General features: G+C 65.6%; 56 protein-coding genes and 1 tRNA gene (2 of these 57 running past the window's edge). 27 read left to right on the plus strand and 30 right to left on the minus strand.

Translation table 11 applies throughout. From position 1 onward, the window contains the following. The 7 genes from queC to VGT77_RS10600 all read right to left on the minus strand — a co-directional run. Positions 1-59, minus strand: the 5' end (the start) of a protein-coding gene (gene queC / locus VGT77_RS10570; RefSeq protein ID WP_327462327.1) for a 7-cyano-7-deazaguanine synthase QueC. The gene continues 649 nt to the left of window position 1, outside the view; 59 of the gene's 708 nt are visible here — the first part of the coding sequence; it begins with the start codon at positions 57-59; the stop codon falls past the left edge of the window. 51 nt (positions 60-110) lie between these two features. Next, positions 111-707: a phosphatase PAP2 family protein gene (locus VGT77_RS10575; RefSeq protein ID WP_327462329.1), complete on the minus strand. Its 597-nt coding sequence runs from the start codon at positions 705-707 to the stop codon at positions 111-113. Continuing rightward, positions 704-1966: an amidohydrolase family protein gene (locus VGT77_RS10580; protein WP_327462331.1), complete on the minus strand. Its 1263-nt coding sequence runs from the start codon at positions 1964-1966 to the stop codon at positions 704-706. The genes VGT77_RS10575 and VGT77_RS10580 overlap by 4 nt, the downstream gene beginning before the upstream one ends. Before the next feature lie 116 nt (positions 1967-2082). After that, positions 2083-2688, minus strand: coding sequence for a DUF4142 domain-containing protein (locus VGT77_RS10585; RefSeq protein ID WP_327462333.1), 606 nt, complete (start codon positions 2686-2688; stop codon positions 2083-2085). Positions 2689-2752: 64 nt separating this feature from the next. Further along, on the minus strand, positions 2753-3160 hold the full coding sequence (locus VGT77_RS10590) for a cupin domain-containing protein (protein ID WP_327462335.1): 408 nt from the start codon (positions 3158-3160) through the stop codon (positions 2753-2755). Positions 3161-3311: 151 nt separating this feature from the next. Then, on the minus strand, positions 3312-4709 hold the full coding sequence (gene lpdA, locus VGT77_RS10595) for a dihydrolipoyl dehydrogenase (protein WP_327462337.1): 1398 nt from the start codon (positions 4707-4709) through the stop codon (positions 3312-3314). A 279-nt stretch (positions 4710-4988) separates the two neighbouring features. Continuing rightward, positions 4989-6302: a pyruvate dehydrogenase complex dihydrolipoamide acetyltransferase gene (locus tag VGT77_RS10600; protein ID WP_327462339.1), complete on the minus strand. Its 1314-nt coding sequence runs from the start codon at positions 6300-6302 to the stop codon at positions 4989-4991. A gap of 118 nt (positions 6303-6420) precedes the next feature. Here VGT77_RS10600 and VGT77_RS10605 point away from each other — a divergent pair, with 118 nt between their 5' ends. Then, positions 6421-6876 (plus strand): universal stress protein, encoded by a 456-nt coding sequence (locus VGT77_RS10605; RefSeq protein ID WP_327462340.1) that lies wholly within the window; start codon positions 6421-6423, stop codon positions 6874-6876. 71 nt (positions 6877-6947) lie between these two features. On the opposite strand, the gene VGT77_RS10610 is transcribed toward VGT77_RS10605, so the two are convergent. The 5 genes from VGT77_RS10610 to VGT77_RS10630 all read right to left on the minus strand — a co-directional run bounded on the left by VGT77_RS10610 (position 6948) and on the right by VGT77_RS10630 (position 10070). Further along, positions 6948-7442: a GAF domain-containing protein gene (locus tag VGT77_RS10610; protein WP_327462342.1), complete on the minus strand. Its 495-nt coding sequence runs from the start codon at positions 7440-7442 to the stop codon at positions 6948-6950. A 112-nt stretch (positions 7443-7554) separates the two neighbouring features. Next, complete coding sequence (arfB, locus tag VGT77_RS10615; protein WP_327462344.1) at positions 7555-7968, minus strand: alternative ribosome rescue aminoacyl-tRNA hydrolase ArfB; 414 nt, start codon at positions 7966-7968, stop codon at positions 7555-7557. Next, positions 7955-8605: an RNA pseudouridine synthase gene (locus tag VGT77_RS10620; protein WP_327462346.1), complete on the minus strand. Its 651-nt coding sequence runs from the start codon at positions 8603-8605 to the stop codon at positions 7955-7957. Before VGT77_RS10620 ends, arfB begins: the two co-directional genes overlap by 14 nt. A 149-nt stretch (positions 8606-8754) precedes the next feature. Continuing rightward, entirely contained in the window at positions 8755-9354 is a 600-nt protein-coding gene (gene wrbA / locus VGT77_RS10625) for an NAD(P)H:quinone oxidoreductase (RefSeq protein WP_327462348.1), read from the minus strand. An 11-nt stretch (positions 9355-9365) separates the two neighbouring features. Then, positions 9366-10070 (minus strand): pirin family protein, encoded by a 705-nt coding sequence (locus VGT77_RS10630; RefSeq protein ID WP_327462350.1) that lies wholly within the window; start codon positions 10068-10070, stop codon positions 9366-9368. Positions 10071-10161: 91 nt separating this feature from the next. On the opposite strand from VGT77_RS10630, the gene VGT77_RS10635 reads away from it, so the two are divergent. From VGT77_RS10635 to VGT77_RS10645, 3 genes are all read left to right on the plus strand, one after another. Further along, complete coding sequence (locus tag VGT77_RS10635; RefSeq protein WP_327462352.1) at positions 10162-11052, plus strand: LysR family transcriptional regulator; 891 nt, start codon at positions 10162-10164, stop codon at positions 11050-11052. A 4-nt stretch (positions 11053-11056) separates the two neighbouring features. Then, positions 11057-11716 (plus strand): NUDIX domain-containing protein, encoded by a 660-nt coding sequence (locus VGT77_RS10640; RefSeq protein WP_327462354.1) that lies wholly within the window; start codon positions 11057-11059, stop codon positions 11714-11716. A gap of 79 nt (positions 11717-11795) precedes the next feature. Continuing rightward, positions 11796-12524, plus strand: coding sequence for an extensin family protein (locus tag VGT77_RS10645; protein WP_414713388.1), 729 nt, complete (start codon positions 11796-11798; stop codon positions 12522-12524). Between the two features lies 1 nt (position 12525). On the opposite strand, the gene putA is transcribed toward VGT77_RS10645, so the two are convergent. Next, positions 12526-15528 (minus strand): bifunctional proline dehydrogenase/L-glutamate gamma-semialdehyde dehydrogenase PutA, encoded by a 3003-nt coding sequence (gene putA, locus VGT77_RS10650; RefSeq protein WP_327462358.1) that lies wholly within the window; start codon positions 15526-15528, stop codon positions 12526-12528. A gap of 83 nt (positions 15529-15611) precedes the next feature. Between putA and VGT77_RS10655 the strand changes: the two genes are divergently transcribed. Together VGT77_RS10655 and VGT77_RS10660 are read left to right on the plus strand one after the other, a co-directional pair. Further along, positions 15612-16070, plus strand: coding sequence for a MaoC family dehydratase (locus tag VGT77_RS10655; protein ID WP_327462360.1), 459 nt, complete (start codon positions 15612-15614; stop codon positions 16068-16070). Between the two features lie 118 nt (positions 16071-16188). Next, on the plus strand, positions 16189-16908 hold the full coding sequence (locus VGT77_RS10660) for a PEPxxWA-CTERM sorting domain-containing protein (protein ID WP_327462362.1): 720 nt from the start codon (positions 16189-16191) through the stop codon (positions 16906-16908). Positions 16909-16955: 47 nt separating this feature from the next. On the opposite strand, the gene VGT77_RS10665 is transcribed toward VGT77_RS10660, so the two are convergent. Then, on the minus strand, positions 16956-17786 hold the full coding sequence (locus tag VGT77_RS10665) for a class I SAM-dependent methyltransferase (protein WP_327462364.1): 831 nt from the start codon (positions 17784-17786) through the stop codon (positions 16956-16958). A gap of 152 nt (positions 17787-17938) precedes the next feature. Between VGT77_RS10665 and VGT77_RS10670 the strand changes: the two genes are divergently transcribed. From VGT77_RS10670 to VGT77_RS10680, 3 genes are all read left to right on the plus strand, one after another. Continuing rightward, complete coding sequence (locus VGT77_RS10670; protein WP_327462366.1) at positions 17939-19117, plus strand: acetyl-CoA C-acyltransferase; 1179 nt, start codon at positions 17939-17941, stop codon at positions 19115-19117. A gap of 108 nt (positions 19118-19225) precedes the next feature. After that, positions 19226-19876 carry a PEPxxWA-CTERM sorting domain-containing protein gene (locus tag VGT77_RS10675; protein ID WP_327462368.1) on the plus strand — a complete coding sequence of 217 codons (651 nt, stop codon included), beginning with the start codon at positions 19226-19228 and terminating at the stop codon, positions 19874-19876. Positions 19877-19934: 58 nt separating this feature from the next. After that, the gene (locus VGT77_RS10680) at positions 19935-20417 is read left to right on the plus strand and encodes a pyridoxamine 5'-phosphate oxidase family protein (RefSeq protein ID WP_327462370.1); all 483 of its coding nucleotides are present in this window, start codon (positions 19935-19937) and stop codon (positions 20415-20417) included. Between the two features lie 4 nt (positions 20418-20421). On the opposite strand, the gene VGT77_RS10685 is transcribed toward VGT77_RS10680, so the two are convergent. Next, the gene (locus VGT77_RS10685; RefSeq protein WP_327462372.1) at positions 20422-21279 is read right to left on the minus strand and encodes a fatty acid desaturase; all 858 of its coding nucleotides are present in this window, start codon (positions 21277-21279) and stop codon (positions 20422-20424) included. Positions 21280-21420: 141 nt separating this feature from the next. Between VGT77_RS10685 and VGT77_RS10690 the strand changes: the two genes are divergently transcribed. After that, positions 21421-22233, plus strand: a complete 813-nt coding sequence (locus VGT77_RS10690; RefSeq protein ID WP_327462374.1) for an SDR family NAD(P)-dependent oxidoreductase — start codon at positions 21421-21423, stop codon at positions 22231-22233. On the opposite strand, the gene VGT77_RS10695 is transcribed toward VGT77_RS10690, so the two are convergent. Both VGT77_RS10695 and VGT77_RS10700 read right to left on the minus strand, forming a co-directional pair. Next, complete coding sequence (locus VGT77_RS10695; protein ID WP_327462376.1) at positions 22143-23060, minus strand: DMT family transporter; 918 nt, start codon at positions 23058-23060, stop codon at positions 22143-22145. The genes VGT77_RS10690 and VGT77_RS10695 overlap by 91 nt on opposite strands. Next, positions 23057-24058 (minus strand): threonine aldolase family protein, encoded by a 1002-nt coding sequence (locus tag VGT77_RS10700; RefSeq protein ID WP_327462378.1) that lies wholly within the window; start codon positions 24056-24058, stop codon positions 23057-23059. Before VGT77_RS10700 ends, VGT77_RS10695 begins: the two co-directional genes overlap by 4 nt. A 208-nt stretch (positions 24059-24266) precedes the next feature. On the opposite strand from VGT77_RS10700, the gene VGT77_RS10705 reads away from it, so the two are divergent. Then, positions 24267-24875: a PEPxxWA-CTERM sorting domain-containing protein gene (locus tag VGT77_RS10705; RefSeq protein ID WP_327462380.1), complete on the plus strand. Its 609-nt coding sequence runs from the start codon at positions 24267-24269 to the stop codon at positions 24873-24875. A 109-nt stretch (positions 24876-24984) separates the two neighbouring features. Further along, the gene (locus VGT77_RS10710; RefSeq protein ID WP_327462382.1) at positions 24985-25587 is read left to right on the plus strand and encodes a PEPxxWA-CTERM sorting domain-containing protein; all 603 of its coding nucleotides are present in this window, start codon (positions 24985-24987) and stop codon (positions 25585-25587) included. A 76-nt stretch (positions 25588-25663) separates the two neighbouring features. Here VGT77_RS10710 and pstB read toward each other — a convergent pair whose 3' ends face one another. The 9 genes from pstB to VGT77_RS10755 all read right to left on the minus strand — a co-directional run bounded on the left by pstB (position 25664) and on the right by VGT77_RS10755 (position 35632). Beyond that, a complete protein-coding gene (pstB, locus tag VGT77_RS10715; protein ID WP_327462384.1) occupies positions 25664-26476 on the minus strand; it encodes a phosphate ABC transporter ATP-binding protein PstB in 813 nt (270 codons plus the stop codon). Beyond that, positions 26473-27315 carry a phosphate ABC transporter permease PstA gene (pstA, locus tag VGT77_RS10720; protein ID WP_327462386.1) on the minus strand — a complete coding sequence of 281 codons (843 nt, stop codon included), beginning with the start codon at positions 27313-27315 and terminating at the stop codon, positions 26473-26475. Before pstA ends, pstB begins: the two co-directional genes overlap by 4 nt. 1 nt (position 27316) lies before the next feature. Continuing rightward, positions 27317-28285, minus strand: coding sequence for a phosphate ABC transporter permease subunit PstC (gene pstC / locus VGT77_RS10725; protein ID WP_327462388.1), 969 nt, complete (start codon positions 28283-28285; stop codon positions 27317-27319). 110 nt (positions 28286-28395) lie between these two features. Beyond that, positions 28396-29451, minus strand: a complete 1056-nt coding sequence (gene pstS / locus VGT77_RS10730; protein WP_327462390.1) for a phosphate ABC transporter substrate-binding protein PstS — start codon at positions 29449-29451, stop codon at positions 28396-28398. Between the two features lie 68 nt (positions 29452-29519). Next, positions 29520-30026: a PEPxxWA-CTERM sorting domain-containing protein gene (locus tag VGT77_RS10735; protein WP_327462392.1), complete on the minus strand. Its 507-nt coding sequence runs from the start codon at positions 30024-30026 to the stop codon at positions 29520-29522. A gap of 160 nt (positions 30027-30186) precedes the next feature. Further along, the gene (locus VGT77_RS10740; RefSeq protein WP_327462394.1) at positions 30187-31926 is read right to left on the minus strand and encodes an ATP-binding protein; all 1740 of its coding nucleotides are present in this window, start codon (positions 31924-31926) and stop codon (positions 30187-30189) included. Further along, the gene (locus tag VGT77_RS10745) at positions 31923-32447 is read right to left on the minus strand and encodes a YfiR family protein (RefSeq protein ID WP_327462396.1); all 525 of its coding nucleotides are present in this window, start codon (positions 32445-32447) and stop codon (positions 31923-31925) included. The genes VGT77_RS10740 and VGT77_RS10745 overlap by 4 nt, the downstream gene beginning before the upstream one ends. After that, positions 32444-34300 (minus strand): TonB-dependent receptor plug domain-containing protein, encoded by a 1857-nt coding sequence (locus tag VGT77_RS10750; protein ID WP_327462398.1) that lies wholly within the window; start codon positions 34298-34300, stop codon positions 32444-32446. The genes VGT77_RS10745 and VGT77_RS10750 overlap by 4 nt, the downstream gene beginning before the upstream one ends. Before the next feature lie 132 nt (positions 34301-34432). Then, the gene (locus VGT77_RS10755; RefSeq protein WP_327462400.1) at positions 34433-35632 is read right to left on the minus strand and encodes an acetyl-CoA C-acetyltransferase; all 1200 of its coding nucleotides are present in this window, start codon (positions 35630-35632) and stop codon (positions 34433-34435) included. Between the two features lie 129 nt (positions 35633-35761). On the opposite strand from VGT77_RS10755, the gene VGT77_RS10760 reads away from it, so the two are divergent. Then, positions 35762-37012, plus strand: coding sequence for an acetyl-CoA C-acetyltransferase (locus tag VGT77_RS10760; protein WP_327462402.1), 1251 nt, complete (start codon positions 35762-35764; stop codon positions 37010-37012). 14 nt (positions 37013-37026) lie between these two features. Here the strand turns inward: VGT77_RS10760 and VGT77_RS10765 are convergent. After that, positions 37027-37113, minus strand: a tRNA-Leu gene (locus VGT77_RS10765). A 95-nt stretch (positions 37114-37208) separates the two neighbouring features. Here VGT77_RS10765 and VGT77_RS10770 point away from each other — a divergent pair. The 7 genes from VGT77_RS10770 (at position 37209) to VGT77_RS10800 (ending at position 46490) form a co-directional block, all read left to right on the plus strand. Then, positions 37209-38153 carry a complex I NDUFA9 subunit family protein gene (locus VGT77_RS10770; RefSeq protein ID WP_327462404.1) on the plus strand — a complete coding sequence of 315 codons (945 nt, stop codon included), beginning with the start codon at positions 37209-37211 and terminating at the stop codon, positions 38151-38153. 127 nt (positions 38154-38280) lie between these two features. Beyond that, entirely contained in the window at positions 38281-39090 is an 810-nt protein-coding gene (locus VGT77_RS10775; RefSeq protein ID WP_327462406.1) for an undecaprenyl-diphosphate phosphatase, read from the plus strand. Between the two features lie 155 nt (positions 39091-39245). Beyond that, complete coding sequence (locus VGT77_RS10780) at positions 39246-40694, plus strand: NAD(P)-dependent oxidoreductase (protein ID WP_327462408.1); 1449 nt, start codon at positions 39246-39248, stop codon at positions 40692-40694. Beyond that, positions 40691-40987, plus strand: coding sequence for a hypothetical protein (locus tag VGT77_RS10785; RefSeq protein ID WP_327462409.1), 297 nt, complete (start codon positions 40691-40693; stop codon positions 40985-40987). Before VGT77_RS10780 ends, VGT77_RS10785 begins: the two co-directional genes overlap by 4 nt. After that, positions 40984-41451 (plus strand): HepT-like ribonuclease domain-containing protein, encoded by a 468-nt coding sequence (locus VGT77_RS10790; RefSeq protein ID WP_327462412.1) that lies wholly within the window; start codon positions 40984-40986, stop codon positions 41449-41451. Before VGT77_RS10785 ends, VGT77_RS10790 begins: the two co-directional genes overlap by 4 nt. Then, positions 41444-46000, plus strand: a complete 4557-nt coding sequence (gene gltB, locus VGT77_RS10795) for a glutamate synthase large subunit (RefSeq protein ID WP_327462414.1) — start codon at positions 41444-41446, stop codon at positions 45998-46000. Before VGT77_RS10790 ends, gltB begins: the two co-directional genes overlap by 8 nt. 94 nt (positions 46001-46094) lie before the next feature. Next, on the plus strand, positions 46095-46490 hold the full coding sequence (locus VGT77_RS10800) for a GFA family protein (protein ID WP_327462415.1): 396 nt from the start codon (positions 46095-46097) through the stop codon (positions 46488-46490). A gap of 71 nt (positions 46491-46561) precedes the next feature. Here VGT77_RS10800 and VGT77_RS10805 read toward each other — a convergent pair whose 3' ends face one another. Further along, positions 46562-47128 carry a hypothetical protein gene (locus VGT77_RS10805; RefSeq protein ID WP_327462417.1) on the minus strand — a complete coding sequence of 189 codons (567 nt, stop codon included), beginning with the start codon at positions 47126-47128 and terminating at the stop codon, positions 46562-46564. A gap of 38 nt (positions 47129-47166) precedes the next feature. On the opposite strand from VGT77_RS10805, the gene VGT77_RS10810 reads away from it, so the two are divergent. Together VGT77_RS10810 and VGT77_RS10815 are read left to right on the plus strand one after the other, a co-directional pair. Then, positions 47167-47838 carry a glutathione S-transferase family protein gene (locus tag VGT77_RS10810; protein WP_327462419.1) on the plus strand — a complete coding sequence of 224 codons (672 nt, stop codon included), beginning with the start codon at positions 47167-47169 and terminating at the stop codon, positions 47836-47838. 254 nt (positions 47839-48092) lie between these two features. After that, a complete protein-coding gene (locus VGT77_RS10815; RefSeq protein WP_327462421.1) occupies positions 48093-49547 on the plus strand; it encodes a M20/M25/M40 family metallo-hydrolase in 1455 nt (484 codons plus the stop codon). 38 nt (positions 49548-49585) lie between these two features. On the opposite strand, the gene VGT77_RS10820 is transcribed toward VGT77_RS10815, so the two are convergent. Together VGT77_RS10820 and ubiG are read right to left on the minus strand one after the other, a co-directional pair. Then, entirely contained in the window at positions 49586-49894 is a 309-nt protein-coding gene (locus VGT77_RS10820) for a GIY-YIG nuclease family protein (protein WP_327462423.1), read from the minus strand. 232 nt (positions 49895-50126) lie between these two features. Continuing rightward, entirely contained in the window at positions 50127-50849 is a 723-nt protein-coding gene (gene ubiG, locus VGT77_RS10825) for a bifunctional 2-polyprenyl-6-hydroxyphenol methylase/3-demethylubiquinol 3-O-methyltransferase UbiG (protein ID WP_327462425.1), read from the minus strand. 159 nt (positions 50850-51008) lie between these two features. Here ubiG and VGT77_RS10830 point away from each other — a divergent pair, with 159 nt between their 5' ends. From VGT77_RS10830 to VGT77_RS10850, 5 genes are all read left to right on the plus strand, one after another. Continuing rightward, a complete protein-coding gene (locus VGT77_RS10830; RefSeq protein WP_327462427.1) occupies positions 51009-52247 on the plus strand; it encodes an aspartate kinase in 1239 nt (412 codons plus the stop codon). A gap of 34 nt (positions 52248-52281) precedes the next feature. Then, complete coding sequence (locus tag VGT77_RS10835) at positions 52282-52827, plus strand: DUF7010 family protein (protein ID WP_327462429.1); 546 nt, start codon at positions 52282-52284, stop codon at positions 52825-52827. 79 nt (positions 52828-52906) lie between these two features. Continuing rightward, positions 52907-54280 carry an arginine deiminase family protein gene (locus VGT77_RS10840; protein ID WP_327462431.1) on the plus strand — a complete coding sequence of 458 codons (1374 nt, stop codon included), beginning with the start codon at positions 52907-52909 and terminating at the stop codon, positions 54278-54280. Between the two features lie 52 nt (positions 54281-54332). Beyond that, on the plus strand, positions 54333-55343 hold the full coding sequence (locus VGT77_RS10845) for an NAD(P)H-dependent flavin oxidoreductase (protein WP_327462433.1): 1011 nt from the start codon (positions 54333-54335) through the stop codon (positions 55341-55343). 126 nt (positions 55344-55469) lie between these two features. Further along, a protein-coding gene (locus VGT77_RS10850; protein ID WP_327462435.1) for a M10 family metallopeptidase crosses the window boundary here: on the plus strand, positions 55470-55744 show its 5' portion. 1486 nt of this gene lie beyond the right edge of the window; only the first 275 of its 1761 coding nucleotides appear in the window; the start codon lies at positions 55470-55472; its stop codon lies off the right edge, out of view.

Genomic DNA, 55744 nt, shown 5'->3' on the forward strand with positions numbered 1-55744 from the left:
CAGGTCGCGCTGTCCTGTCCGCCGGAGAAGAGAACGAGCGCGGGTTCCCGATCAAGCATGGTGGCACATAAGGTCTGCTCCATGTGCTCCGGCGAAGGCCGGAGCCGTGATCAGCGCTCCGGCCTTCGCCGGAGCACATTGGCGTCCACCAGCCAAGCCCCAACCAGCGCGAACGCCACGCCCTCCATCCAGCCGCCGATCACGTCGCTTGGCCAATGCACACCCAACACGACGCGGGAAGTGCCAATCAGCAGCAACAGGGGCACCCCGACCCAGGCCGTGTGACGGTGCAGGATCAGCGCCAACAGCAGGTAGAAGCACGCATTCTGCGCCGAGTGGCCGCTAGGGTAGCTCAGGTCGTTCACCAGATCGAGATGCTCGAAAAGATCGGGTCGGCTCCGCGCAAAAAGAAGCTTCAGGAGCGCGTTGGTGGAGATCTGCACCGCGACCACAGCCACGAGCACCACGGCCGCACGCCCACGGCCGTTCATCCACAAGGCGATGGCTGCAAGCACGGCGAGCGCGCCGACGACGCGGCTCTGCCCGAACTGCGAAAGAGACAGCCAGAAGCCACTCCGATCGCGGCCGGCGGAGGCGATTTGCGACAGCCAGGGATCGATGGCCGGATGACCGCCGAGTTTCAGCCAAAACCCAAGGATGAAAACCCCTGCGAACAGCAGGGCGGCGGCGATCAGGCGGGTGTTCACCGGCCTCCCTTCACCACCTCGCCGCCCTTGATCACGGTGGTGACGTTTTCCAGCAGCCGGACATTCTGAGTCGGGTCGCCATCGACGGCGATGATGTCGCCGAACCGGCCCGCGGCGATCGCGCCCACGTCACGCTCGCGGCCCAGCGCCTGCGCGGCGTTTCGGGTGGCGGCCTGGATCGCCTCCATTGGCGTCATTCCATATTCGACCATGGTCTTGAACTGACCCCCGGCGGTCCCGTGCGGCATCACGCCCGCGTCCGACCCGAACACCATCTTCACGCCGGCGCGGTGCGCCTTGCGGAAATTGTCGCGCTGGATTTGGGCGACTTCGCGGTCCTTGCGCAGATTGTCCTCGAGCACGCCATTCTTCTTGCCCTCCGACTGGGTATAGTCGGTGTTGAAGATGTCCATCGAGAACCAGACCGGCTCCTTGCGCTGAGCGGCCAGGCGGATGCCCTCGTCATCGACCAGGCTGACATGCTCGATCGTGTCGATGCCGGCGCGGATCGCGGCCTTGATGCCGGCGGCGCCATGGGCATGGGCGGCAACGCGCAGACCCCATTGGTGCGCCTCCTCGGCAATCGCGCGCAGCTCGCCTTCTGACAATTGTTGCTGGCCCGGCTCGGTGTTGCGCGAGAAGACGCCGCCCGTCGCGCAGACCTTGATGACCTCGGCGCCATATTTGCGCTGCTCGCGGACGCGCTGGCGAAGTTCTTCGGGGCTGTCGCCGACTGCCTTGCCCTTGGCCGCGAAGGAGGGCGGCAGATAGGTTTGGTCGCAATGGCCGCCGGTTGCGCCGAGCGCGTGCGCGGCGGGCACGATGCGTGGCCCCTTGATCAGCCCTTCGTCAATCGCCTGCTTGTAGCCGACATCGGAATAGTTGTCGGAGCCGACATTGCGCACCGTCGTAAAGCCGGCGTCGAGCATGTCGCGCGCATTCTGTACGCCCTGCGCTGTCCAGAAGCTGTCGGTGAACTGCAGTCCGGTATAGCCGCCAAAGCGCGGATTGCTGTCGAGGTGCACGTGCATGTCGATCAGCCCCGGCAGGATCGTCTTGCCAGGCAGCGCGACGACCTTGGCGCCAGCAGGCGCAGTGCCGGTCGAGACGGACGTGATCCGCCCATCCGTGATGGTCACGACCGGATTCGGGACCACGCGCCCGGCGAGCACGTCGACCATGCGGTCGGCGGTGACGATGACGGTTTCGGGGGTGGCGGGAGTGGAAAGGGCCAGGGCAGCCAGCAGCAAATTGCGCATAAAACTCCGTTCGGGCTGAGCTTGTCGAAGCCCTCCCTTCCTTCTTCCTCCGAGCAAGTCAAAAAAGAAAGGGAGGGCTTCGACGGGCTCAGCCCGAACGGGTTCTTAGCCCGGCGCTAGTTCGTCGCCATCGCCCTGGCTTCGTCGAGATGCTTGGAGACGACGGTGCTGGTCTTGGACGCGAACGCCTTCAGCGAAGCATTGTCGCCCGACTGGGCATAGCCCTGGTGCAGCTTCAGCGCGGTCTCATGCGCCGGCACCTGCTGGGTCAGGTAGAGCGTGTCGAACTGCTCGCCCTTCACATTTTTCAGCGCGTCGATTTTCGACTGCATGTCGGGCGCCAGCGTGGGAGGCGACAGGGTGATATTCTCCTTCGACGCGATCGACTTCAGCTCGGCCGTCGACTTGGTGTGATCGGCCACCAGCATCGCGGCAAAGTTCTTCACTTCGGCGCTCTTGGCCTGCGTGGCGGCAAGACGGGAACTCTCGATCTCGAACAGGTCGCTGGCGGCGGCCATGGCGGCGAACTCGCTGGCGGTAGCCGGCGCCGCCGTCATCATCGTGTCGTTGGTGCCGACCTCGGTGACGGTGTTGGCGTCGACTTCGTTCGCGGTCACCGCATTGGCGTCGCTCGCCTGGCTTTCATTGCGATCGGCGGAACCGCAGGCTGCCAAGGCAAAGCTGATCGCGGCGACGGCTCCGAAAGTGACGGTCTTTTGCATTGGGGCTCTCCTCCGAAAGCGCCGAACGCGGACGGAAGGGCGGCGTTCCCACACCTAATCTGGGTTATTCGGTTGTCTTGCCGTCGAAGTGATCTTCTTCTTCATTCTTCTCGGCGATCGCCTTGGTCTTGTGGATCGTCTTGTCCTTGTGCTCGGGCGGCCCATAGATGGTGTACATCTTCAGCGGCTCCTTGCCGGTGTTGATGACATTGTGCTTGGCGCCGGCGGGCACGATCACGCCGAAATCGTCCTCGACCTTGTTCTTCTTGCCGTCGATCATAACGACGCCTTCGCCCTGCTCGAAGCGGAAGAACTGGTCGCGGTCCGGGTGCGTCTCCTCGCCGATCTCCTCGCCCGGCTTCAGCGTCATCAGCACCAGCTGCAGATGCTCGCCGGTATAGAGCACCTTGCGAAAATTGTTGTTCTTGAGCGTCTCCGCCGCAACGTCTTTCCTGAAACCCTTTTTGGCCATTCCGCCCTCCGATGTCGGTTCGGTTTGGTAACGAGGCTCACCGGACAGGGTTCCCCTTCTTCGTCATCCCAAACTTGGTTCGGGATAAGCCGTCCGGCTGCTGAGAGGCCGGAAAGCTTATCCTGAAACAAGTTCAGGATTACGGAAGAATTCAGATATGCAGCGGCCGTCCGTAGGCGGCGAGGACGCTTTCATGCATCATTTCGCTGAGCGTCGGGTGCGGAAGAACGGTTTCCATCAGCTCCGCTTCCGTCGTTTCCAGCTGCCGCGCGACGACATAGCCCTGGATCAGCTCGGTCACTTCCGCGCCCACCATGTGCGCGCCGAGCAGCTCGCCTGTGTCGGCATCGAACACAGTCTTCACGAACCCTTCGGCCTCGCCGAGCGCGATCGCCTTGCCGTTGCCGATGAACGGGAATTTGCCGACCTTGACCTTGCGGCCGAGCTCTTTGGCGCGCGCCTCGGTGTAGCCGACCGACGCCACCTGCGGCCGCGAATAGGTGCAGCCGGGGATGTTGGACACGTCCATCGGGTGGGGTTTGCCGCCGGCAATCGCCTCGACGGCGATAACGCCTTCGTGGCTCGCCTTGTGCGCAAGCCACGGGGCGCCGGTCACGTCGCCGATCGCCCAGACGCCCGGCACCTTGGTGCGGCCGTACGGATCGGTGACGATCTGCCCGCCCTTGGATTTATCGACGCCCAGCTCTTCCAGCCCGATATTCTCGGTATTCGGGACGATGCCGATGGCGACGATGGCGTGGCTATACTCCTCGGTGGTCACCTTGCCGTCCGGCGCCTTGATCTCGGCGGTAACGCCTTTCGGGCTCGCTTTCATAGCCTGCACGCCGGTCGAGGTGCGGATGTCCATGCCCTGCTTCTTTAGCGCCTTAGTCATGAAGTCGCTGATCTCGGCGTCCTCGACCGGCAGGATGCGATCGAGCATCTCGACGATCGTCACCTTGGCGCCCATGTCAGAGTAGAAGCTCGCAAACTCGACGCCGATCGCGCCGGAGCCGATCACGAGCAATTTCTCGGGCATGGCCGGCGGCACCATCGCGTGGCGATAGGTCCAGATGCGGTCGCCGTCAGCCTTGGCAAAAGGTAGCTCACGGGCGCGCGCGCCGGTGGCGACGATGATGTTCCTGGCTTCGAGCTGGACCTTGCCCTGCCCGCCCTCGACCTCCAGCTGATTCGGCGCGGCGAGGCGGCCATTGCCCTCCACCACCGTCACCTTGTTCTTCTTCATCAACCCCTTGACGCCGTTGTTGAGCTGCGCCGCGACCTTGCGCGACCGCTCCGTCACCTTGGCGAGATCGAAGCCGGGCTTTTCGACGCTGAGGCCGTAGGCGTCCGCATGAGTGATGTAGTGGTAGATTTCCGATGACCGCAGCAACGCCTTGGTCGGAATGCATCCCCAGTTGAGGCAGATGCCGCCCAGCCGCTCGCGCTCCACGATGGCGGTCTTGAGGCCAAGCTGCGCCGCCCGGATCGCGGCGACATAGCCGCCGGGGCCGGAGCCCAAGATGACGAGGTCGTATTGGTCAGCCATCTAGCCACTCCCAAGCCGCAACTCGCTGAGCTGCGGCGTATTGCTGGTCTTTCGCTCGCACGTCAGCGTCGTCGAGCAAATGAGAAACTCTGGCCGGAAGCTCAATCTTCACCTTCGGCCCGCGATCCCGCCAAGTCATCGCCGAAAGGGCAAGCCACCGTGTGGACAACGAGACCGGATCGCGACCATTCTCTTCTGCGGCAAGTAAAGCCTTGAAGTGCCGCACCCACCAATCGCTCAGGTCACGACCACTCCAGCCAGATCGGAGTGGACGCCTCACTAAGCCACCATCCCCAGCGGGCTTTCGACCAATGCCTTGAACGCCTGCATCAGGCGGGCGCCGTCGGCGCCGTCGATGGCGCGGTGGTCGAAGCTGCCGGTTGCGCTCATCACCGTCGCGACGCTGAGCGCATCGTCGACGATGTACGGCCGCTTCTCGCCGGCGCCGATCGCCATGATCATGCCCTGGGGCGGGTTGATGACCGCGTCGAACTGCTTGATGCCGAACATGCCCATGTTGGAGATGGACGCGGTGCCGCCCTGATATTCGTGCGGCTGCAGCTTGCCTTCCTTAGCGCGTGCGGCGAGCTCGTGCATCTCGGTCGAGATGGCGGCGATCCCCTTTGCGTCCGCGCCCGTGACGATCGGCGTGATCAATCCGCCGGGGATCGACACGGCGACGGCGATGTCGGCGCGGCTATACTTGATCAGCTCGTTGGGCGTGAAGCTGACGTTGCACTCCGGCACCTGGCGCAGCGAGACGGCCAGCGCCTTGATCAGCATGTCGTTGACCGAGAGCTTCACGCCCCGCCCGGTCAGCGCGCTGTTCAGCTCGGCGCGTAGCTTGAGGAGTGCGTCGAGACGGACATCGACCGTCAGATAAATATGCGGAATGGTCGACTTGGCCTCGGTCAGCCGCCGCGCGATCGTCTTGCGCATGTTGCTGAGCTTGACCGCCTCGTGCGGGATGTCGGTGGCGAAGGGCTGGACCGGAGCCGATGGAGCTGCGGGCGCAGCCGGCTGAGCCGCGGCCACCGGCGCTGTATCCGACCAAGGGGCAGGCGCGGCGCCCGGCTGAGCAGTGTCGAGGTCGGCCTTCACGATCCGCCCGCCGGGACCGGAGCCCTTGATCGTGCTGAGGTCGATCCCCTTCGCCTCAGCCAGGCGCTTCGCCAGCGGCGAGGCTTTGACCCGGTCGCCTGCCGCGGGGACCGGAGCAGCGCTCACCTTTTCTTCGGGCTGCGTCGGCGTCACGCCATAGCCCTTGGCGGCAGGATCGGGCGTCGGTGCCGGGGCGGGCGCCGGAGCGGCTTCGGCCTTGGGGGCGGGTGCTGACGAAGACGCATCTTCCCCCTCGCCCGCGATTAGCGCGATGACAGTGCCGACCTTCACGCCATCCGTGCCCTCGGGCACCAGAACCTTGGCGATCGTGCCTTCGTCGACCGCCTCGAACTCCATTGTCGCCTTGTCGGTTTCGATCTCGGCGAGGATGTCTCCGGAGCGGACAGTGTCGCCTTCCTTGACCAGCCATTTGGCGAGCGTGCCTTCCTCCATCGTCGGCGACAGGGCCGGCATCTTGAGCTCGATCGGCATGGGGGCTCCCTTAGGCTTTCCGTTACGGCTCCCCTTCGACGAAGGCATGGTGGCGGTCAAGATATTGCGCTTGGGTCGCGGTTGCCGCACCTAGCGGCAAGAACAGGGGCTCCAAGACATGCGCACATATCTCGCGGTGGTGGACGAAACGCCCGAAGCGGAAATCGCCCTGCGCTTCGCCGCGCGCCGCGCCGCCAAGACCGGCGGCACAGTCCTCGTCCTCGCACTGATCGAACCCGCCGAATTCGTCGCCTGGGGCGGCGTGCAGGCGACGATGGAGGAAGAGGCCCGGCTGCGTGCCGAAGGGCTGGTCGCGAGCGTCTCCGGAGCCTTGTTCGAGGAAGCCGGGGTTCGCCCCTCGATCATGGTGCGCCAGGGCGAGCCGGTCGACGTGGTCCGCGACGTGCTGTCGGAAAATGACGGCATCGCGGCATTGGTCTTGGGTGCCGCGGCAAGCGGGGCGCCGGGGCCGCTCGTAACCTATTTTGCCGGCGCCGATGCCGGCAAGCTTCCCTGCCCGGTGATGATTATCCCCGGCAGCCTGACGCGGGATGCGGTGGACCGGCTGAGCTAAGAATAAGTTCCGTTCGTATCGAGCGAAGTCGAGATACGTGGCTTCTCGACTGCGCTCGAAGCGAACGGAATCTAAGTGCTGCTGTCCGCAATCCGAGGCGCGAGCAGCTTGACGAACATCTCGCAGCCGGCCGCATCGCCGGCATCGAACCGACCAGGCGTCGGCGAATCGAGGTCGAGCACGCCGATCAGCTGCCCCTGGCTGACGATCGGGACGACGAGTTCGGATGCGGAGGCGGCGTCGCAGGCGATGTGGCCGGGAAAGGCATGGACGTCGGCGACCAATTGCGTCTCGCGGGTCGCGGCGGCCGTCCCGCATACGCCCTTGCCGATCGCGATCCGGATGCAGGCGGTCTTGCCCTGGAACGGCCCCAGCACCAGCTCGTCGCCGATCAGCCGGTAGAAGCCCGCCCAGTTCAGGTCGGGCAAATATTCGAACAGCAGGGCGGCGGCGTTCGCCATGTTGGCGATCGCATCCGGCTCGTCCGCGGTCAGCGCGTCGAGCGCGGCGAGCAGGTCGTTGTAAAGCTCGGTCTTGGAGCTGTTCGAAACGTCAAACTTGTACACTTAAACACCGGTTCGGCCTGAGCTTGTCGAAGGCCTCCCTTTCTGGACACCGGACCTAAGAAGAAGGGAGGGCTTCGACAAGCTCAGCCCGAACCGCATTGAGAGTTCGGCTTTACTCGATCCGCACCTTGCCCCTCGCGGCCTTCACCACGCCCCGCCCCTTCTTCTCATCCACCCGCTTGGCCTTGGCCGCCTTGCTCGGCTTGGTCGCCTTGCGCTTGACCGGCCGCAGATGCGCCTTGCCGACCAATTCGGCCAGCCGGTCCCGCGCGTCCTGCCGGTTCGCCTCCTGGGTGCGGTGGCCACGGGCAGTGACGATGATCTCGCCATCATTGGTCCAGCGGCTGCCCGCCAGCGACTTCAGCCTCGCATAGACTTCCGGGTGCAGGCCAAGGGCGAATACGTCGAGGCGCAGCTGCACCGCCGTTGCCACCTTGTTGACGTTCTGCCCTCCGGGGCCGGTCGCGGCGAGGAACTTCTCCTCCAGCGCTTCTTCCGGCAGGGGCGGCCATTCAGCCTTCGGCATTGGTCCAGCGCCCGAAGCGATCAGGAAGCGGCGCGGTGACGTCGATCGCGGGCTTGTTATGCCGCGGCACCACGATGCGGCTCGCATGGAGCAGCATCGCGACGCGTCCGTCGCCATAGGTCGGGTCGCCGACGATCGGCATGCCGAGGCCACTCGCTGCGTGGACGCGCAGCTGATGGGTGCGCCCGGTCTTCGGCTCGAAGCGGACGAGCGCCCGGCCGTCTCTGACGTCGAGCTTGGTCCAGTGCGTGACCGCCGGCTTGCCCTTCTTGGCCGGGATCATTCGCCAGCCGCCAGAAGCGCTGCTGATCTTCGACAAAGCGAGCTCGATCACGCCATCATCCGCTGCCGGCACGCCCTCGATCACGGCGAGATAGGTCTTCTGCACCGCGCCCTCTCCGAAGGCCGCGGAGAAGCGGCGATGCGCGCCATGGTTACGGGCGAGGAGGAGGCAGCCGCTGGTGTCGCGGTCGAGCCGGTGCACGATGCCAGGCGGCCGGGCAAAGCCGAACCGGAGATCGTCCACCAGGTCGGCCAGGGCGGTGGTGCCGTCCTTCGGCCGGTCGACGGGCAGCCCGGCGGGCTTGTCGATGACAAGCGCTTCGGCGTCTTCGAACAGGATGGCGATGTCGGACACGGGCTCGCTCTAGGCGCTCCATCCCCAACCGTCATCCCGAACTTGTTTCGGGATAAGGCATCCACGCGCGTGATGGTCCAGGTGAGCCCTCGAACATCACGCTGCTCTACCCTTGTGCCGAAACAAGTTCGGCATGACGACTCTGCGCCTTACCCGAACAACTTCGCCGCCGTCCGCGCCACCCGCGCGCCCAGATAGCGGGCCCCGGCCAGGTCGATCTCGCCCGGCTGGCGCTGACCGCTGCTGCCGGCGACGGTGGTCGCACCATAGGGCGCGCCGCCGACAACCTCCTCGCCGTTCATCTGACCCTGAAAGCCATAGTCCAAACCGACGATGGTCAGGCCGAAATGAAGCAGGTTGGTGATGATGGAGAAGAGCGTCGTCTCCTGTCCGCCATGCTGACTTCCCGTCGAGGTAAAGGCGGCGCCGACCTTGCCGTTCATCTTGCCTGAGGCCCACAGCCCGCCAGCCCGATCGAAAAAAGCCGCCATCTGGCTCGACATGCGTCCGAAGCGGGTGCCGGTGCCGACCACGACTGCATCATAGTCCGCCAGCGACTCGACACTTTCGATTTCCGGATGCACCGGCGTCTGGAAGTGCGCCTTGGCGGCGACTTCGGGCGACACCGTCTCCGGCACGTGACGGATCGCGACCTCGGCGCCCGCATCGCGCGCGCCCTCGGCGATCGCCTCGGCCATGGTTCCGATATGGCCGTACGAAGAATAATAGAGGACCAGTACCTTGGGCATTTGCTTGCTCCTTATTCGCTATCCACCATCACCAGTTCGGCGTCTTCCCGAGCGGTAATGCGCAGGGTGCTCCCGCCGGTGGTCGCGCCGCCATCGCGGGCATTCAGTTCGACGCCGTCGATATCCACCCGGCCGGTCGCAGGGACCAGATAGGCGTGCCGCCCCTCGCCCAGCGCATAGTCGAGGCTCTCGCCCGCCTTGAGCGTGGCGCCGAGCACCCGAGCATCGGCGCGGATGGGCAGAGCGCCGGCTTCGATCTCGTCGGCGAAACCGCTCGCCAGGGTCACGAACCGCCCAGAGCGGTCGCCCTTGGGGAAGGGTTTAGCGCCCCAGCTGGGCTGCCCGCCAAGCCGCTTGGGCTCGATCCAGATCTGGAAGATCCGGGTCGTCTCCGCCTCCAGATTATATTCGGCGTGGCGGACGCCGGTGCCGGCGCTCATCACCTGGACGTCGCCCGCCTCGGTGCGGCCGGTATTGCCCATCGAATCCTGGTGCGTGATCGCACCGGAGCGGACATAGGTGATGATCTCCATGTCGCGGTGCGGATGCGGTGGAAAGCCGCTATTGGCGGCGATTTCGTCGTCGTTCCACACCCGCAGGCTGCCCCAGCCCATCCGCTTGGGATCATGATAGCTGGCGAAGGAAAAATGATGCCGGGCGTTGAGCCAGCCATGATCGGCATGCCCGAGGCTTTCGAATGAACGTTTGTCGACCATCTTCGGTCTCCTTGGAAGGACTTGCTTGCCGCCTAGATAGCGCGCAGGATCAGCACGAAAATAGAAACGTCGGAAACTCATCGTTTCAGCTATGCGACTACCTGACTTCGAAGCCTGGGCCATTTTCGCGACCGTGGTCGAGCAGCGCTCCTTCAGTGGGGCCGCCCGTTCGCTCGGCCTGTCCAAGGCGACCGTGTCCAAGGCGATCACCCGACTCGAGGCGCATCTTGGCGCCACGCTCTTTCACCGCACGTCACGAACCTTGTCGCTCACCGAAACAGGACGCGCGCTCGCGCCCCGCGCCCACCGCATCCTGACCGAAGCCGTCTGCGCGGAAGAGGAGGCGAGCGATGCCGCTAGCGCGCCAAAGGGGCTAGTAAAGCTTGCGGCGCCGATGACCTTCGGCCTGCAGCGCGTGGCGCCCGCCATCGCCGAGTTTCTCGCTCTTTACCCGGACATCCAGGTGGATCTGTGTCTCGACGACAAACGCATCGACCTTGTCGAACAAGGCATCGATGTGGCGCTGCGCATTGCCCAGCTGCCGGACAGTTCGCTGCGCGCCCGGCGGCTCTGCCCGATCTCGATGCATGTGGTGGCGAGCAGCGCCTATCTGGAGCAACACGGTCGGCCCAGACACCCGGCCGAACTCGCGGAACATCGCTGCATCTGGTACGCCAATAACGAGACCTGGCGCTTCCAAGGGCCCGGCGGCGAGGAAGTCGCCGTGCGCCCGAGCGGTCCGCTCCGTTCCAGCAGCGGCGAAGCGATGCTGCCGGCGCTCCGGGCGGGGCTCGGCATCTCCGCGCTGCCCGACTTCATCGTCGATCCCGACCTGCAGGAAGGCACGCTGGAAGCGGTGCTCGCTGAATGGCAAGCGCCGCCGATCGCACTCCACCTGGTTACTCCGCCCAATCCGCTCCGCCCGGCGCGCGTCGAAGCGTTGATCGGGTTCCTTGTCGCCCGATTCTCGGTCAGAGGCTGATCGCATGACCGTCCCCGAAGCGATTCCAGCCGCGACCCTGATCCTGTTCCGCGAGCGCGAAGGCGGCCCGCCCCAGCTGCTTATCACGCAACGGGCGGCGGGCATGGCCTTCGCGGGCGGCGCGCTCGTCTTTCCCGGCGGCCGCATCGACCCGGAAGACCGGGTGCGCGCTGCCCAGCATCCTCACCTTCCACTCGACGATGCCGCCGCCCGCATCGCGGCGATTCGCGAAACGGTCGAGGAAGTGGGCTTCGACTTCGGCCTTTCGGTGCACGACCTCACCCCTTTCGCGCGCTGGCTGCCCAAGCATCGCCAAGCCCGCAACTTCGACACGCTCTTTTATCTTGCCCGCGTGCCCGCCGATGCGCCGGAGCCGGAGGCGGATGGGGGCGAGACGGTGCGCGCCTTCTGGGCGACGGCGGCGGACGTCCTCGCCATGTGCGATCGCGGCGAGGCAGAGATCATCTTTCCTACTCGCCGCAATCTTGAGCGGCTGGCGCTGTTCGGCAGCTTCGATGAAGCGGTGGAGCATGCATTGGCGCATCCGATCGTGCCGATAACGCCCTATCCGGAGGAGCGCGGGGACGGACCCTGGCTCTGCATTCCCGAAGGTCTCGGCTATCCGGTGACGGCGGAGAAATGGACGAGCGTGACTCGGGGGTGATCTGCTTCTCTGAGCTCCGGCGAAGGCCGGAGCGCTGCGACACAAGGCTCCGGCCTTCGCCGGAGCACACAGAATGAAGATGCGCGTAGCAAGGAAGCTCTGGCGCCTGACGATCATTGCTTTCGTCCTGGTCGCTCTGATCTGCGCCTGGCTCGTCTGGACGCGGGGCCGGCCGCAGGACTCGCCGTTCACCCCGCTTGACCTCACTCAGCCAGTCGGCATGTTCACTGGCCGCAAGCTGGCCAGCCTTGGTGACAGCACGGCCGAGTGCCACACGCTGCTGTTCAGGGCCGGCATTCGTTACGAGGCGCTGCCGCCCGCAGGCTCCGACCAGTGCGCCTATGACAATGCCGTTCGGTTCCGCCCGGGCGGCGCGCTACGCATCTCCTATCCCGGCCGACTCGACCTTGCCTGTCCTGTCGCGGCAGCGCTGGCCGTGTGGGAAGGACAGGTGGTGCAGCCGGCGGCGGAGCGGCACCTTCACTCCCGCGTCACCCGCGTTGACCATTTCGGCAGCTATAGCTGCCGGCGTATGTATGGCCGCTCGACGGGTGACTGGAGCGAGCATGCCCGGGCGAACGCAATCGACGTCGCCGGCTTCCGCTTGACCGACGGACGCAGGGTGAGCGTCGTCGGCGACTGGAACGACGGATCGCCCGCCGAGCAGGCCTTTCTGCGCGAGGTGCGCGACGGCGCCTGCAAGCTTTTCGCCACCGTGCTCAGCCCCGATTACAACGCCGCGCACCGCGACCACCTCCACCTCGACCAGGCGGCACGCGGCGAAATGGGCTGGCGCGCCTGCCGCTAGGCTAGAAGCCGATATCGTCCAGGCTCAGCAGGGTCGCATTGCCGCCCGAGCTGGTCGTGTCCGTGCTGGTCACACGCTCGGCGCAGAAGCGCGGCAGGTAGTGCGGTCCGCCGGCCTTGGGTCCCGTGCCGCTGAACCCCTCGCCACCGAACGGCTGCGACCCGACGATCGCTCCGATCATCGACCGGTTGACGTAAAGATTGCCGACCCGCGCCAGCGCCTCCACGGTCTCGGCCGAGCGCGCGATGCGGCTGTGCAGGCCCATGGTGAGGCCGAAGCCCTTCGCGTTCACCTGCTCGATCGTCCGCTCGAGCTCGCCCGCCTTCCAGGTCGCGACGTGCAGCAACGGCCCGAACCATTCGCGGTCGAGATCGTCCATGCTCCGCAGGCGAATGGCGGTCGGCGGCACGAAATTGCCCTGCGAAGGCACATCGACGGTGTGGATCCAGTTGTTCCGCGTCTTCTCACGGTGACCCATCAGATGTTCATAGGCGGTGCCGTCGATCACCGGCCCGACATCGGTCGCCGGATCCGCGGGGTCGCCGACGATCAGCGTGTCCATCGCGCCGCTCAGCATTTCCAGAGTCGGCTCGGCGATCTCCTCCTGCAGCAGCAACAGCCGCAGCGCCGAACAACGCTGCCCCGCCGAGCGGAAGGAGGAGGTGACGACATCGGCCACGACCTGCTCGGCCAGCGCGGTTGAGTCGACGATCATCGCGTTGACGCCGCCGGTCTCCGCGATCAGCGGCACCAGCGGACGTTTCTCATCCTCCAGCAGCGCGCGGGCGATCTTGCGCGCCGTATTGGTCGAGCCGGTGAAGGCGACGCCCGCAATGCGCGGATCGGCAACGATGGCGGCACCGATCTCCGGGCCGCCAGGCGCCAGGATCAGCACATCGGCGGGAATGCCTGCCTGGCGCGCGAGCTCGACCGCGCGCGTGGCGATGCGGGGCGTCTGCGGCGCCGGCTTTGCCACAACCGCATTGCCGGCGACGAGCGCGGCAGCCGTCTGGCCGAGGAAAATGGCGAGCGGGAAATTCCATGGCGCAATCGTCGCCCAGACGCCGCGCCCCTCGTGGCGCAGTACATTGCGCTCGCCGGTCGGTCCGGGGAGTTCCACCGGCACCAGCTTCTCGCGCGCCTGGGCGGCGTAGTAGCGGCAGAAATCGACCGCCTCCCGCACTTCGGCGAGCGCATCGGGGATGGTCTTGCGCGCCTCGTGCACGCAGATCGCCATCAGCTCCGTGCGGTGCGTCTCGAGCAGGTCGGCCAGCCGGTCGAGGCAGGCGGCGCGCTCGTGCACGGGGCGTGCGGACCAGGCGGGGAAGGCTGCTTGAGCTTTCGCCACCATCTCATCCGGTGTGCTCCGGCGAAGGCCGGAGCCCTGTTTCGCAACGCTCCGGCCTTCGCCGGAGCACTGAGAAATCTCCCTCGCAACCCCCTCCAACACGTCCCGATCCTGCAGGTCCATACCTTCGCTGTTCGGCCGCTCGGGCGCGAACAGGTCGCGGGGGAGCGGGATGCTCGGGTGGCGTGCGCCGCCGACCTTGGCGATCTTCTCGACCGGGTCGGCGAGCAGTTCCCCGTCAGTCAGCCGCTCATCGGCGAGCTGGTGGACGAAACTAGAGTTCGCGCCATTCTCGAGCAGGCGTCGCACCAGATAGGCGAGCAGGTCGCGGTGGCCGCCGACCGGTGCGTAGATGCGGCACTTGTAGCCTTCTTCCCGCACCAGCCGCTCGTAGAGCCCCTCGCCCATGCCATGCAGCCGCTGGAACTCGAAGTCGCGCGACGTGCCGGCCCAGGCGACGAGGGTGGCGACGGTCAGCGCATTATGGCTCGCAAAGGCGGGCGCGATGCCCTTCGCATCGAGCATGTCGCGCGCGCAGGCGAGATAGGAGACATCGGTCGCCGCCTTGCGGGTGAACAGCGGATAGTCACTCAGGCCCGCTTCCTGGGTCCGCTTGATCTCGCTGTCCCAATAAGCGCCCTTGACCAAGCGAACGTTCATCCGCCGCCCGGTCTCCTGCCCCAGCCCATCGGCCCAGCCGATGACCGCACGGCAGCGCTTCCCATAGGCCTGGACCGCCATGCCATAGCCGTCCCAGCCCTTCAGCCGCGGCAGCCGCGCGACGGCGGAGATGATGTCCAGGCTCATCTCCAGCCGCTCCGACTCCTCTGCATCAACGGTGAGCGCGATGCCCTTGTCGGCCGCGCGGACGCACAATGCCTCCAGCATTTCGGTAAGCGCCGGCACGCAGCGATCCCATTGCGGCACTTCGTAGCGCGGGTGGAGGGCGGAGAGCTTGACGGAAATGGAATGCCCTGCAGCCGGGTCCGATCCGACCGCGTCGATCGCACCCATATAGGCGTCGAAATAGCGTTGCCCGTCCGGGAAGGTTCTTGCCGCCTCGCCGAGCATGTCGAAGCTGGCGGTAAAGCCGCGATTCTCCGGCCGCTGCATGCGCCGCATCGCTTCGTCGATGGTGCGGCCCATCACGAAGACCTCGCCCATCATCCGCATCGCCGCGCCGACCGCCTGGCGGACGAACGGCTCGCCGGCGCGGCTGATCAGCCGCCGCAGCACCCCGCCCTGCCCCCCTTCGCTGACCAGCGCCTTGCCGACGATCAGCCCCCAAGTCGCGGTGTTGACCAGCTTGGACGAGGATTGCCCGGCATGCGCCTTCCAGTCGGCATCGCCGAACTTGTCGGCGATCAGCTGGTCGGCGGTCTCCGGATCGGGCACGCGCAGGAACGCCTCGGCCAGTGACAGCAAAGCCACGCCTTCCGACGAGTTCAGCCGGTATTGCTGAAGGAACTGGTTGACCCAGCCGCTCGACTGCGCCGCCCGCAGATCGGCAAGCAGACCGTTCGCGACCTGCTCCGCCGCTTCCCGCTCCGCCGGCGTCAGCCGCGCGCGCTCCAGCAACGGCTTGAGCACCTCGGGCTCGGGCGCCCTGTGAAGGCTCTTCAGCTGCGGTGCAAAAGATGACGTTGCGGAATCCATCGGTCCTGGCCTCGCCCTTGTCGGGCGCTGAGTTTCGGGAGATGACGCGCCTCTAGCGCCATCAAGGGGAAAGAAGAAAGCCCATGCCCACGGTCAGCGTCGAGGAACTGAAAGCCAAGGTCGGCCAGCCTATCGGAACCTCGGAATGGGTGACGGTCAGCCAGGAAATGATCGACAAATTCGCGGATGCGACCGGCGACCATCAGTTCATCCATGTCGATCCGGAGCGGGCCAAACAGACGCCGTTCGGCACCACCATCGCCCACGGGTTCCTGTCGCTGTCGCTGATGCCGCTGCTGACGTCAAAGGCCGATTTGCCGCGCCTCGACGGCATCAAGATGGGCGTGAATTATGGCGGCAACAAAACCCGCTTTCTCGCACCCGTCCGCTCGGGCAAGCGCGTCCGCGGCCATTTCAAGCTGCTCCAACTGGACGAAAAGCGCCCCGGCCAATGGCAGCAGACAGTCGAATATACGCTCGAGATCGAAGGCGAGGACAAGCCGGCGCTGATGGCCGAATGGGTCAGCCAATTCTTCGTCTAAGTGACTGTCCCTGAACGGGACATCTCTCAAAAGCGGCGAATTCGTCCAAGCGGCGATGTCCGAATTCTTGTATGAAGAATCCGCGACCGGCAGAGTCGGCGCGGGTACAAGGGGTGATATGATGAAGACCAGCATGCTTGCGTTGCTTGCAGCGTCCGCTCTCGCCATGCCGGCTCAGGCTGCGGTGATTGGCGACTTCCGGCTTGATGGCAGCGCGGCGAACCAGGCAGGCGGCCCGCTGACGCTGACCACCGATGGCAGCCTCGGCGCCACCGGCATCACGTTCGACGCCAATGAAGGAACGCTGATCAGCGGCTTCAGCGGCCAAAGCGACTATTCGCTCGAACTGCGCTTCAGCTTGGACTCCCTTTCCGGCTATCGCAAAATCGCGAACATCCCGGGCGTGGGCAGCGACACTGGTCTCTACAATCTGAACAGCGCGCTGAACTTCTATCCGATCGGCTCGTCGGGACCGGTCTTCACGGCCGGCCAGCTCGCGACCGTGGTGGTGACCCGCAACGCCGCCGGCGATTTCACCGGATATGTGAACGGTACCGCTGTGCTGTCGTTCAACAATGCCGGTGCGACGACCTTGCCGAACGCGCTGTGGCTGCTGCGCGATGACACTGCCACCGGCGGGGGCGAGTCGTCGAGCGGCTTCGTCGACTATATTCGCGTGTACGACACGGCGCTTACCGCTCAACAGGTGGCGGGCCTCACGCCTCCGGGACCCGTCAACGCGGTGCCCGAACCGGCGACCTGGGCGATGATGATCGGCGGCTTCGCGCTTGCCGGCTCAGCCGCACGCCGCCGGCGTCCGGCTTCCGCAATCGCCTGATCCAACGACTTCGACAGGGGGAAAGGGGAGCGTTCGCGCTCCCCTTTTTATCGGACCGCTCGTTTGCGGAGCCACATGCTGCCGGCGTCCTTGACCGCAGCTTGCGGAAACGCACCAACCGCTTCGTCGATCAGCTCCGGATGGCGGCGCACCACATAGTGGCCGGGGAAGACAATCTCGAACGCGCCGAATAGCCAGCCGACCAGCGCGTTCTGCTCAGACCAGTGGCGGTCGCGCCAATCCGACGGATAATCGAACGGCAAAAAAATGTCGTGAACATGGACGATCACGCCCGGCTGCAGGCGCGGGAAGATGCGGTTGAACTCGATGTCCACGTCCATCCCCGGCAGCATGATGTGGCTGCTGTCGATGAAGAGGATGTCGTTGGCCTCCAGCTGCGCACAGGTCTCGACATCGTCGTCCGTCAAAACCCGGCGCACGAACTCGACCGGCAGATGTTCGATCGACCGGCGAGGCGCGGGATCGATGCAAGTAATGCGCGTCGAGGGCGCCGCCGCGCGTGCCATAAACCGGGTCGTGTCGCCCGATCCGATCTCGACGATCCGCTTGGGCTGGAACTTGCGCACGGCCGTGTACAGCGCAGCGCAGTCGAGCGGCGGGAACATCCGGCCATTCCAGTCTGGGTCGTCGGCGGATGACCCAAGCTGCTGATAGTTGGGGATGTCACGGTTCATCTCGGCGAGGAATTCGCGAAACGGCGCCGCCTCACAAAGCTGCTCGACCGCTTCATAGGGTCGTTCGACCGGGCGGATGCTGTCGACATAATCATACTGGACGAAGAAACCGCCGCCCCGATCGAAAAGATGCCGCAACGCGGCCCGGATCGCGCTCAGCTTCTTGCGGACGGCCGTTTCCATGCGCACCCCGTCATGACTTGGTGCCCCCGCCATAATGAAGGGGAAGGGCGGCGACCAGTCCGCTCGCGCGCATTCACCCTTTCCGTAGCGTGCTTGGCTCGGCTCTCCGGCTGCCGTAGAGCAGCGCGCAAATCACAGCAGAGGTGAGCATCATGCGCGACGCCGTCATCGTTTCCACTGCCCGCACGCCTATCGGCCGCGCCTATCGCGGCGCCTTCAACAATCTGCCGAGCCAGAGCCTTTCCGCCCATGCGATCCGCGCCGCCGTCGAGCGCGCGAAGATCGACCCGGCCGAAGTGCAGGACGTGGTGTGGGGCGCCGCGCTTCAGCAGGGTCACCAGGCCGGCAACATCGCCCGCCAGGCCCTGCTCCGCGCCGGGCTGCCGACGAGTGTCAGCGGCATGTCGCTGGATCGCCAGTGCGCCTCCGGCCTGATGGCGATCGCCACCGCGGCGAAGGAGATCGTCGTCGACAATATGGATGTCGCGATCGGCGGCGGCGTCGAGAGCATTTCGCTCGTGCAGACTCCGCAGATGCGCGTCGCCCCCGACCCAGAGCTGATCGCGATGCATCAGGACATCTACATGCCGATGCTCCAGACCGCCGAGGTCGTGGCGAAGCGCTACAATGTCAGCCGCGACGCGCAGGACGAGTATGCGCTCCAGTCGCAGCAGCGCACCGCCGCCGCTCAGGCCGCCGGCAAGTTCGACGACGAGATCATCGCCGTGACCGCGAACATGGGCGTGCAGAACAAGGAGACCAAGGAAGTCTCTTATAAGGAAGTGACCCTCACCAAGGATGAGGGCAACCGGCCCGAGACCACGCTCGAGGGGCTGAAGTCGCTGGTGCCGGTGCTCGGCCCCGACCTCAACATCACCGCCGGCAACGCGTCGCAGCTGTCCGACGGCGCCTCGGCGTCCGTGCTGATGGAAGCGAAGCTTGCCGAGCAGCGCGGGCTGCAGCCACTCGGCCGCTATGTCGGTATGGCGGTCGCCGGCACCGAGCCCGACGAAATGGGTATCGGACCCGTCTTCGCCATTCCCAAGCTGCTCAGCCGCCACGGCCTCAAGATGGACGATATCGGCCTGTGGGAGCTAAATGAGGCTTTCGCCGTGCAGGTCCTTTATTGCCGCGACAAGCTTGGCATCCCCAACGAGCTGCTGAACGTCAATGGCGGCGCGATCTCGATCGGCCATCCCTACGGCATGTCGGGCGCCCGCATGACCGGGCACGCCCTGATCGAAGGCAAGCGCCGCGGCGCGAAATATGTCGTCGTCACCATGTGCGTCGGCGGCGGCATGGGCGCGGCGGGACTGTTCGAAGTCTTCTAAGCCCGTGCCAAAACGGGAATGTCCGTTTTTGCCTGATTGGGAAAGAGCGGTGTCCTGATACCTTATTCAGGCGCGGCTGGGTGAGTCGCGCCTGAACGGGGGTTGCTAATGAAGAGGTTTCTCGCCGCGACCGCGGCACTGGGCGTCCTTGCGGCGCCGGCATCCGCCAATCTGCTGACCAATGGCAGCTTCGAAACGCCACAGATTACCGGGGCCCCGTGGTTTATCCGCAGCTTCGCCAGCACTCCAGGCTGGACGCAATTCGCCGATGGCGTGGACCTGATCCACAACAACTACACGCAAGGCCCGGCGGTTCTCGTCGACGCGTCCGACGGTGTGCAGTTCCTGGACATGAACCAGGCGGGCGCGATCGGCGGCCTGTTCCAGGTGGTCGGCGTTACTGCCGGCCAAATGTATAACCTTTCGCTCGACACCACGGCTTGGGCGACAAACTCCCGAGGCGGCACGATCGGCTATGACCTGTTCGATCCGAACAGCAATGTGGTGCTGGCGACCGACAGCTTCACCGATCCGACCGGTGGCACCTGGGTGCGCCGCACGCTCAGCGCGACGGCGGCCTCCAACCAGATCGGCGTTCGCATCTACGGCATCGCCGCGGCGCAGGCCGGCATGGGCCTCGACAATGTCGTGCTGACCGCTGCCGTGCCCGAACCCGCAAGCTGGGCGCTGATGATCCTCGGCTTCGGTTTCGCCGGCGGCAGCCTGCGCATCCGGCGGCCGGGCGTCGTCTTCAGCTGATCGGAACATGGTTGCACCCTCGGCGGTTTGTTCGCGCGAACCGCCGAGGAGCAACGACATGGCCAGTGAAGCCGAAATCACCGCGAAATTCTGGAAGTCGCTCAAGTCCGACATGACCGTCATGCTGGGCGTGGAGGGCGTCAACCATGACAAGACTCAGCCAATGACTGCGCAGCTGCAGGACGGCTCGCACTATATCTGGTTTTTCACAACCAAAGATAACGGCTTGGTCGAGGCGATGCGCCAGAACGATCGCGCGGTCGCGACCTTTGCATCCAAGGGCCACGACCTGTTCGCGACCATCGACGGGCGGCTGGAGCTCGACAATGACCGCGAGACCATCGACCGGCTCTGGAACCCCTTTGCCGCGGCTTGGTATGAAGGCGGCAAGGACGATCCCAATCTCCAGCTGATCCGGCTTGATCCGGTCTCGGCGCAGATCTGGCTGAACGAGAACAGCATGTTCGCCGGCATCAAGTCGCTACTGGGGAAGGATCCCAAGAAGGACTATCAGGACAAGGTCGCCGAGGTCGCGCTCTAACGCTTTAGCCGATCTCGACACCGCGTTCGCTCAGCACCGGCGCCAGCTGGCGATAGAGCTTGCCGTACCGGTAGAAGGGTACGCGGGGCCAGAGATGATGCACCAGGTGCAGGCTGTGGCCCATGGATACCAGAGCCAGAAGGCGGCCATTGCGGATGGTCGCCGTCCTGTAGCGATCTCCGCTCGTGAATGGCCGGTGCGGCAGCCAGCTGAGGAAAATGCCCATCAGCAGCCGGCCCATTGTCGCGGGCACCACGTATAGCGCGAAAACCGCGGCGCCTTGGCCGGCGAAGATGAGGCTCCAGACGCCCAAGCACGTCAGCGTGTGCGCAATCTGGTGCTGCCGCCACTCGGCTGCACTCATGACTTTCCAGCCGTCGAGATAGCCAAGGTTCGGGACTTTTTTGCCATAGATCAGGCCCCAAATGGGCACGGGGATCAGGTTGGTGCCCACCGAGAGGGCAGCTAGGGCGAAAAGCCGCGGCAGCGATCCCTGAACGAAAGCATCTGGATCCTCGGGGGCGTTGGTGTGGGTATGGTGGGCGAGGTGGGTGCGCAGCAGCAGCGGCCAGCTCATGCCGGTCGAGAGCGCGGACCACCAGCCGATCAGCCGGTTCACCGGATCGAAGCGGCGCGACCGGACGATGTTGCGGTGAATGGCTTCATGAGCGGGCGTGTAAGAGAGATAGGCACAAAGACCGAGCGGCAGCGTCAGCCACCAGGGCGACAGGTTGCCGGCAATCCCAAGGGCGAGCAGGCCAGCCTGAACGAGCAACAGCAATGCCGCGAAGGTGAGCGTCGGCCACGCAACCCTGGGCGACAGGGCCCGTGCCGCTTCACTTTCGACGGCATTCGACAGCATGCGGTCCCCGCGCCCCCTTTTTGGAGAGAGTTAGGCGCTGCTGGTTAACAAAGCCTTTCGTCCGGTCCGTTCCGGACGAAAAGGCAGGCATATTCAAGAAGCTTGCTCGACAATGGATTAAAGCTTGGCAAGAGCCGGAACATGATCCGGCTCCTGATCTTCGGCCCCGGCTATACCGGGTCGCGTATCGCCGATGCAGTCGAGGACCGGCATGGGTCCGTGATACGGATCGGTCGGTCTAGGTTAGACGCAGCAGACGCCGAGATCGCCACCGCGACACATATAGTGTCGAGCGTCCCGCCCGATGGCGGAAGCGATCCGGTGCTGCTTCGCTACGCCTCCGCTTTGGCGAACACCGGCAAGTGGCTAGGCTATCTTTCCTCAACCGGCGTCTATGGCGACACGGGCGGGGCCTGGGTGGATGAAAGCGCGCCCGTCGGCGGCGGCAGGCGCGGTGCGCGCGCCGAAACCGACCGGGCCTGGCTGGCGCTCGGCGCGCGTGTGTTCCGCCTGCCCGGCATCTATGGCCCCGGCCGATCCCCGCTCGATCGCATCGCGGATGGCAGGGCCTATCGGGTGGACGCGCCAGGGCAGATGTTCAGCCGCATCCATGTCGAGGACATTGTGAGCGGCGTCCTGGCGGCCTTCGATGCTCCGCCGGGCGCGTACAACCTTGCCGATGACCTCCCCGCGCCGCAGGATGAAGTGATTGCCTATGCAGCCGCGCTGGCCGGCGCGCCGCTGCCGCCTCTGCTGCGACCGGATCAGCTGTCCGCCCCCGCCCGGGCCTTCTACGATGAGAGCCGCCGCGTCGCCAACGGCAAGGCCAAGCGCGTGCTCGGCTGGCAACCGCGCTTCCCCACCTACCGCGAAGGGCTTCGCGCCCTGAGCGCCAGCACAAGCCCGGCAAGCGTCAGCGCACCGCCCAGCGCGGCCGTGACCGACCAGCGATAGCCTTCGAACACTGTAGACAGAGCCATGGCGATGATCGGCACCAGCACGCTCGAATAAGCGGCACGGGCAGCACCGATTTCTCGGATGATCCGGTAGTATAGCAGGAAGGCGAAGGCAGACGCCGCCAGGCCGAGATAGATCAGGCCGGCGATATAGCCGATCCTGGTGTCGAAGGTCGGCGGGCCGGCCATGATCCACGCAAGCCCGCCGTTGATGAGGGCGCCGATAGCCATGCTCCATGCCAGCAGCGTCGGGATCGGGATGCTCCGCGCCCGCTCCAGTGCCTGAACCACGTTCGCGATCGAAGCGCACAGCACGGCGACGAGCGTCAGGCCAATGCCCGCGAACACAGCCCGATTGTCGGCGCCGTCCAGTTTCACTTCATGCGCGAAAAGCAGGCCGATGCCGAACATCGCCACCAGCGAGCCGATCAGGAACGGGCGGGAAAGGCCTTGCCCCAAGAAGATGCGGGCAAGGATCGCGTTCGGCACCAGCAGCAGCGCGAAAATCACTGCCACGAGGCCAGAGGTGATATAGGCCTCAGCGCGATAGACCAGGTTGAAGTTCAGCACGAACTGCGGGATGCCGACCAGCAGCAACACGCCCCAGCTGGAACGCGGTACCGCAAGGCTGGCGCCGGTCGCCAGCGCATAGGTGAACATTCCGGCGCTGGCGATCAGGAAGCGGTAGGTGACCGACCATCCCGCGGGCACCACCCCGAGCTGGTCCCGGATCACCAGCCAGGTCGAGCCCCATATCAGCGTGACAAGGATGAACGGGACGAGGACATGCGCTCGCACCCGGGGTGGCAGCGGCGGCTCGGTCACAGTCCGGCGATCGCGTCTGCCAGCGGCCGGATCGCAGCTTCGTCCTGGTCCCAGCTGACGACCAGCCGCGCCTCGCCTGGCCCCCAATCATAAAAGTCGAAGCCGAGTGAGCGCAGCTTCGCCGCCTCTTCCGGCGTCACGCGGAGAAAGACTTCGTTCGCTTCGACGGGATAGACGAGCCGGTCTCCGGCGGCCTGCGCGAGGAGCGCCGCGCCGCGGTTGGCGGCCCGGGCGTTGTCCAGCCACTGGCTGCCTTCGAGCATCGCGAGCAACTGCGCGGCAAGGTAACGGCCCTTGGAGAGAAGATGCCCCGCGCGCTTGCGCCGGTAGAGCGTGGCTGCCGCCAAATCGGTTCTGAAGAACACCAGCGCTTCCGCCGACAAACCGCCATTTTTTACGAAGCCGAAGCTCAGCGCATCGACGCCCGCGCGCCAGGTCAGGTCGGCGGGACTGCAGCCGAGATGCGCGACCGCATTGGCGAAACGGGCTCCATCCATGTGAAAGCCGAGGCTGCGGCGCCTGGCGACATCGCCGAGCGCCCCAACTTCCTCCGGTGTATAGACAAGACCGTATTCGGTAGCGTTGGTGATCGATAGCGCCCGCGGCTGAACCTGGTGGACATCGTCGCGGATTGCGCCTGCGACCTGCTCCACCGCCTCCGGCGTCAGCTTGGCGCCCGGTCCGTCGGCGGTCAGCAGCTTCGCGCCATGGGTGAAGAACTCGGGCGCGCCGCACTCATCCACATTGATGTGCGCCTCGCGATGGCAAATCACGCCGCCATGCGGCGGGCACAAGGCGGCGAGCGCCAGGCTGTTGGCTGCCGTTCCCGTCGCGATCCAAAGCGCGCGCACCTCGGTCTCGAACAGACCGGAGAAAGCGGCGTCCAAGCGCGCCGAAAAACCGTCGCCGTCATAGGCGGTATCCAGGCAGTTGGCGGCACTCAGCGCCGTCAGCACCGCGGGATGCGCGGCGGCCGCGTTGTCGGAGAAGAAGCGCATGCCGCGCCTTGGCCATCTTGCCCCTCCCGGTCAACGTTCGGCGCAGGCAAACTGCCGATGCTGCAGTGCGGCGAAACGCTCCAAAAAAAAGTTAACCAGAAGTGAACCGGAATGCTCGGGCCGTGTTCTAGCGCCTGAGCGCATACCCCTAAGAGGGCGTGGGCTTCGGTTGAAGAGCGGGGGTCGCAACCGCACAGGGAGCCTGGTTATGAAAAAATGGGTATTGGCCGCAGCAGCGGCAGTTGGTCTGGCAGGTTCGGCGAATGCTGCAGTGATCACGCTGCAAAGCATCACCAACAATGGTCTGAACGATAACACCTTCCGCTATCAGGGCACGCTTGGCCCGGATGAAGGTCTCCGTAGCGGCGACCGGCTCGTGATCTACGATTTCAACGGCTATATCGCCAACTCGATCTTCTCGCCGTCGCCAAACGTCGTTGCAACGACTGAACTGACGTCGAGCGATCCGGTGACCCCGGGTTTCACCGATGATCCCAATGTCGTGAACCTGGTCTTCACCTATGTCGGCCCGGACTTCCGCAACGAGAATGGCCCGTTCGCGCCGCTCGACTTCAACGGCCTGGGCGCGCGCTCGACCTTCCGCTTCGTCGTTGCCGATGCGTTCTTCACGCAGACGACCAAGAACAATCCGAACGGGCTGCCGGGCGGCTCCAACACGCCGGTGTTCACGCTCGGCAACGTGTCGGTCCCGAACGCCATTCCGGAACCGGCGACCTGGGCGATGATGCTGGGCGGCTTCGGCCTGCTCGGCGCGGCGACCCGTCGCCGGGCCCGCGTTGCACAGGTCACTGCCTGAACCTAGCCGGAGTTCCCTTCAAGCTCCGGCACAATCAGGACTCATGAGTAACCCGGCCGGCGCGGACATCTTGTCCGTGCCGGTTGGGCTCGCAAGGGAAACATAAGTAATGAAAAAAATAGCTTTGGCCGCGCTGGCGGCATTCGGAATGGTGGGGTCCGCGAATGCTGCGGTGCTGACGCTGCAGAGCATCTCGGGCGGCCCTGGCAACTTCACCTTCAGCTATCAGGCAACGCTGGGTCCGGACGAAGGTGTGCGCAGCGGCGACCGCTTCGTGATCTTCGACTTCGCAGGCTATATCAACGGCTCGATCTTCTCGGGCAGCCCCGATCTGGTCGCGAGCGTCCAGAACACGACCACGGGCACGCTGGTGACGCCGGGCTTCAACGACGATCCGAACATCGCCAATCTGGTGTTCACCTATACCGGCCCCAGCTTCCGCACGACGACCGGGCCGCTGCCGCCGTTCAACTTCCCGCTGATCGGCGCCCGTTCGGTGTTCGGCGATACCGCGGTGGACGCGTTCTTCACGCTCACGACCAAGAACAATCCGGCAGCCGAGCGGAACCAGCCGATCTTCACGCTGGGCCAGGTCTCCGTCCCAGTCGCGGCGATTCCCGAGCCGGCGACCTGGGCGATGATGGTCGGTGGCTTCGGGCTCGCCGGCATGGCGTCGCGCCGCCGGTCGCGGATGGCGCGGGTCACAGCATAAAAGAAAAGACGGGAGTAAAAGGGGATGCCGGCGCCGCCGCTCGCAAGAGCGGCGGCGTTTTGGCGTTCGGTTTGACTTACCCGAAGCGGCCGGTGACGTAGTTGCGCGTGCGCACCAAGCGCGGCGTCGAGAAGAGCGACGCGGTGGGCGCAAACTCCATCAGCCGGCCCATGAACATGAAGCCGGTATAGTCGGCGATGCGCGCCGCCTGCTGCAGATTATGGGTCACGATGACGATCGTATAGTCCTTCTTCAGCTGCAGCAGCGTGTCCTCGAGCTTGGCGGTCGAGACCGGATCGAGCGCGGACGCCGGCTCGTCGAGCAACAGCACCTCGGGCTCTACCGCGATGCCGCGCGCGACGCACAGCCGCTGCTGTTGGCCGCCCGACAAGCCGAGGCCCGAGCTGGACAGCTTATGCTCGACCTCTTCCCACAGCGCAGCGCGGCGAAGCGAGCGTTCGACGATCTCGTCCAGTTCGGCCTTCGACTTGCTCGAATGCAGCCGCACGCCGAAGGCGACATTGTCGTAGATCGACATGGGAAACGGCGTCGGCTTCTGGAACACCATGCCGACCCGCGCCCGCAGATCGGCGACATCGGTGCGCGGGCGGAGAATGTCCTTGCCGTCGAGCAGGATCTCGCCCTCGGCGCGCTGACCCGGGTAGAGGTCGTACATCCGGTTCATTGCGCGCAGCAGCGTCGACTTGCCGCAGCCCGAGGGACCGATCAGCGCGGTGATGCGGTTGCGCGCAATGCCCAGGTTGACGCCATGCAGCGCCTGGGTCGCACCGTAGAAGAAGTTCAGCCCGCGCGTTTCGATGACGAGCGCGTCCGCGGGCGGCGCTTCGAGATGCGGCGCCTCGTCCAGTTCGGCGTCTGCAAGCGTCATGAGCGGCGGGTCTCCCGGGTCAGAAAGCGACCGATGATGTTGATGGCGAGCACGGCGGCGGCGATCAGCAGCGCGCCAGTCCAGGCGAGCTGGCGCCAATCGTCGTAGGCGCTCAAGGCGAACTGGAAGATGGTGGTCGGCAGCGCCGCCATCGGCTGCGACAGGTCGGTGTTCAGATACTGGTTGCCAAGTGAGGTGAACAGCAAAGGCGCGGTCTCGCCACTGATGCGCGCGAAGCCGAGCAGGCCGCCGGTCACGAGACCCGCCCGCGCGCCACGCCAGATGATCGAACGGATTACCTTCGCTCGCGCCGCGCCCAGCGCCATGCCAGCTTCGCGTAGCGCGCCCGGCTGCAGGCTCAGGATATCCTCGGTCGTGCGCACCACCACAGGTGTCGCCAGGAAGGCCAGCGCCACCGCGCCCGCATAGGCGGAGAAGCCTTCGAATGGACGCACCAATATTTCGTAGACGAACAGGCCGACCAGGATCGAAGGCGCCGACAGCAGCACGTCGTTCAGGAACCGCACGACATGGGCGTAGCGGCTGCGGCCGCCATATTCGCTGAGCCAGGTGCCGGCCAAGATGCCGACGATCAGCGCGATCACCATGCCGACGCCGCACATGATTAGCGACCCGACAATCGCATTGCGCAGACCGCCGGGCGAACCGGGCGCCGGCGTATCTTCGGCGAAGATGGCGGGCCCCAGACCCGCCGCGCCCTGAGTCAGCAGCGACCAGAGGATCAGGAACAAGGCGACGAGCGCAACGACGGTCGCGAGTGCGGTCGCCCCGATGAACAGGCCGTTCCAGATGCGGCGGCGAAGGGCGCGGCTCATCATGTCAGTGCCTCTGGGTCGACAGCAGCAGGCGCGCGATCGCGAGCACCGAGAAGGTGATCAGGAAGAGCACCAAGCCCAGTGCGATCAGCGACGCCTCGTGCAGCTCGCCGGTCGCTTCGGTGAACTCGTTGGCGATCGTCGAGGCGATGGTCGAACCCGCCGAGAAGAGCGAGCTCGGAAAGCCGTGCGCGTTGCCGATGATGAAGGTGACCGCCATCGTCTCGCCGAGCGCGCGGCCGAGACCCAGCATGATCACGCCGACGGTGCCGCGGCGAACATAAGGCACGATCACCCGGCTCACTACTTCGAACGAAGTTCCGCCGAGGCCGAAACCCGCTTCCCGCACCTGCGGCGGCACCGACAGGAACAGCTCCCGGAATACCGCGGCCATATAGGGCAGGATCATGATCGCGAGGATCACGGAGGCGGTGAAGATGTTGGCGCCGTTCGGAACGCCCGCCACCAGCCCTCCCAGGAAGCTCTCCGGATCGACACTCGCCGCCAGCGGTCCCTGGACAGTCGCGGCGAACCAGGGCGCGAAGACGAACAGGCCCCACATGCCGTAGACGATCGACGGAATGCCGGCGAGCAGCTCCACTGCGATCGCGATCGGGCGCGCCAGCCGCGGGGGGCAGAATTCCGTGAGGAAAATGGCGACCCCCATCGCCAGCGGCAGTGCCATGGCAAGCGCCAGCACGGCGGTGATCAGTGTGCCCGCGATCGGCCCGGCGGCGCCATAGAGCTCGGTCACCGGGTTCCAGTCGGAACTGGTCAGAAAGCCGAAGCCAAACGCCTTGAAGGCGGGCCAGCCGCCGATCGCCAGCGAAATCACGACGCCAGCCAGCGCCGCCATCAGCAAAGTGGCGGCGGAGAAACAGGCGGCACGGAACAGCGATTCGTCCCAGCGCCGGGCAGCACTTCCGCGCCGCTCCGCTCCCAGCCCGCTCGCGCCCTGCGCAATTGTGGCCACCCGCAACCTCGCTCTCATGTTCGAAACACTTGGGAACGCAGCGCCGAATAAAGCGCGCCCAGCACCGCCGCAACGGCGCTAGGCGCGCGATATGACAGTTGCGTGACCGTTTACTGGATCGGGTAAAGCGGCTTGCCCTGCGCCTTCAGTGTCGCTGCCCACTGCTTGCGGATCATGTCCTTCACATTGGCGGGCAGCGGCACATAGTCGAGCTGTGCGGCGGCCTGATCGCCCTTGTTGAAGGCCCAGTCGAAGAAGCGCAGCACGCCCCGGCCGGTTTCGGCATTCGGCTGGTCCTTGTAGACCAGGATGAAGCTGGCACCGGTGATCGGCCAGCTCTTGGCGCCCGGCTGATCGACCAGCAGCAGGTAATTGCCCGGCGCCTTGGCCCAGTCCGCGCCCGCCGCGGCGGCCGCGAATGATTCGCCGCTGGGCGCGACGAACTGGCCGTCCTTGTTCTGCATCAGCGCATGGGCCGAGTTGTTCTGCTTGGCATAGGCATATTCAACATAGCCGATCGAACCGGCCGTCTGCTTGACGAAGGCCGACACGCCGTCATTGCCCTTGCCGGCAAGGCCGGTTGGCCAAGCCACCGCGTCGCTGGTGCCGACGCGCTGCTTCCAGGCCGGACTGACGCCCGCCAGATACGAAGTGAACAGGAAGGTGGTGCCCGATCCGTCGGAACGGTGGACGACGGTGATCGCCTGATCCGGCAGCTTCACACCCGGATTGAGGCTGGCGATCCGCGGATCGTTCCACTTCTTGACGTCGCCGAGAAAGATGTCGGCGAGCAGCGGACCGGTCAGCTTCACCTGCCCGGGCGCAATGCCCTGCACGTTCAGGATCGGCACCACGCCACCGATGATGGTCGGGAATTGATACAGACCCGCCTTGTCCAGCTCTTCGACAGTCAGCGGCTTGTCGGTGGCGCCGAAATCGACCGTCTTGGCCTTGATCTGCTTGATGCCGCCGCCGGAGCCGATCGCCTGATAGTTGAGGCCGATCTTGGTCTCGCCGCGATAGCCCTCCGACCATTTGGAATAGAGCGAAGCGGGGAAGGTCGCGCCCGCGCCCGAAATATTCCGCGCGCGATCGCCCGAACCACTGCCGCCGCCGCAACCGCCGAGCACCGCCAGCATGGCGGCAAGGCACAAGGCCCTGAACATCTGAGAATTCCTCCAAGATCGGCCGGCAGCCGCCCCCACGGCGCTGCGGCCCTCACATGGCGCGGCACTTATGACAGAGATGTGACTCTGATGTGACAAAGGGAGCGCCTGCGCCGCCTGACCGCTGCGCCGGCGAGCGCGAACCCCGCGATCATCTGCGCCCAGGTCGCGGGCTCGGGGACTGCCGCCATGCGCAGGAACGTGCCTCCACCCGCAACAGTAACGGGAGCGCAGTTGGAAGAGCCGCCCTCGAAGCGGGCGGACATGTCGGGCGCCGGGACGGAGACGGGCATGTCGAGCGAGGCAGGCTTCAACGCCGCTTCGTTGAGCATCACGGGAGGCGCCGCGCAGAGCAGCGGCATCGCGGCGGCCGGAGCATTGTTGTTCGCCATTTCCTTTGCCGGCACGCGGATGCGGGGCTTGGCCCGTGCGGTGCGCTTGGGCTGCGGCGCCGTCGCCTTGTGGATCGCCGAGCGAACCGGCGGCACCTTCAGCGCGACGGTGCCCGCCACCACCGGACAGACGCATGCCGCGACCAATTTGCCGGCGTTCGACGCCAGCATTTCCTTCAACATCTTTGCGACCCCGCCTACTCACGCTACTCAGCGCGAACCATTCTCCCTGCCAATGCGATCGGTTGAACGGTTTCCCCGACGCAGTTTGTAACGGAATCGAAGCGAATGTGCCAGACTGACACATAGTTAAAGAACGGGACTGTGTGAGTGACTGAACCGATCAGCGCCGGTCGAGCACGGCCCGGAGCTTGTGTCCGAGCTGTTCGACAGTGAACGGCTTGGGAATGAAGAAGACGTCGCTGTCGACGACGCCGTTATGCACCACGGCATTGCGGGTATAGCCGGTGGTGAACAGCACCCGCAGGTCGGGACGCAGCTGCCGCGCCTTGTCGGCCAGTTCCCGGCCGTTGATGCCTGGCATGACCACGTCGGTAAAGAGCAGGCAGATGTCCCGGCGTTCGCGCACCAGGTCGAGCGCATGCTCGCCATCGCCGGCCTCGACCACGGCATAGCCGAGTTCCTCCAGCGCATCGAGCGACATGCGCCGAACCTGCTCTTCGTCCTCAACCACCAGGATCAGTTCACCCGGCCGCGCCCGGGGCACTTCTGCGGCGGCGATCTCGGTTCGGCTCGGTTCGGCTGCGCCCATGTGCCGCGGCAGGTAGATCTTGACGGTCGTGCCCTGCCCCGCCTCCGAATATATTTTCACATGACCGCCCGACTGACGGACAAAGCCATAGACCTGGGCGAGCCCCAATCCGGTACCCTTGCCGACGCCCTTGGTGGTAAAGAAGGGCTCGAAGGCGCGGTCCATCACTTCCTTGGGCATGCCAGGCCCATTGTCGCTGATCGCAACGGCGACATATTGCCCGGCGGCGACGCCTTCGTGCTGCGCCGCATAGGCATCGTCCAGATGCGCGTTCATCGTCTCGATCGTCAGCCGCCCATGCCCGTCCATCGCGTCGCGCGCATTGACCGACAGGTTGAGCACGGCGTTTTCGAGCTGGCCCGGATCGGCATGGGTGCGCCACAGCCCGCCCGCCAGCACGGTCTCGATTGCGATGCCTTCGCCTAGCGTTCGCCGTAAAAGCTCGGACATGCCGGCGACCAGCTGATTGGCGTCGATCGTCTGCGGCTGCAACGGCGATCGCCGGGCAAAGGCCAGCAGCCTCTTTGTCAGGCTGGCCGCCCGGTTGGCGCCCTCGAGCGCATGGCCGATCGCCTGGCGGGCCCGGTCGGGATTGGTGGAAAAGCGTCGCTCGGCGATATCCAGGCTGCCGATCACGATCGCAAGCATGTTGTTGAAGTCGTGGGCGATGCCGCCGGTCAGCTGGCCGATCGACTCCATTTTCTGGGCCTGCCGGAGGTCGTTCTCGGCCTTCTCACGCTGCGCCATCTGCTCGATCAGGGCGCGGTTGCTGGCTTCCAGTTCCTCGTTCTTCCGGCGCAACGCGGCCTGGCTGATCCCCAGGATCAGCACGATCGACGCCGCCATGACGGCAAGCACGGTGATCAGCGCATAGCGGCTCAATCGGCGGGAAAACGGCTCGATCTCGCTAAGTATCAGCACGCGTCCGATCCGGCGCCCGCCGCTGATGATGTCGGCGTCCCCGCGCGCCAGGCCTGAGGGTGGATCGAAGATCGAAAACGTCCGGGGCAACGACACGCCGTCCCGCCCAAAGCCGGCGAGCAACTGCCCTCGATCGTCATAGATCGCCACCACACGTGAGAGCGGATCAACACCGAAGGGCGTCACCGCCTCGCGCGCCGCTTCCACGTCGCGAAAGTCCACGGCCGCAGTGGCGGTGCCCGCAAGGATGCGCGCCCGGATCTCGGCACGCTGCGCCTGCTGCTGGCGGTAATCACGATCGGCCTGGGTCACGACCAGCACGCCCAAGAGCAGCAGCAGCACGGCGAAGATGCCCGCCGCCTGCGACATGCGTTGCTGCCAGGGGATCACCGCCCGCGCCTCTCACGAACGGAGAGCGCTAGGCCGAGCAACTTCGAAGAAATCGTCAGACCGCCAGCCGCTGCGGCCTGGTCATCGATGTGGAAGCGGACGCGATTGGCGGCGACCTGGAAATGCACCATGCCGCGCGCATTGCTCCACCGGCTGTCCGTGACCGTCAAGACGGGCGCCGCCGGAAGCGCGGCGAGCGCGGCTGGCACGGTCTGGCGCGCCGAGCCGGTGATATAGGCGATGTCGCAGCCGCTGCCCCGCGTGATGGTCTCGATCCGGCGCAGCTGAAGCGGCCGCCCGTTGATCTGCTGGCCCGATGCGGCCCGGTCCAGCGCCGCGCCGAGCACGTCACGACCGACCATGCAGATGGTGACGGGTCCCGCTCCCGCGGGCCAACTCACATAGGCGCCGAATTTGACGAGGAACGCCGCCTTGACCGCAGCCTCGCTGGCGCCCTGCGCAAGCGAGGGGGTAGGCGCGAGCAGCGCCCCCGCCAGGATCAAGGCGCGCGACCGGTTCAAATGCCGAACCGCACGCCCAATGCGATGATGCGCCGGACAAGCTGGCCGCGATCCGTGTCTTCGCTTTCCGGCCGCCGATCATGGAAAATGTTTGTGCCGGACAGAAACAGCTCCGCCTTGTCAGTTACCCGCCAGCCCAGCCGAGCATCGGCGTCCGTATAGGCGGGCACCCGTGGCCGCGGCCGGCTGCCATAGCGGCGGACCTGAAAGTCGAAGCCGAGGCGGGGCGTGAAGTCGATACGCCCTCCGACCTGGCCATAATAGTCCGGGTCGTTGCCGAGCGAGATGAAGTTTTCGAGATCGGTCTCGCCGGGCTTGAGCCTGAAATCGCCGTCGAGCACGACCAGCCCCGCATTGAGCCGGAGCCAGGGCGCCGCCTGCCACGCTCCCCAAGCCTCCACACCCCAATTCTCGCCCTTGATGCCGTTGGCGAGCTGCACGGGCAGGATCGTGATTGGCGTGGTCTTGGTGGTGCGCAGCCTATCGTAAAGGTTGTAGAAGCCGGTGAGCGAGAAGGTCAGGTTCGGCGCCGGCTGACCGCGATAGCCTATCTCAAATGCCGTTAGTTCCTCGGCCTGGAACGTACCGGCGCGCAGGATCACGGGCTCAGTCAGGTCGCGATCGATCCGCGACGGCTCGCGCACTGCCCGCGAAGCGGAGGCCCAGAGCAGAAAGTCGCGATTCGGCTGCCAGGAAAGGCGCAGATTGGGCATCAGCTCGACGCCGGTGAAGGTCGTTTTTTCCGCCTTCAGCCCGGCCGTGACGGCAAGGCCAGCGCCCAGGTCAATGCGGTCCTGAACGAAAGCGTTCAGAATCCACAATGTCTTTTCCTCAGGGTCGAGCACGAAAGAATTGAGATCATTGTCGAACCGGTCGCGCGTCATCCGCACGCCTCCGCCGACCACGATGGCGTGCCGGCCTTCGGTGCGGTTGTGCTGGACCGACAGGTCGCTTGTCTCAAGCCGGTCATAGACTCGCGTGAAGCGGCGCGCGAAGCGGCTGTAATAGGCCTGCACCTGCGTCTGAGCGCCGCTTGATGCCGTGTTCGTCCAGCGCGCGAGGATGTTCTGGCCATTGTCGCCGTCGCGCTTGCCGCTGTTCACATTGTGCTCGAACCAATCGCCCTGGACTGTGACCTGATTGACCTCGTCGCCGAAGTCCGCGCGAAAGCCAGTCTGCCAGCCTTCGCTGCCGTCGCGCAGGTTGCGATTGCCTGAGGGCGGGAACCCCTGCCGGTTCCAGCCTTCCGCATAGACGCGGATGCCGCCATTGGGCCCAAGCGGCGCGCCGTAGCGCAGCAGGGCGGTTTGCTCGAGCGAAGCGGCCGTCGCCCGCGCCAACACGCCCTGGGTCTCGCGCGCGTCCTTGGTCATGATGTTGATCACGCCATTGACCGCGTTGGTGCCGTAAAGGGTGCCGCCCGGCCCGCTGATCACCTCGATCCGGTCGATATCCTCCAGCGGCGTGTCGAACAGTTCGTAGAAGACGGTCGCGGCCAGCGTCGAATAGATGCTGCGCCCATCGATCTGGACCAGGGTCTTGTTGGCCGTCTCGGCGCCCTGAAAACCGCGCGCCGTCACCGCATATTGGCGCGCGTCGATACGCTGCACGTCCAGCTGCGGAGCAAGCCGGAGCACTTCGGGGAGCGAGGTCGCGCCCCAGCGGAGGATATCCTCGTTGGTGATGATGAAGAGGGAGGCAGGCGCACCGCTCAGCGGCTCGGGACGCCGGGACGCCGACGTGACTTCCAGCTGAGCCAGTTCTTCGATCGAAAGACTCGTCAGTTGGTCGGCGCCGGGCGACGCAGCCGAAGCCGCTGCCAGTGCGACGCAGGCCACAAGGGCACAAGCCAATGCGATTACTCCCCTTTTCCGCGGCGACACTTGGTGCCGCCCCGCCATTCGTCAAGCAGAAACAGGCGGAGAAAGGCGGGCGCATTCCCCCGTACACGTAACGCCTGTGAAACGAGAGCGTTCCGTTAAGCTCTAGGCTGCGCGCTCGAACACCGCCGCCATGCCCTGCCCGCCGCCGATGCACATCGTCTCCAGACCATAGCGCACCTCGCGGCGCTGCATCTCGTGCAGCATGGTCGAGAGTATCCGGATCCCGGTCGCGCCGATCGGATGCCCAAGGCTGATGCCGGAGCCGTTGACGTTCAGTTTGTCGCGATCGTCCCAGCCCCAGCCTTTCAGCACCGCGAGCACCTGCGGCGCGAACGCCTCGTTCAGCTCGACGAGATCGATGTCGCGCCAGGACAGGCCGGTGCGCGCGAACAGCTTCTCAACCGCCGGGACGGGGCCGATGCCCATGCGCGACGGGTCGCATCCCGCGGCCGCCCAGCCCGTCAGCCATCCCATCGGTTCCAGCCCGAGTTCGGACAGCTTGTCCTCGGCGACGACCAGGCAGGCAGCGGCGGCGTCATTCTGCTGGCTGGCATTGCCGGCCGTGACGACGCCGTCCTTCTCGATCGGCCGCAGCTGCGCCAGCGACTCCGGCGTCGCGTCGGCCCGGATGCCCTCATCGGCTGCGAACATGACCGGCTCGCCCCTTTTCTGAGGCACCGGGACCGGCACCAGCTCGTCCGCGAATTTGCCTTCTGTCCAGGCGCGGGCAGCACGCTGGTGGCTGGCCGCGGCATAGTCGTCGCACGCCTCGCGGCTGATCTGATAATCGCGCGCCAGGTTCTCGGCTGTCTCGATCATTCCGCTGATCACCCCATAGCGAGCAATCGGCTGTGACATCACGCGGCCGCGCAGCAGCCGGTCGTGCATGGTCGTTGACCCCATGCGTGCGCCGTTGCGGTGGTCGATCGAATAATATTCGACGTTCGACATGCTCTCGACGCCGCCGGCGATCACGACATCGGCAGCACCGGTCTGGATGCGCATCGCGGCGTCGACGACCGCCTGCAATCCGCTGCCGCAGCGCCGGTCGAGCTGCACGCCCGGCACCGACTCCGGCAGTCCCGCCGCCAGCGCCGACCAGCGGCCGATGCAGGGCGCCTCGCCATTGCCATAGCCTTGCGAGAAGACGACGTCGTCGATCCGCTCTGGATCGATGCGGGTGCGTTCCACCAAAGCCTTGATGATGACGGCGCCGAGATCGCCTGCCTGCATCGATGCGAGCGCCCCCTGGAATTTGCCCACACCGGTGCGGATCGGGCTGACGATGGCGGCTCTGCGCATGATCTTATTCCTCGTTTGCTGATCCGTCATTGCGAGGAGCGCAGCGACGAAGCAATCCCACTCTGCGCGCGCTGGATTGCTTCGCTGCGCTCGCAATGACAGTCTCTGGGTCATTGAAGAGGAGCCGAGATGCCTGACGCCTATATCATCGACGCTGTCCGCACGCCGCGCGGGGTCGGAAAGCCTGGCAAGGGCGCGCTGTCGCACCTGCACCCGCAGCATCTCGGCGCGACCGTGCTGAAGGCACTCAAGGACCGCAACGGCCTCGACACGTCGACCGTCGACGACATCATCTGGTCGACATCGACGCAGGAAGGAAAGCAGGGCGGCGATCTCGGCCGCATGTCGGCGCTGGCGGCAGGCTATGACTGCAAGGCCTCGGGCGTGACGCTCGATCGCTTCTGCGGCGGCGGCATCACCAGCGTGAACCTCGCAGCGGCCAGCATCATGTCCGGCATGGAAGATTGCGTGATTGCCGGCGGCACCGAGATGATGAGCTATCAGCAGCAGCTGGCCGCCGAACGGGCGGCCGCAGGCCAGCCCCCGCGGATGATCGGCGGTGGCAATCCCGCGCTCGACGCGCTGCACCCGCAGTCCCACCAGGGTGTCTGCGGCGACGCGATCGCGGCGCGGGAAGGCATCGATCGGCAAGCTGTTGATAATCTCGCGCTCGTCAGCCAGCGGCGCGCGAAGCGGGCGATCGACGAGGGGCGGTTCGCCCGCTCGGTCGTGGCGGTGATGAACGAAGACGGCTCGGTCGCGCTCGACCGGGAGGAGTTCCCGCGCCCCGAGACGACCGCGGAAGGGCTGGCGTCGCTCAAGCCGGCCTTCCAGGCGCTGGCCGATCATGACCTTGGCGGCGGCTTCACGTTCAAGAAGCAAATCCAGCGCGTCTATCCGAATCTCGATTGGGAAGGCGTGCATCACGCCGGCAACAGCTCGGGCGTGGTCGACGGCGCGGCGGCGCTGCTGCTCGCCTCAAAGAACTATGCCGACAGGAACGGTCTCAAGCCGCGCGCCCGCGTCGTCGCCTTCGCGAATGTCGGCGACTGCCCGACGCTGATGCTGAACGCGCCCGTTCCTGCCGCGCGCAAGGTGCTGGAGAAGGCCGGGCTGACCAAGGACGATATCGACGTTTGGGAGATCAACGAAGCCTTCGCCGTGGTTGCGGAGAAGTTCATCCTCGACCTGGAGCTCGACCGCGACAAGGTCAACATCAACGGCGGCGCCATGGCGCTCGGCCACCCGATCGGCGCCACCGGCTCGATCCTGATCGGCACCGCGCTCGACGAACTGGAACGCTCCGGCGGGCGCTATGGCCTGATCACCATGTGCGCCGCGGGCGGCATGGCGCCAGCCGTGATCATCGAGCGGGTTTGATCGAGCGGGGAAGATGGTGCCCAGAAGAGGACTCGAACCTCCACGCCCTTGCGAGCGCCAGCACCTGAAGCTGGTGCGTCTACCAATTCCGCCATCTGGGCACGGGGTAGGCGGCGGCGCTTAGCGGCGGCTCCATGCCCTTGTCAACAAAGGTTCGGCAGGCCAAAGGCGCGGGCGTTCAGTGGAGCTTATGCGCATGAAGGACGCGATCGTCACGGTGTTCGGGGGCGGCGGCTTTGTCGGCCGCTATGCCGTGCAGGAGCTGCTCGACGGCGGCGAGGGATTTCGCGTGCGCATCGCCCAGCGCGAGCCGCGCGACGCCTGGTTTCTGAAGCCGCTCGGGTCGCTCGGCCAGACCCAGTTCCTGGCCGCGGACATAGGCAACCGCGCCTCGGTCGAGCGTGCGGTCGCGGGCGCGAGCGCAGTGCTGAACCTGGTCGGCAGCTTCGACAATATGCAAGCGGTGCAGGCCGATGGCGCCCGCATCGTTGCCGAAGCCGCCGCGGCTGCGGGCGTCGAGACCCTGGTCCATGTGTCGGCGATCGGCGCCGATCCGGACTCGCCGTCCGCTTACGGCCGCAGCAAGGGCGAAGGGGAGCGCGCGGTTCGCGCCGCCTTCCCGAAAGCCACCATTCTACGTCCATCGATCGTATTCGGGCGCGAGGATGCGTTCACCAATCGCTTCGCCCGCATGCTGCGCCTGCCAGTGGTGCCGGTGGTGCGCGGCGGGACGAAGTTCCAGCCAGTGTTCGTCGCCGATCTCGCCAAGGCGATCGGGCAGGCGATCTGCGACCCCAAGGCACATGCAGGCCAAACTTATGAGATTGGCGGACCCGAAGCGATCAGCATGCGCGACCTGCTTGCACGGCTCGCTGAATGGACGGGGCAGAAGCCGCACTTCGTCGAACTGCCCGATGCGGTTGCCGGCGCCATGGCACGGATGACCGGCTGGGCGCCCGGCGCGCCGATCAGCTGGGACCAATGGCTGATGCTCCAGAAGGACAATGTCGCAAGCGGCGCGCTGCCCGGCTTGGAAGCGTTCGGCATCACGCCGACTCCGCTCGCAGCGGTGGCGCCCGGCTGGCTCGTTCAATATCGTAAGCAAGGCCGCTTCGGTGGCGTGAAGACGGTGGAATCCTAAGCCTCTACGCCCGTTCGGCCTGAGCTTGTCGAAGGCCTTCCTTCTTCCTTCTCCTCGCCCGCAAAGAAAAGGGAGGGCTTCGACAAGCTCAGCCCGAACGGAGCGGGGGAACGCAATCGGAGCTGCCATGCCCCTTCTCCTCACGGCCATCCTGCTCGGCATCGTCGAGGGGCTGACCGAGTTCCTCCCTGTCTCCTCGACCGGCCACCTGATCCTCGCGGCCGAGTTGCTCGGCTATGATGCGGCGACCTGGGCGACGTTCAACGTCATCATCCAGCTGGGCGCGATTCTGGCGGTGATCGTGCTCTACTGGCGCACCTTTTGGGCTGTCGCGGTGGGGTTATTCGGGCGCGAGCCGACTTCGCTCCGCTTCATCGCCAACCTGCTGCTCGCGTTCCTCCCCTCGGCGGTGCTCGGCCTGATCCTGATCGACCGGATCGAAGCGCTGCTGGAGAATGCGCAGGTGGTGGCGATCGCGCTCGTGCTGGGCGGCATCGCCATTCTGGTCATCGAAGCACTGGTCAAGCAGCCGAGCGAAGAGCCGGGCGTCGCCGCGGTGCCCTGGAAAAAGGCGCTGGGCATCGGCTTCATCCAGTGCCTGTCGATGATCCCGGGCGTCAGCCGCTCGGGCGCGACCATCATGGGTGCCCTGTCGCTGGGTGTGGAGCGCCGCACCGCGGCCGAGTTCAGCTTCTTCCTTGCGGTGCCGACGATGGTCGGTGCCACCACCCTGTCCGTCTTCAAGCATAGCAACGAACTGGCGAGCGGCCGCGTCGATTGGGGCCTGATCGGCGTCGGCTTCGTTGTTTCCTTCATCGTCGCGATTTTGGTGATCCGCTGGTTCGTGGGCATCGTCTCCAAGCACGGCTTCGCGCCCTTTGCCTGGTACCGGATCGTCGCCGGCAGCCTTGCGATGATCTGGTTGCTCGCAAGATAGGACAGCATCCGGACCTATTAAAAAGAAGCTCGGCGGCTATCCGCAGCCACTTAGCTGGCTTGCTGCGGACATAATGTCAGCTAAACTGACCTATAGCCGTTTTTGTGCGTGACTCGCCTCAATAAGCCCTGCGATAAGCTGCGCGAGGAGGCGATATGGGCGACAATCCGATGCTGAAGTTCGTGGCTCTGCCGCAGGCGTATCCAGCCAAGCGGCCTGCCGAGCTGCGCGCCGAAGACTTTCGCGAAATCGCCGATCGCTATGCGACGCCCGACGCCGAGGAGCAGTCCGCCCGCTGCTCGCAATGCGGCGTGCCCTATTGTTCGATCCACTGCCCGCTGCACAACCACATCCCCGACTGGCTGCGACTGACCGCCGAAGGGCGGCTGCGCGAGGCCTATGAGCTGTCCAACGCAACCTCCTCGATGCCGGAGATTTGCGGCCGTATCTGCCCGCAGGACCGGCTTTGCGAAGGCAATTGTGTGATCGAGTTCTCAGGGCACGGTGCGGTGACGATCGGCTCCGTCGAGCGCTTCATCACGGACAAGGCCTGGGACGAAGGCTGGGTGGAGCCGCTGCTGCCGGGCCGAGCGCGAGGCCAGTCGGTCGGGATCATCGGCGCGGGCCCGGCGGGGCTGACGACCGCCGAATATCTCCGACGCGCCGGCTATGACGTGCATGTCTATGACCGGCACGATCGCGCCGGCGGCCTGCTCACCTACGGCATTCCCGGCTTCAAGCTGGAAAAGCACATCGTCATGCGCCGCACCGCCCGACTGGAGGAAGGCGGCATCGTCTTTCATCGGGGTTCGGACGTGGGCGGCGCCCTGCAGTTCGCCGAGCTACGCAACCGCCACGACGCGCTGCTGATCGCCACCGGCGTCTACAAGGCACGGGAGATGAAGCTGCCGGGCAGCAACGTCGGCGGCGTGGTCGAGGCGCTCGACTATCTGACTGCGTCCAACCGCAAGGGCTTTGGCGATCAGGTCCCCGCCTTCGAGAACGGCGCCTTGGACGCGGAAGGCAAGCATGTCGTGGTGATCGGCGGTGGCGACACGGCGATGGACTGCGTCCGCACCGCGATCCGCCAGGGCGCCGCCTCGGTGAAGTGCCTCTATCGCCGCGACCGCGCGAACTTGCCGGGCTCGCAGCGGGAAGTCGCGCATGCCGAAGAGGAAGGCGTCGAGTTCATCTGGCTGTCCGCGCCCGAGAGCTTCGAGGCGGCCGAGAATGGCTGGGTCATCGGCGTCACCGCCACCCGCATGCGCCTCGGCGCCGCCGACGCCAGCGGCCGCCGCATGCCCGAGGCGGAACCGGATAGCGGCTTCCGCCTGGACGCAGATTTGGTCATCAAGGCGCTCGGCTTCGACCCCGAGCCGCTCCCTGCCATGTTCGGCACACCCGAACTCGGCGTCACCCGCTGGGGCACGCTCCGCGTCGACCACAAGACCATGATGACCAGTCTGGACGGCGTCTTCGCCGCCGGCGACATCGTCCGCGGCGCCAGCCTTGTGGTCTGGGCAATTCGCGACGGACGCGACGTTGCGGAGAAGATGCACGCCTGGCTGAAAGAGCGTGCTGCATCAGTTAAGGTGGCGGCATGAGATTGCGGGATTGGGAAGTGGAAGCGATCCGATCGTCGGCGCACGAGGTGTTCGGGCCCGAGGTGACCGTGCGTCTGTTCGGCAGCCGTGTCGACGATCGGAGGCGGGGCGGCGATATCGATCTTTTTCTCAACGGCTGCAGTCGGTGTAACGACCGGCGGAGCCGCGAACTCTTTGCTCGCCTGCTTCAGAAACGGCTGGGCGAACGTGAAATCGACATCGTCTATGCGACCGCTGGATCGGAAGTCGGGCCGATCCAAGTGGAAGCCCTAAAGCATGGAGTAATCCTGTGAGCGGGAGCTTGAGAGAGCGCGCTTGGCAGGTGCTGGAAATGTTGGCGGGACCTGCTCGTCGGCTGCGCTTATCGCTGGACAGGGATCACTCGCTGTTCCCGCTTCAGGGTGGTGCCTTTGACGATGATGTCGCGTTGCTGACGATCGACGCGTTTCTGCAGCGTTTTCAGCAGGTGGTGGACCTAACCTTGCGCAAGCTCTTCCCGAAACTCGTTGCCGCGCTGGAGCTTCGGGAAGAGCGGGTGGCACTGCGCCCGGTGCTTGACCGCCTGGAACGCGAAGGCCTGATCGAGAGTGCTGACTGGTGGTCGGAACTGAACGAACTGCGGAACCGCCTGGTCCACGAATACGCCATGGCTCCAGACCAGCGAGCAGCCGAGCTCAATAAGGCATGGTCCTACGCGCATGGGCTGCTGGAACAGCTCGAAGCAATCAGGCGACACCTGGAGCGGAACGATGACTGATCTTCGCTCTCACCTCGCCGAACACGGCATGTACCGGCCGGAGTTCGAGTCCGACGCATGCGGTGTCGGCCTTATCGCCGCCACCGACGGCCGCGCATCGCGCCGCGTGGTCGCGTCGGCAATCGAGGCGCTGAAGGCGGTTTGGCACCGGGGCGCGGTCGATGCGGACGGCAAGACAGGCGACGGCGCCGGACTGCTGGTCGATCTCCCAACGCGCTTTTTCGACGAGGCGATCGAGGCTTCGGGGCACAAGGTGCGGCCGAACCGGCTGGCGGTGGGCATGATCTTCATGCCGCGCACGGACTTGGGCGCGCAGGAGACGTGCCGGACCATCGTCGAGGCCGAGGTGATCGAGGCCGGCTACACCATCTATGGCTGGCGGCAGGTGCCGGTCGATGTGTCGGTGATCGGGCAGAAGGCGCAGGCGACGCGGCCCGAGATCGAGCAGATCATGATCGCCGGCCCCTTGCCCCATGAGCAATCGGCCGAGGAGTTCGAAAAGAACCTCTATCTCGTCCGCCGCCGGATCGAGAAGAAGGTGGTCGCCGCGCAGATCGCCGGCTTCTACGCCTGTTCGCTGTCGTGCCGGTCGATCGTCTACAAGGGGCTGTTCCTCGCCGAGAGTCTCAGCCTCTTCTATCCGGACCTGGCCGACGAGCGGTTCGAGAGCCGGGTGGCGATCTTCCACCAGCGTTATTCGACCAACACCTTCCCGCAATGGTGGCTCGCTCAGCCCTTCCGCTGCCTCGCCCACAATGGCGAGATCAATACGATCCGCGGCAACAAGAACCTGATGAAGAGCCATGAGATCAAGATGGCATCATTGGCGTTCGGCGAGGCATCCGAAGACATCAAGCCGGTGATCCCCGCCGGCGCGTCGGACACGGCGGCGCTCGACGCGGTGTTTGAGGCGATCTGCCGCTCCGGCCGCGACGCGCCGACTGCCAAGCTGATGCTGGTGCCCGAGGCTTGGGGCGACGCCGATCTGCCGCCCGACCAGCGCGCCATGTACTCCTATCTCGCCTCGGTGATGGAGCCTTGGGACGGCCCGGCGGCGCTGGCCATGACCGAGGGCAAATGGGCGGTGGCGGGCGTGGACCGTAATGCGCTCCGCCCCTTGCGCTACACTCAGACGCGGGACGGGCTGCTGATCGTCGGCTCCGAAACGGGCATGGTGGTGGTGCCGGAATCGACGGTGCTGGCGAAGGGGCGCTTGGGGCCCGGCCAGATGATCGCCGTCGACCTCGACAAGGGCGAAGTGCTCGACGATGGCGCAATCAAGGCGCGTGTCGCGGCCGAGCATCCCTATGAGCAGATGGTTGCGGGCTTCAAAACCTTCGATGATCTGCCCCTTCCCAGTGCTCCGGCGAAGGCCGGAGCTTTGCGAGCAGGGCTCCGGCCTTCGCCGGAGCACGATGGTGCTTCGATGGACCGCGCGCACCTCACCCGCCTCCAGGTCGCGGCAGGCCAGACGCTGGAGGACATGGAGCTGATCCTCTCGCCCATGGTCGAGGACGCAAAGGAAGCGGTCGGTTCGATGGGCGACGACACGCCGCTGGCGGTCATCTCCGACAAGCCGCGCAACATCGCGCAATTCTTCCGGCAGAACTTCAGCCAGGTCACTAACCCGCCGATCGACTCGCTGCGCGAGACGCGCGTGATGAGCCTCAAGACGCGCTTCGGAAACCTCGCCAACATCCTCGATGTCGAAGGGCAGAATTCGAACGTGCTGGTGCTCGACACGCCGGTGCTGAGCTGCGGCGACTGGGACCGGCTGAAGGCCTATTTCGGCCCTCAGGCAGCGGTGATCGACTGCACCTATCCGGCAGAGGGAGGCCCCGAGCAACTGCGCGCCGCCATCGCCTCGATCCGCGCCGATGCCGAGCGGGCCATCCGTGAGGGCAAGACCGAGCTGTTCCTGACCGACGAGGCTATCGGCCCCGACCGGATGAGCATCCAGATGGTGCTCGCCGCCGCCGCCGTGCATACCCACCTCGTCCGCAAGGGACTGCGCTCTTACGCTTCGGTCAACATCCGGTCGGCCGAATGTCTCGACACCCATTATTTCGCGGTGCTGATCGGGGTCGGCGCCACGACCGTGAATGCCTGGCTCACCGAAGCGTCGATCGCCGACCGCCACGCCCGCGGCCTGTTCGGTACATTGAGCCTCGACGAGTGCGTTGCCCGCTACAAAAAGGCGATCGGCGACGGCCTCCTCAAGATCATGTCGAAAATGGGGATCGCGGTGATCTCCTCTTACCGCGGCGGCTACAACTTCGAAGCGGTCGGCCTCAGCCGCGCGCTGGTCAACGACCTCTTCCCCGGCATGCCCGCCAAGATTTCGGGCGAAGGCTATGCATCGGTCCATCTGAACGCCCAGATGCGGCACCAGGCGGCGTTCGATCCGGCGGTGGCGACGCTGCCGATCGGCGGCTTCTATCGCCAGCGCCATGGCGGCGAGACGCACGCCTATTCGGCCCAGCTGATGCACTTGCTACAGACGGCGGTCGGCACCGACAGCTATTCGACCTACCTCCAATTCTCGCGCGGCGTGCGCGACCTGCCGCCGGTCTATCTGCGCGATCTGCTCGAGTTCAACTACGCCAAGCAGCCGGTGCCGATCGATCAGGTGGAGGCGATCACCGAAATCCGGAAGCGCTTTGTCACGCCGGGCATGAGCCTGGGCGCCCTCTCGCCCGAAGCGCACGAGACGCTCGCCATCGCCATGAACCGGATCGGCGCCAAGGCGGTATCGGGCGAAGGCGGCGAGGACCCGCGGCGCTACAAGCCCTATTCGAATGGCGACAACGCCAACTCGGTGATCAAGCAGATCGCCTCCGGCCGGTTCGGCGTGACGGCGGAATATCTCGCCTCGTGCGAGGAGATCGAGATCAAGGTCGCGCAGGGGGCCAAGCCCGGCGAGGGCGGCCAGCTGCCCGGCTTCAAGGTCACCGACATGATCGCGAAGCTGAGGCACTCGACCCCGGGCGTGACGCTGATCAGCCCGCCGCCGCACCACGACATCTACTCGATCGAGGACCTGGCCCAGCTCATCTACGACCTGAAGATGATCAATCCGCGTGCGCGGGTGTGCGTGAAGTTGGTCAGCTCGGCCGGCATCGGCACGGTCGCGGCCGGCGTCGCCAAGGCGCATGCCGATGTGATCCTGATCGCCGGCCATGTCGGCGGCACCGGCGCCTCGCCGCAGACGAGCGTCAAATATGCCGGCACGCCCTGGGAAATGGGCCTGAGCGAGGTCAACCAGACGCTGACCCTCAATGGCCTGCGCGGCCGGATCAAGCTGCGGACGGACGGCGGACTCAAGACTGGGCGCGACATCGTCATCGCCGCCATCCTGGGCGCCGAGGAGTTCGGCATCGGCACGCTGAGCCTGGTCGCCATGGGCTGCATCATGGTCCGGCAATGCCATTCGAACACCTGTCCCGTCGGCGTCTGCACCCAGGACGAGAGGCTGCGCGCGAAGTTCACCGGCAGCCCCGAGAAGGTCATCAACCTGATGAGCTTCATCGCCGAGGAAGTGCGCGAGATCCTCGCCAAATTGGGCTTCCGCTCGCTGGACGAAGTGATCGGCCGCACCGAACTGCTGCGCCAGGTCAGCCGCGGCGCCGAGCATCTCGACGACTTGGACCTGAACCCGATCCTCGCCAAGGTCGACGCCGAGGATTTCGAGCGGCGCTACAGCCTCAACACCTTCCGCAACGAAGTGCCGGACAGCTTGGACGCGCAGATGATCGCCGATGCGCGTGCAGTGTTCGATCGCGGCGAGCGGATGCAACTCACCTACAATGTCCGCAACACGCACCGCGCGGTCGGCACCCGGCTGTCGGCGGAAGTGGTGCAGCGCTTCGGCATGTCCGCGCTCGCCGATGGCCATGTCCAGGTGCGGCTGCGGGGCAGCGCCGGCCAGTCTCTGGGCGCCTTTCTGTGCAAGGGCATCACCATCGAAGTGTTCGGCGACGCCAATGACTATGTAGGCAAGGGCCTGTCGGGCGGCACCATCGTCGTACGGCCGATGGTCAGTTCGCCGCTCGCCAGCCAGGACAATACGATCATCGGCAACACCGTCCTGTACGGCGCCACGTCGGGCAAGCTCTTCGCCGCGGGCCAGGCGGGCGAGCGTTTCGCCGTCCGCAACTCGGGCGCTACCGTGATCGTCGAGGGCTGCGGCGCCAATGGCTGCGAATATATGACCGGCGGCACCGCCGTGATCCTTGGCACGCCCGGCATGAACTTCGGCGCCGGCATGACCGGCGGCATGGCGTACGTGCTGGATGTGGACGGCAAGTTCGAGCGTCACGCCAACCCGGAAAGCATCGTGTGGCAGCGCCTCGCTTCGGTCCGCTGGGAGATGAAGCTGCGCGCACTCATCGGCGAACATGCCGAGGCGACCGACAGCAAATGGGCCAACGCGATCCTCGACGACTGGGACCGCTGGCGCGACCGCTTCTGGCAGGTGGTGCCGAAGGAAATGCTGAACCGCCTCCCCTATCCGCTCACTGACGAACCCGAGGCGGTTGCGGCGGAGTGATAGTTCTCCGGCGAAGGCCGGAGCCCATTTTCTTCTTTTCGGCGTGCGTCTAGGTTCTGGGCTCCGGCCTTCGCCGGAGCACAGGGAGGGTAAGATGCCCAGCGGCGGATGTCATTGCGGCCAGGTCCGCTACGAAACGACCGGCGACGTCCTGCACCACGCCATCTGCCACTGCAGCGACTGCCGCAAATCGTCCGGCGCGCCGATGGTCGGCTGGATCGCATACAGGTCCGACGGTTTCGCGGTGACCAGCGGCCGGGCCAAGGAGCATGCCTCGTCCGAACATGGCCGCCGCTATTTCTGCGCCGATTGCGGCACTGGCCTCTACTATATCAACGAGGCCATGTTGCCCGGCATCGTCGACATCCAGAGCGCGACGCTGGACGAGCCGGAAGCCGTACCTCCCGGCGCTCACATTCAATGGGCGGAGCATCTGGGCTGGGCCGAGACCCTCGATCAGCTGCCGAAGTTCGAACGCTTCCCCGGCTGATTTATCTCTCGTCATTGCGAGCAAAGCGAAGCAATCCATCGCAGCGCCGGCGCCGCTGGACTGCTTCGTCGCTACGCTCCCCGCAATGACGAGTCAGGGCGCCCGCGCAGCGCCAGCCATCCCGTCGCGCCGAACATCGCCAGCGCCCACCAGCCTCCGTCGACGGTGAACAGATAGGCGATGCCGAGCAGGGCGACGCCACCGAGCGTCGCCAGCGAGAGCCGGGGCCCGAGCAATTGCCCCAGCAGCAAGGCGCCTAGAGTCAGGCAAGCGAAGGCGTTGACGCCGATCCAGACATAGGAGGCCTGCCAGCCGATCGAACCGGCCAGCGGCAACTTGACCGTCGCAAAGCCGCGCATCGCCTCGGGGAACAGGTCCGCCGACAGATGCAGGCCAATGCCGAGCGCCAGCCCAGCCGCCACCGCGCGGCCCCGCTCCCACAGACAGGCCAAAGCGGCGGGCAGGATCGAATGCGTCAGCGCACTACGATGGTCGAGGGGCAGCAGCTGGTCGATATCGGGAAACGTCGTCCCCGCTGCCGCCGCGAGCAGCACCGCTCCGGCCGCGGCGAGCCTCCAGCTCCCCGCCGCCGCATTCAGCGCGATCGCAGCGCCGAGCAGAAACAGCATCGCCAGCATCTTTCCCCCTTCGCCCTTGGCTCCTAACAGGGGCCTCCATGTGGCAGCTCTTTTCCTTCCCGCTTTGCCCCTTTTCGCGCAAGGTCCGGCTGCTGCTGGGCGAAAAAGGCGTTGGTTATGAGCTCGTCCGCGAGTCGCCCTGGGAGCGGCGCGACGAGTTTCTCGACGTGAACCCCGCCGGCCGCACCCCGGTCATGGTCGAGAAGGTGAATGGCGTCGTGCTGATCGACAGCTGGGCGATCTGCGAGTTCTTCGAAGAGACGGTCGAAAAAGCGCCGATGATCAACGGCACCGCGCACAACCGCGCGGAAATCCGCCGCCTGACCGCCTGGTTCGACCAGCAATTCTTCGGCGATGTGGTCGATCCGCTGATGCACGAGCGGATGAAGAAGCGGCTGATCGACCGCGCCAGCCCCGACGCGCGGGTCTTGCGCGAGGCGATGAAGCTGGCGCTCAACCATCTCGATTACACCGACTATCTGCTCGATCACCGCAACTGGCTGGCCGGCCCGGTGATGAGCCTCGCAGACCTGAGTGCCGCCGCGCACATCTCGGTCGCCGACTATCTCGGCGGCATCGATTGGCGCGGTCATCCGCAGACCGAACGCTGGTATTCCGCATTGAAAAGCCGCCCGAGCTTCAGGCCGCTTCTCTCCGAGCGGATGGAAGTGATCAGCCCGCCCCCGCATTACGACAAGGTCGACTTCTAGAGCGTGAAGCTTTGTCCCGATCGTCATTGCGAGGAGCGGAGCGACGAAGCAATCCAGCGGCGCCGAAGCTGGATTGCTTCGCTCCGCTCGCAATGACGCACTTGCTTCAGGTTGAGTCGATCAGTCCCTGATCGGCGCGGCCTCCCAACTCCGTTCGGGCTGAGCTTGTCGAAGCCCTCCCTTCTTCTTTACTGATGGCCTCCAAGAGAAAGGGAGGGCTCCGACAGGCTCAGCCCGAACGGGGAAGGAGTTCGATGCGTGTTCTGAAGCGAATGGCGCTCCTCTTGGGCGCCCTGCTCCTGCTCCTTATCGCAATCATCGTCATCAACACCGCGCGCCTCAGCCCCGCAACCCTCGGCGCCCCGCTTCCAGCACCGGCGATCGATCAAGCCGCAGTCCAGCGCCTCGCCGCCGCGATCCGCATCCCGACGATCAGCACCGAGGCCGGCCAGCCGCCGTCCCAGGTGCTCGACGCCTTCCACGCCCATCTCGCCGCCAGTTATCCGCGCGTCCACGCCGAGCTTCGGCGCGAACTGGTCGCCGGCCACAGCCTGCTCTTCACCTGGCCGGGCACCGACCCCAATGCGCCCGCGCTGCTGCTCGCCGCCCACCAGGACGTGGTGCCGATCGAGGGCTCCAGCGCCAGCAAATGGACCCACCCTCCCTTTGCCGGCACGGTCGCGAACGGCTTTGTCTGGGGCCGCGGCACGATCGACGACAAGATGTCGCTGATCGCGATACTGGAGGCGGTCGAACGCATGCTCGCTCGTGGTATGCGCCCGCGCCAGACCGTTTATCTCGCCTTCGGCCATGACGAGGAGCGCGGCGGCAATGGCGCGCGCACCATCTCGTCCCTGCTGAAGCAGCGCGGCGCGAAGGTCGGCCTGGCGCTCGACGAGGGCTATGCCGTGCTCGACAATGTGCTGGCGGGTGTGAACCGGCCAGTCGCGGTCGTCGGCATGGCGGAAAAGGGCTATGTCTCGGTCGAGCTGACCGCCAGCGGCGCGGGGGGCCACAGTTCGATGCCCACGCCGGACAATGCTGCGATCAAGATCGCGCGGGCGGTCGACCGGCTCGCGGCCGACCCGTTTCCGGCGCGTCTGCAGGGCCTGACCGGCGACATGCTCACCTCGGTGGCGCCCTATATGGACTGGCCGATGCGCGCAGCCATCGCCAATCGCTGGCTGACGGAGGGTCTCATCACCCGCCAGCTGACCGCCAATCCGCGCACCGCCGCTGCGCTCCGCACCACCACCGCCCCGACGATCATCCAGTCAGGCACCAAGGACAATGTCCTGCCGCAAAGCGCCCGTGCCGTCGTCAATCACCGCATCCTACCCGGCGACACCATCGCCAACGTGGTCGCGCGCGACCGCGACGTGATCGGCGACGCCGGCGTCTCAGTGCGGCCGGTCCCGGGCGGCCACGATCCGAGCCGGCCGGCACGGACCGACGCGCCCGGCTTCCAGGCCGTCGCCGCCGCGATCCGCGCCACCTACCCGCACGCGCCAATCGCGCCCGGCCTGGTCCTCGGTGCCACCGACGGCCGCTTTTACGAAAGCCTCGCCGCCTCCACCCTCCGCTTCACGCCCATGACCATGCGCCCCGCCGACCTCGCCCGCTTCCACGGCAATGACGAACGGGTGAGCATAGAGGATTACATGCGGGCGATCGGCTTCTACGAGCGACTGATCGGCGGCGGGCGGTAGAGCAGTCAACGTCGCCCCGTGCTTGACACGGGGCTCGGCTAACCTTCGTGCGCTGCCGTCGGAAACCACTCGCACCACAGATCACGCCATTCGGGATTGTCAGCCTCGATCAGCGCAAACTTCCAGCTGCGCCTCCACTTCTTGACGAGCTTCTCGCGGGCTATCGCTGCTTCGATATCCTCATGACGTTCGGCATAGACGAGCCGCGTCTTCCCGAAGTCTGCGACATGAGACGAGCCCTCTCTTTCGCGATGCTGATAGGCTCGCTTCAGCAGATCGGCCGTAACGCCGACATACATGCCGCCGCGATAGCGGTTCGCCATGATATAGACCCAGCCACCCTTCACCGGGCCTACAACAGAGAAGAGCCAAACCCCGTGTCAAGCACGGGGCGACGCGAGGAAGGATCCTGATCCTCAATTTCTCTGTCCTACATCGACCCGGCTTTGTTAGCCTCGCTGCGGCTCTTTGACTTCATGAACCATGAATCTCACCCGCGACCCGGAAGATTCATCAAATGCACGTGCAAAACGTGCGGATTGTGCGGATTGTGCGGATTGTGCGGATTGTGCGGACCGCTCAGGCCGGTGCGCGGGCCGTCACGAGATAGTTCAGCCCCAGCTCCTCGCTGAGGTGAAAACCGCGTGCCGGGCCGAAGGCAAGTCCGGTCACGTCCAGCACCTCCAGCCCCGCGGCATCCAAATGCACGCGCAGTTCGTCGGGGGTGAGGAACCGGTCCCAGTCATGCGTACCGCGCGGGATGGCGCCCAGCCCCTCGCCCAGCGTGATCATCGCCAGACGGGAGACGGGCGTGCGGTTGGGCGTGGACAGGATCAGCATCCCGCCGGGCGCCAGGGCAGCCGCCAGGCCGCCGAGGAAGGCGGCCGGATCCTCGACATGCTCGATCACTTCCATCGAGGTGATCAGGTCGAATGGCTCGGCACCCAGCACGTCGATGCTGCCGGTGCGATAGTCGATAGCGAGCCCCTGCCCTTCCGCATGGAGGCGCGCGGCGGCGATGTTCTCTGGCGCGGCATCGATGCCGACGACATCGGCGCCCAGGCGGGCCAACGGCTCGCACAACAGGCCGGCGCCGCAGCCGACGTCCGCAGCGCTTCGGCCGGCGAGCGGACGCCGGTCATGCTCGTCCAGCTGCCAATGATGGTTGAGCTGATCGCGGATATAGCGCAGCCGCACCGGGTTCAGCCGGTGGAGCATGGCGGAGGAGCCCTTCGGGTCCCACCAGTCCCCCGCCAGCTTGCCGAAATGCGCGGCTTCTTCGGCCCTGATCGTAGAACTCATATTCTCCACCGGTTCGGCCTGAGCCTGTCGAAGGCCTCCCTTTCCTCTTTTCGGACCGCGAAAGAAAGGGAGGGCTTCGACAGGCTCAGCCCGAACCGGAATTATTGCATTGCGGTATTTCGACGCTAACACCCCAGCCGAAAGGAGCGCTCTCACCTCATGGCGCGGATCGTGATGAAATTTGGCGGCACCTCGATGGCGGGGGTGGAGCGAATTCGCGCGGTCGCCGAGCGGGTGAAGCGCGAAGTCGAGGCCGGCAATCAGGTTGCCGTTGTTGTCTCCGCGATGGCTGGCGAAACCGACCGGCTGGTCTCCTTCTGCCGCGAAGTCTCTCCCCTCTACGATCCGCGCGAATATGACGTGGTGGTGGCCAGCGGAGAGCAGGTGACGAGCGGGCTGCTGGCGATCTCGCTCCAGGCGATCGGTGTCAAGGCGCGCAGCTTCATGGGCTGGCAGCTGCCAATCCGCACCTCGGACGGCCATGGCTCGGCCCGCATCGCCGAGATCGACACCGCCACGCTGGACGCCGCGCTTGGCGAGGGCCAAGTCGCGGTCATCCCCGGCTTCCAGGGCGTGGCGGCGGGCGAGCGCGTCACCACGCTCGGCCGCGGCGGGTCGGACACCTCGGCGGTGGCAGTCGCGGCGGCGATGAAGGCGGACCGCTGCGACATCTACACCGATGTCGACGGCGTCTACACGACCGACCCGCGCATCGTGCCGCGCGCGCGCAAGCTGAAGAAAATCACCTTCGAGGAAATGCTCGAACTGGCGAGCGTCGGCGCCAAGGTGCTGCAGACCCGCTCGGTCGGGCTTGCCATGAAGGAAAATGTCCGCCTGCAGGTGCTGACCAGTTTCGAGGACAAGCCCGGCACATTGATCGTCGGCGACGACGAGATCGAGGAAGATATGGAACGCCAGTTCATCACCGGCATCGCGCACGACAAGAACGAAGCCAAGATCACGCTGACCGATGTGCCCGACCGGCCGGGCGCGGTCGCCTCGATCTTCGCGCCGCTCGCCGACGGCAATATCAATGTCGACATGATCGTGCAGAACATCGCGCACGACACCGGCTCGACCGACGTCACCTTCACGGTGCCGGCGGCCGAGCTGGCCAGGTCGCTCGACCTGCTCGAGAAAGCGAAGGACACGATCGGCTACAACCGGCTGGTGCACGACACCAACGTCGCCAAGATCACTATCGTCGGCGTTGGCATGCGCAGCCATGCCGGTGTCGCCGCCAAGATGTTCAAGACATTGGGCGACCGCGGCATCAACATCCAGGCAATCACTACCTCGGAAATCAAGGTCTCGGTACTGATCGAAGAGGATTATACCGAACTGGCCGTCCGCGTGCTGCACACCGCCTACGGCCTGGACGCGGAGGCCGCCGCCTGAACCATTGCTCTCTGATCGGGGGGAGATGCAGCCAATGACGTTTGAGGAAATGCGGGCGGATTTTATCCGCCGACGCAAGGGTTCGCTGGCGCTGCCGATCACAGGCGTGATCGTATATGCGACAGCGGCGCTACTAAGCCTCGTCGTGGCACGCGAATGGCACAATCTGGTGCTTACGCTTTGCTTCTGGACCATCCTGCCGGTCGGCGCGCTAGTGATGAAGCTGCGCGGAGAAGAAGGAGGAACGCCGGACAATCCGCTGTTCAAGCTTTCGGCCTACGCCCGGGTGATGGCGCTATCGACCTGGGCCGTGCACATCCCGCTGTGGTTGTACGCGCCGCATCTGTTTCCGCTCAGCGTCGGAATATTGTTCGCGCTCCATTGGGTGGTGTTTTCCTGGACGCTCGGCCACCCCGTCGGCTTCTACCATCTGGGACTACGCATCGCCTTTGTCCTGCTGGCTTGGCATCTGGTACCAGGCAACCGCATGGGCGCGGTCAGTATGGGCGTCGCGCTCGCCTATCTGATCTCGGTCATGCAGCTCGGGCGGATCGATTGGGACACGCGCCTACGAGCCTGACGAACTCGGCACCTGTGCAAGCCCGATTGCCAGGGCCGCTAGGTCATGATTAGCTGCCCTTGAGCTGGGGGAGTGAAAAATGGAGTTCGACCGGCGCACGATCCTGGCGGGGGCGGCAGCAGCCGCGCTACAGCCCCTCGCTGCCCAGAGCGCGCGCCCGCCGCTCACCTCCAACATCGGCACTTTGCGGCGAGTGCTGGTCCATTCGTTCAAGGCGACGGACCATCAGGTCGATATTCGCGGCGGCGACGTGCTGCCCTATGCGGAGTCCGATCCCATCATCGCCGAGGCACAGCATGCGCGGCTGAACGCGTTGCTGAAGGCCGCCGGCTGCGACGTCGTCGAGGTCGCGGATGCGCTCGATTCTGCGATTGCCGCGACGCGTCCATCCGGCGTGTTCGCCGCCTGGCTGGACGAAGCCATGCCCAGGCTCGGCGCCGATCCCGCGCGGGTGACCGGGGCAATGCTCCTCGGCCGCGATCCGGCGACGCAATATGCGCTGGGCGCGGACGGCAGCTATCGTCACGCGGCGAGCGACTCCCGATCGACGATGTGGACCCGCGACTCCGCCTTTATGACGCCGCGCGGGCTGGTCATTTGCAACTCGGTCTCGCAGCGCCGCCGTCGCGAAAATATGCTGCTCCGCTTCCTCTACGCGCATTCGCCGCTGCTGAAGGATGTGCCGATCGCCTTCGATGCGGTTGAGGAGGGCATGATCATCGAAGGCGGCGACGCGATGGTGATCGACGTCAACACCCTGTTCCTCGGCACCGGCAACCGCACCGATCCGCGCATCGCCGCCGTGCTCGCCAAGCGGCTCGATATGGACGTGCTGGCGGTGCAGACCGTCAAGCGCGACTTCCTGGCGACCGCCGTCCCGGGCAAGCCGCAGCCTGCATTTGAGCTGAAGCTGCTGCTGCTGCATCTCGACACCTACTTCACCCTGGTCGCGCCGAAGCACGCGCTGACCGTGCCTTATCTGCTCGAAGCCGATTACGCCGAATCGAGCCCGCTGGTCCGCTTCATCCGCGGCGCGCGCGCCGACACGCGGCTGGAGGCGGACGAGGCGGAAGCGGCGCTGACCATGCTGAAGGAGTTTGGCGCGATGACGCTTTACCGCCGCGGCACGGGCAAGGTGGAGAAGGTAGACGGAAAGCTTGTCGACCATCTACGCCGCCTTCGCTGGCGCTTTACCTGGGTCGGCGGCGAGCGGCCGAGCGGAGAAGCGGACGAGTTCCGCCACTTCATGCGCGTCACCTATCCCGAACTCAGGCGTCAGGCGGCCAATGTCGTGCAGGCGACCCCCGGCCGCGTGCTCGCCTATGACGGCAATCCGGTCACGCGCGCCGCGCTGGAGGCCGACGGCATCGCAGTCGATACCTTCCCGGCCCGCGAACTCTGGGCCTGGCATGGCGGGCCGCACTGCCTCACCCAGCCGCTCAGCCGCGCCTGACCGACGCCGCGCAGGCTTGCCGGGCAAGAGCGGCTCCGGCTAGGCGTCGCCGATGAACAGCAGACTGAAAGAGCTGATGGCGCGCGGCACCGAGTTTCTCGGCTGCGATGTTGCGATCATGTGCGGCGCCATGTCCTGGGTTTCGGAGCGGAACCTGGTCGCCGCCATGTCGAACGCGGGCGGCTTCGGCCTGATCGCGTGCGGGGCGATGACACCGGAACTGCTCGACGCGGAGATTGCCGGGACGAAGGCGCTCACCGACAGGCCGTTCGGCGTCAACCTGATCACCATGCATCCCCAGCTGCAGGAACTGATCGCGGTGTGTGCGAAGCACGGCATCGGGCACATCGTGCTGGCGGGAGGCCTACCCCCGGCGGGCAGCCTGGAAGCGATCAAGGCGAGCGGCGCCACGCTGATCTGCTTCGCCCCAGCTCTCTCGCTGGCCAAGAAGCTGATCCGCTCCGGCGTCGACGCGCTGGTGATTGAAGGCATGGAAGCCGGCGGCCATATCGGGCCGGTCTCCACATCAGTGCTGGCGCAGGAGATCCTGCCCGAAGTTGCAAGCCAGCTGCCGGTGTTCGTCGCCGGGGGCATCGGGCGGGGCGAGGCGATCGCCGGCTATCTTGAGATGGGCGCGGCGGGCGTGCAGCTCGGCACCCGCTTCGTCTGCGCGACGGAGAGCATCGCCCATCCGAACTTCAAGAAGGCGTTTATCCGCGCCTCCGCTCGCGACGCGGTCGCCAGCGTGCAGGTCGATCCGCGCCTGCCCGTCATCCCCGTCCGCGCGCTCAAGAACAGCGGCACCGAATTGTTCACCGCCAAGCAGCGTGAGGTCGCCGCCTTGCTCGATGCCGGCAGCGTGGAAATGGCCGAGGCCCAGCTGCAGATCGAACATTATTGGGCGGGCGCGCTCCGCCGCGCGGTTATCGATGGCGATGTCGAACGTGGCTCGCTGATGGCAGGCCAGTCGGTCGGCATGGTCAAGAGCGAGGAGCCGGTCGCTCAGATCATCGCCACGCTGATGGAGGAAGCGGCGGAGGCGCTCAGCCGTCGCGCGGCCTGAGTTCGCGACGCGGCGCAAAACTGCCGCTAAGTCAATGGTTGACTTGGTCTTTTTTCTGCGACCTATTCAGCGCCTTGGGCGGTGGGGCAGCCCCAAAATGCTGTATGGGAGAGTGATGTGGCTCGAGTGAAAGATTCACAGACGTTCGGCGGCGGGACTAATTTCTCCCGCGCGAGTTCCGGCCTCAATACGACGACGACGACCAACAACAATACGGACAGCCTGGCGCTGAGCGGCGATCTTGCCGACGCGCGCACCTTCAATCTCGCCTGGCAATATGATCCGCACGCGACCACGCGCGGACTGCCCGACCTCCCGACCGTTGGTGAAACGCTGCGCGGCAAGCCGGTTTACGGCCTGATCGGCGATTCGGATCCGAGCCGACCCGGCATCAACAATGT

Source organism: Sphingomonas sp. (assembly GCF_035944535.1).
Taxonomy (GTDB): Bacteria; Pseudomonadota; Alphaproteobacteria; order Sphingomonadales; family Sphingomonadaceae; genus Sphingomonas_B.

Bases quoted from the DNA above. Each gene is read 5' to 3' on its own strand.
- VGT77_RS10580 (WP_327462331.1), bottom strand. From the start codon at position 1,966: ATGCGCAATTTGCTGCTGGCTGCCCTGGCCCTTTCCACTCCCGCCACC.
- VGT77_RS10585 (WP_327462333.1), bottom strand. From the start codon at position 2,688: ATGCAAAAGACCGTCACTTTCGGAGCCGTCGCCGCGATCAGCTTTGCC.
- VGT77_RS10590 (WP_327462335.1), bottom strand. From the start codon at position 3,160: ATGGCCAAAAAGGGTTTCAGGAAAGACGTTGCGGCGGAGACGCTCAAG.
- lpdA (WP_327462337.1), bottom strand. From the start codon at position 4,709: ATGGCTGACCAATACGACCTCGTCATCTTGGGCTCCGGCCCCGGCGGC.
- VGT77_RS10600 (WP_327462339.1), bottom strand. From the start codon at position 6,302: ATGCCGATCGAGCTCAAGATGCCGGCCCTGTCGCCGACGATGGAGGAA.
- VGT77_RS10605 (WP_327462340.1), top strand. From the start codon at position 6,421: ATGCGCACATATCTCGCGGTGGTGGACGAAACGCCCGAAGCGGAAATC.
- arfB (WP_327462344.1), bottom strand. From the start codon at position 7,968: ATGCCGAAGGCTGAATGGCCGCCCCTGCCGGAAGAAGCGCTGGAGGAG.
- wrbA (WP_327462348.1), bottom strand. From the start codon at position 9,354: ATGCCCAAGGTACTGGTCCTCTATTATTCTTCGTACGGCCATATCGGA.
- VGT77_RS10630 (WP_327462350.1), bottom strand. From the start codon at position 10,070: ATGGTCGACAAACGTTCATTCGAAAGCCTCGGGCATGCCGATCATGGC.
- VGT77_RS10635 (WP_327462352.1), top strand. From the start codon at position 10,162: ATGCGACTACCTGACTTCGAAGCCTGGGCCATTTTCGCGACCGTGGTC.
- VGT77_RS10640 (WP_327462354.1), top strand. From the start codon at position 11,057: ATGACCGTCCCCGAAGCGATTCCAGCCGCGACCCTGATCCTGTTCCGC.
- VGT77_RS10645 (WP_414713388.1), top strand. From the start codon at position 11,796: ATGCGCGTAGCAAGGAAGCTCTGGCGCCTGACGATCATTGCTTTCGTC.
- putA (WP_327462358.1), bottom strand. From the start codon at position 15,528: ATGGATTCCGCAACGTCATCTTTTGCACCGCAGCTGAAGAGCCTTCAC.
- VGT77_RS10655 (WP_327462360.1), top strand. From the start codon at position 15,612: ATGCCCACGGTCAGCGTCGAGGAACTGAAAGCCAAGGTCGGCCAGCCT.
- VGT77_RS10660 (WP_327462362.1), top strand. From the start codon at position 16,189: ATGATGAAGACCAGCATGCTTGCGTTGCTTGCAGCGTCCGCTCTCGCC.
- VGT77_RS10665 (WP_327462364.1), bottom strand. From the start codon at position 17,786: ATGGAAACGGCCGTCCGCAAGAAGCTGAGCGCGATCCGGGCCGCGTTG.
- VGT77_RS10670 (WP_327462366.1), top strand. From the start codon at position 17,939: ATGCGCGACGCCGTCATCGTTTCCACTGCCCGCACGCCTATCGGCCGC.
- VGT77_RS10675 (WP_327462368.1), top strand. From the start codon at position 19,226: ATGAAGAGGTTTCTCGCCGCGACCGCGGCACTGGGCGTCCTTGCGGCG.
- VGT77_RS10680 (WP_327462370.1), top strand. From the start codon at position 19,935: ATGGCCAGTGAAGCCGAAATCACCGCGAAATTCTGGAAGTCGCTCAAG.
- VGT77_RS10685 (WP_327462372.1), bottom strand. From the start codon at position 21,279: ATGCTGTCGAATGCCGTCGAAAGTGAAGCGGCACGGGCCCTGTCGCCC.
- VGT77_RS10690 (WP_327462374.1), top strand. From the start codon at position 21,421: ATGATCCGGCTCCTGATCTTCGGCCCCGGCTATACCGGGTCGCGTATC.
- VGT77_RS10700 (WP_327462378.1), bottom strand. From the start codon at position 24,058: ATGCGCTTCTTCTCCGACAACGCGGCCGCCGCGCATCCCGCGGTGCTG.
- VGT77_RS10705 (WP_327462380.1), top strand. From the start codon at position 24,267: ATGAAAAAATGGGTATTGGCCGCAGCAGCGGCAGTTGGTCTGGCAGGT.
- VGT77_RS10710 (WP_327462382.1), top strand. From the start codon at position 24,985: ATGAAAAAAATAGCTTTGGCCGCGCTGGCGGCATTCGGAATGGTGGGG.
- pstB (WP_327462384.1), bottom strand. From the start codon at position 26,476: ATGACGCTTGCAGACGCCGAACTGGACGAGGCGCCGCATCTCGAAGCG.
- pstA (WP_327462386.1), bottom strand. From the start codon at position 27,315: ATGATGAGCCGCGCCCTTCGCCGCCGCATCTGGAACGGCCTGTTCATC.
- pstS (WP_327462390.1), bottom strand. From the start codon at position 29,451: ATGTTCAGGGCCTTGTGCCTTGCCGCCATGCTGGCGGTGCTCGGCGGT.
- VGT77_RS10735 (WP_327462392.1), bottom strand. From the start codon at position 30,026: ATGTTGAAGGAAATGCTGGCGTCGAACGCCGGCAAATTGGTCGCGGCA.
- VGT77_RS10755 (WP_327462400.1), bottom strand. From the start codon at position 35,632: ATGCGCAGAGCCGCCATCGTCAGCCCGATCCGCACCGGTGTGGGCAAA.
- VGT77_RS10760 (WP_327462402.1), top strand. From the start codon at position 35,762: ATGCCTGACGCCTATATCATCGACGCTGTCCGCACGCCGCGCGGGGTC.
- VGT77_RS10770 (WP_327462404.1), top strand. From the start codon at position 37,209: ATGAAGGACGCGATCGTCACGGTGTTCGGGGGCGGCGGCTTTGTCGGC.
- VGT77_RS10775 (WP_327462406.1), top strand. From the start codon at position 38,281: ATGCCCCTTCTCCTCACGGCCATCCTGCTCGGCATCGTCGAGGGGCTG.
- VGT77_RS10780 (WP_327462408.1), top strand. From the start codon at position 39,246: ATGGGCGACAATCCGATGCTGAAGTTCGTGGCTCTGCCGCAGGCGTAT.
- VGT77_RS10785 (WP_327462409.1), top strand. From the start codon at position 40,691: ATGAGATTGCGGGATTGGGAAGTGGAAGCGATCCGATCGTCGGCGCAC.
- gltB (WP_327462414.1), top strand. From the start codon at position 41,444: ATGACTGATCTTCGCTCTCACCTCGCCGAACACGGCATGTACCGGCCG.
- VGT77_RS10800 (WP_327462415.1), top strand. From the start codon at position 46,095: ATGCCCAGCGGCGGATGTCATTGCGGCCAGGTCCGCTACGAAACGACC.
- VGT77_RS10805 (WP_327462417.1), bottom strand. From the start codon at position 47,128: ATGCTGGCGATGCTGTTTCTGCTCGGCGCTGCGATCGCGCTGAATGCG.
- VGT77_RS10810 (WP_327462419.1), top strand. From the start codon at position 47,167: ATGTGGCAGCTCTTTTCCTTCCCGCTTTGCCCCTTTTCGCGCAAGGTC.
- VGT77_RS10815 (WP_327462421.1), top strand. From the start codon at position 48,093: ATGCGTGTTCTGAAGCGAATGGCGCTCCTCTTGGGCGCCCTGCTCCTG.
- ubiG (WP_327462425.1), bottom strand. From the start codon at position 50,849: ATGAGTTCTACGATCAGGGCCGAAGAAGCCGCGCATTTCGGCAAGCTG.
- VGT77_RS10830 (WP_327462427.1), top strand. From the start codon at position 51,009: ATGGCGCGGATCGTGATGAAATTTGGCGGCACCTCGATGGCGGGGGTG.
- VGT77_RS10835 (WP_327462429.1), top strand. From the start codon at position 52,282: ATGACGTTTGAGGAAATGCGGGCGGATTTTATCCGCCGACGCAAGGGT.
- VGT77_RS10840 (WP_327462431.1), top strand. From the start codon at position 52,907: ATGGAGTTCGACCGGCGCACGATCCTGGCGGGGGCGGCAGCAGCCGCG.
- VGT77_RS10845 (WP_327462433.1), top strand. From the start codon at position 54,333: ATGAACAGCAGACTGAAAGAGCTGATGGCGCGCGGCACCGAGTTTCTC.